The sequence below is a fragment of the Pseudomonas sp. GW823-FHT02E01 genome (assembly GCF_058797535.1).
Window position 1 is genome coordinate 1 of the sequence record NZ_JBXAJS010000017.1, and the last position, 56,015, is coordinate 56,015.

56 protein-coding genes (1 of these 56 running past the window's edge) are annotated in these 56,015 nt (G+C 60.6%); 21 read left to right on the forward strand and 35 right to left on the reverse strand.

The annotated features are described in order from the left end of the window. Window positions 1–91: 91 nt before the first annotated feature. From AC1RDQ_RS27440 to AC1RDQ_RS27450, 3 genes are all read right to left on the reverse strand, one after another. Window positions 92–1,195, reverse strand: coding sequence for an NADH:flavin oxidoreductase (locus AC1RDQ_RS27440; protein WP_492588651.1), 1,104 nt, complete (start codon window positions 1,193–1,195; stop codon window positions 92–94). A gap of 190 nt (window positions 1,196–1,385) precedes the next feature. Then, entirely contained in the window at window positions 1,386–1,868 is a 483-nt protein-coding gene (locus AC1RDQ_RS27445; protein ID WP_150812800.1) for a glutathione peroxidase, read from the reverse strand. Between the two features lie 122 nt (window positions 1,869–1,990). Next, a complete protein-coding gene (locus tag AC1RDQ_RS27450; RefSeq protein WP_007942189.1) occupies window positions 1,991–2,476 on the reverse strand; it encodes an FKBP-type peptidyl-prolyl cis-trans isomerase in 486 nt (161 codons plus the stop codon). Here AC1RDQ_RS27450 and AC1RDQ_RS27455 point away from each other — a divergent pair. From AC1RDQ_RS27455 to yihG, 3 genes are read left to right on the forward strand one after another with little or no spacing between them, the layout of a single operon-like run. Next, complete coding sequence (locus tag AC1RDQ_RS27455; RefSeq protein WP_057716672.1) at window positions 2,445–2,771, forward strand: DUF3565 domain-containing protein; 327 nt, start codon at window positions 2,445–2,447, stop codon at window positions 2,769–2,771. The genes AC1RDQ_RS27450 and AC1RDQ_RS27455 overlap by 32 nt on opposite strands. Window positions 2,772–2,831: 60 nt before the next feature. Next, window positions 2,832–4,931, forward strand: coding sequence for a phosphate acetyltransferase (pta, locus tag AC1RDQ_RS27460; protein WP_429520772.1), 2,100 nt, complete (start codon window positions 2,832–2,834; stop codon window positions 4,929–4,931). Further along, entirely contained in the window at window positions 4,932–5,837 is a 906-nt protein-coding gene (gene yihG, locus AC1RDQ_RS27465) for a 1-acylglycerol-3-phosphate O-acyltransferase, YihG family (protein WP_492588653.1), read from the forward strand. Window positions 5,838–6,020: 183 nt separating this feature from the next. On the opposite strand, the gene cysN is transcribed toward yihG, so the two are convergent. The 3 genes from cysN to AC1RDQ_RS27480 form a co-directional block, all read right to left on the reverse strand. Beyond that, entirely contained in the window at window positions 6,021–7,919 is a 1,899-nt protein-coding gene (gene cysN, locus AC1RDQ_RS27470) for a sulfate adenylyltransferase subunit CysN (protein WP_090453099.1), read from the reverse strand. 9 nt (window positions 7,920–7,928) lie between these two features. Further along, on the reverse strand, window positions 7,929–8,846 hold the full coding sequence (cysD, locus tag AC1RDQ_RS27475; RefSeq protein ID WP_008046199.1) for a sulfate adenylyltransferase subunit CysD: 918 nt from the start codon (window positions 8,844–8,846) through the stop codon (window positions 7,929–7,931). Window positions 8,847–9,094: 248 nt separating this feature from the next. Continuing rightward, complete coding sequence (locus tag AC1RDQ_RS27480; RefSeq protein ID WP_102669093.1) at window positions 9,095–9,853, reverse strand: Nif3-like dinuclear metal center hexameric protein; 759 nt, start codon at window positions 9,851–9,853, stop codon at window positions 9,095–9,097. Window positions 9,854–9,956: 103 nt separating this feature from the next. Between AC1RDQ_RS27480 and algW the strand changes: the two genes are divergently transcribed. Beyond that, window positions 9,957–11,117 carry a Do family serine endopeptidase AlgW gene (gene algW / locus AC1RDQ_RS27485; RefSeq protein ID WP_057716410.1) on the forward strand — a complete coding sequence of 387 codons (1,161 nt, stop codon included), beginning with the start codon at window positions 9,957–9,959 and terminating at the stop codon, window positions 11,115–11,117. A gap of 137 nt (window positions 11,118–11,254) precedes the next feature. Here algW and hisC read toward each other — a convergent pair whose 3' ends face one another. From hisC to AC1RDQ_RS27535, 10 genes are all read right to left on the reverse strand, one after another. Next, window positions 11,255–12,307, reverse strand: coding sequence for a histidinol-phosphate transaminase (hisC, locus tag AC1RDQ_RS27490; protein WP_492588655.1), 1,053 nt, complete (start codon window positions 12,305–12,307; stop codon window positions 11,255–11,257). Window positions 12,308–12,309: 2 nt separating this feature from the next. After that, window positions 12,310–13,647, reverse strand: coding sequence for a histidinol dehydrogenase (hisD, locus tag AC1RDQ_RS27495; RefSeq protein WP_057716412.1), 1,338 nt, complete (start codon window positions 13,645–13,647; stop codon window positions 12,310–12,312). 126 nt (window positions 13,648–13,773) lie between these two features. Beyond that, window positions 13,774–14,409: an ATP phosphoribosyltransferase gene (gene hisG / locus AC1RDQ_RS27500; RefSeq protein WP_008018703.1), complete on the reverse strand. Its 636-nt coding sequence runs from the start codon at window positions 14,407–14,409 to the stop codon at window positions 13,774–13,776. A gap of 125 nt (window positions 14,410–14,534) precedes the next feature. Further along, complete coding sequence (gene murA, locus AC1RDQ_RS27505; protein ID WP_056728381.1) at window positions 14,535–15,800, reverse strand: UDP-N-acetylglucosamine 1-carboxyvinyltransferase; 1,266 nt, start codon at window positions 15,798–15,800, stop codon at window positions 14,535–14,537. Window positions 15,801–15,822: 22 nt separating this feature from the next. Further along, a complete protein-coding gene (locus AC1RDQ_RS27510; protein WP_020796650.1) occupies window positions 15,823–16,062 on the reverse strand; it encodes a BolA family protein in 240 nt (79 codons plus the stop codon). 114 nt (window positions 16,063–16,176) lie between these two features. Further along, on the reverse strand, window positions 16,177–16,482 hold the full coding sequence (locus tag AC1RDQ_RS27515) for an STAS domain-containing protein (RefSeq protein ID WP_492588657.1): 306 nt from the start codon (window positions 16,480–16,482) through the stop codon (window positions 16,177–16,179). After that, window positions 16,479–17,132: an MlaC/ttg2D family ABC transporter substrate-binding protein gene (locus tag AC1RDQ_RS27520; RefSeq protein WP_057716414.1), complete on the reverse strand. Its 654-nt coding sequence runs from the start codon at window positions 17,130–17,132 to the stop codon at window positions 16,479–16,481. Before AC1RDQ_RS27520 ends, AC1RDQ_RS27515 begins: the two co-directional genes overlap by 4 nt. Window positions 17,133–17,143: 11 nt before the next feature. Next, complete coding sequence (mlaD, locus tag AC1RDQ_RS27525; protein WP_007970271.1) at window positions 17,144–17,611, reverse strand: outer membrane lipid asymmetry maintenance protein MlaD; 468 nt, start codon at window positions 17,609–17,611, stop codon at window positions 17,144–17,146. Beyond that, window positions 17,611–18,408, reverse strand: coding sequence for a lipid asymmetry maintenance ABC transporter permease subunit MlaE (gene mlaE / locus AC1RDQ_RS27530; RefSeq protein WP_057716415.1), 798 nt, complete (start codon window positions 18,406–18,408; stop codon window positions 17,611–17,613). The genes mlaD and mlaE overlap by 1 nt, the downstream gene beginning before the upstream one ends. After that, entirely contained in the window at window positions 18,408–19,217 is an 810-nt protein-coding gene (locus AC1RDQ_RS27535) for an ATP-binding cassette domain-containing protein (RefSeq protein WP_007986707.1), read from the reverse strand. The genes mlaE and AC1RDQ_RS27535 overlap by 1 nt, the downstream gene beginning before the upstream one ends. A gap of 275 nt (window positions 19,218–19,492) precedes the next feature. Between AC1RDQ_RS27535 and AC1RDQ_RS27540 the strand changes: the two genes are divergently transcribed. The 10 genes from AC1RDQ_RS27540 (at window position 19,493) to AC1RDQ_RS27585 (ending at window position 26,579) form a co-directional block, all read left to right on the forward strand. Beyond that, the gene (locus tag AC1RDQ_RS27540; protein WP_057716416.1) at window positions 19,493–20,467 is read left to right on the forward strand and encodes a KpsF/GutQ family sugar-phosphate isomerase; all 975 of its coding nucleotides are present in this window, start codon (window positions 19,493–19,495) and stop codon (window positions 20,465–20,467) included. After that, on the forward strand, window positions 20,467–20,991 hold the full coding sequence (locus tag AC1RDQ_RS27545) for a KdsC family phosphatase (RefSeq protein WP_008018712.1): 525 nt from the start codon (window positions 20,467–20,469) through the stop codon (window positions 20,989–20,991). Before AC1RDQ_RS27540 ends, AC1RDQ_RS27545 begins: the two co-directional genes overlap by 1 nt. A 7-nt stretch (window positions 20,992–20,998) precedes the next feature. Beyond that, window positions 20,999–21,571: an LPS export ABC transporter periplasmic protein LptC gene (gene lptC / locus AC1RDQ_RS27550; protein WP_057716417.1), complete on the forward strand. Its 573-nt coding sequence runs from the start codon at window positions 20,999–21,001 to the stop codon at window positions 21,569–21,571. After that, window positions 21,558–22,106 carry a lipopolysaccharide transport periplasmic protein LptA gene (gene lptA / locus AC1RDQ_RS27555; RefSeq protein ID WP_492588659.1) on the forward strand — a complete coding sequence of 183 codons (549 nt, stop codon included), beginning with the start codon at window positions 21,558–21,560 and terminating at the stop codon, window positions 22,104–22,106. The genes lptC and lptA overlap by 14 nt, the downstream gene beginning before the upstream one ends. Continuing rightward, complete coding sequence (lptB, locus tag AC1RDQ_RS27560; protein WP_008054366.1) at window positions 22,106–22,831, forward strand: LPS export ABC transporter ATP-binding protein; 726 nt, start codon at window positions 22,106–22,108, stop codon at window positions 22,829–22,831. Before lptA ends, lptB begins: the two co-directional genes overlap by 1 nt. 246 nt (window positions 22,832–23,077) lie before the next feature. Continuing rightward, window positions 23,078–24,571: an RNA polymerase factor sigma-54 gene (locus AC1RDQ_RS27565; protein WP_015093497.1), complete on the forward strand. Its 1,494-nt coding sequence runs from the start codon at window positions 23,078–23,080 to the stop codon at window positions 24,569–24,571. A 74-nt stretch (window positions 24,572–24,645) separates the two neighbouring features. Further along, complete coding sequence (gene hpf / locus AC1RDQ_RS27570; protein ID WP_007941242.1) at window positions 24,646–24,954, forward strand: ribosome hibernation-promoting factor, HPF/YfiA family; 309 nt, start codon at window positions 24,646–24,648, stop codon at window positions 24,952–24,954. A gap of 12 nt (window positions 24,955–24,966) precedes the next feature. Next, window positions 24,967–25,431: a PTS IIA-like nitrogen regulatory protein PtsN gene (ptsN, locus tag AC1RDQ_RS27575; RefSeq protein ID WP_008046148.1), complete on the forward strand. Its 465-nt coding sequence runs from the start codon at window positions 24,967–24,969 to the stop codon at window positions 25,429–25,431. Between the two features lie 2 nt (window positions 25,432–25,433). After that, the gene (gene rapZ / locus AC1RDQ_RS27580; RefSeq protein WP_057716419.1) at window positions 25,434–26,291 is read left to right on the forward strand and encodes an RNase adapter RapZ; all 858 of its coding nucleotides are present in this window, start codon (window positions 25,434–25,436) and stop codon (window positions 26,289–26,291) included. 15 nt (window positions 26,292–26,306) lie between these two features. After that, window positions 26,307–26,579 carry an HPr family phosphocarrier protein gene (locus AC1RDQ_RS27585; RefSeq protein WP_057716420.1) on the forward strand — a complete coding sequence of 91 codons (273 nt, stop codon included), beginning with the start codon at window positions 26,307–26,309 and terminating at the stop codon, window positions 26,577–26,579. Window positions 26,580–26,607: 28 nt separating this feature from the next. On the opposite strand, the gene AC1RDQ_RS27590 is transcribed toward AC1RDQ_RS27585, so the two are convergent. From AC1RDQ_RS27590 to pmbA, 6 genes are all read right to left on the reverse strand, one after another. Next, the gene (locus tag AC1RDQ_RS27590; protein WP_492588661.1) at window positions 26,608–27,501 is read right to left on the reverse strand and encodes a ZIP family metal transporter; all 894 of its coding nucleotides are present in this window, start codon (window positions 27,499–27,501) and stop codon (window positions 26,608–26,610) included. A 31-nt stretch (window positions 27,502–27,532) separates the two neighbouring features. Further along, window positions 27,533–28,144, reverse strand: a complete 612-nt coding sequence (locus AC1RDQ_RS27595; protein WP_090453090.1) for a superoxide dismutase — start codon at window positions 28,142–28,144, stop codon at window positions 27,533–27,535. A gap of 2 nt (window positions 28,145–28,146) precedes the next feature. Beyond that, window positions 28,147–28,575, reverse strand: coding sequence for a DUF2753 family protein (locus AC1RDQ_RS27600; RefSeq protein WP_492588662.1), 429 nt, complete (start codon window positions 28,573–28,575; stop codon window positions 28,147–28,149). Window positions 28,576–28,602: 27 nt separating this feature from the next. Continuing rightward, window positions 28,603–29,979, reverse strand: a complete 1,377-nt coding sequence (locus AC1RDQ_RS27605; RefSeq protein WP_492588664.1) for a class II fumarate hydratase — start codon at window positions 29,977–29,979, stop codon at window positions 28,603–28,605. After that, on the reverse strand, window positions 29,972–30,367 hold the full coding sequence (locus AC1RDQ_RS27610; protein ID WP_090453084.1) for a FagA protein: 396 nt from the start codon (window positions 30,365–30,367) through the stop codon (window positions 29,972–29,974). Before AC1RDQ_RS27610 ends, AC1RDQ_RS27605 begins: the two co-directional genes overlap by 8 nt. A gap of 250 nt (window positions 30,368–30,617) precedes the next feature. Further along, entirely contained in the window at window positions 30,618–31,964 is a 1,347-nt protein-coding gene (pmbA, locus tag AC1RDQ_RS27615) for a metalloprotease PmbA (protein WP_057716426.1), read from the reverse strand. 108 nt (window positions 31,965–32,072) lie between these two features. Here pmbA and yjgA point away from each other — a divergent pair, with 108 nt between their 5' ends. Next, on the forward strand, window positions 32,073–32,597 hold the full coding sequence (gene yjgA / locus AC1RDQ_RS27620; RefSeq protein WP_056728351.1) for a ribosome biogenesis factor YjgA: 525 nt from the start codon (window positions 32,073–32,075) through the stop codon (window positions 32,595–32,597). Between the two features lie 48 nt (window positions 32,598–32,645). Here yjgA and tldD read toward each other — a convergent pair whose 3' ends face one another. From tldD to mreB, 8 genes are all read right to left on the reverse strand, one after another. Then, the gene (tldD, locus tag AC1RDQ_RS27625; RefSeq protein WP_057716428.1) at window positions 32,646–34,088 is read right to left on the reverse strand and encodes a metalloprotease TldD; all 1,443 of its coding nucleotides are present in this window, start codon (window positions 34,086–34,088) and stop codon (window positions 32,646–32,648) included. 12 nt (window positions 34,089–34,100) lie between these two features. Further along, window positions 34,101–34,955 (reverse strand): carbon-nitrogen hydrolase family protein, encoded by an 855-nt coding sequence (locus tag AC1RDQ_RS27630; protein WP_218494920.1) that lies wholly within the window; start codon window positions 34,953–34,955, stop codon window positions 34,101–34,103. A 184-nt stretch (window positions 34,956–35,139) separates the two neighbouring features. Further along, window positions 35,140–38,943 (reverse strand): YhdP family protein, encoded by a 3,804-nt coding sequence (locus AC1RDQ_RS27635; RefSeq protein WP_492588666.1) that lies wholly within the window; start codon window positions 38,941–38,943, stop codon window positions 35,140–35,142. 75 nt (window positions 38,944–39,018) lie between these two features. Further along, on the reverse strand, window positions 39,019–40,476 hold the full coding sequence (gene rng / locus AC1RDQ_RS27640; protein ID WP_090453080.1) for a ribonuclease G: 1,458 nt from the start codon (window positions 40,474–40,476) through the stop codon (window positions 39,019–39,021). Between the two features lie 45 nt (window positions 40,477–40,521). Further along, window positions 40,522–41,130 carry a Maf family protein gene (locus tag AC1RDQ_RS27645; RefSeq protein ID WP_057716431.1) on the reverse strand — a complete coding sequence of 203 codons (609 nt, stop codon included), beginning with the start codon at window positions 41,128–41,130 and terminating at the stop codon, window positions 40,522–40,524. Window positions 41,131–41,162: 32 nt separating this feature from the next. Next, window positions 41,163–41,654, reverse strand: coding sequence for a rod shape-determining protein MreD (mreD, locus tag AC1RDQ_RS27650; protein ID WP_007970244.1), 492 nt, complete (start codon window positions 41,652–41,654; stop codon window positions 41,163–41,165). Beyond that, a complete protein-coding gene (gene mreC / locus AC1RDQ_RS27655) occupies window positions 41,654–42,739 on the reverse strand; it encodes a rod shape-determining protein MreC (protein WP_492588682.1) in 1,086 nt (361 codons plus the stop codon). Before mreC ends, mreD begins: the two co-directional genes overlap by 1 nt. 191 nt (window positions 42,740–42,930) lie before the next feature. Then, window positions 42,931–43,968, reverse strand: coding sequence for a rod shape-determining protein MreB (mreB, locus tag AC1RDQ_RS27660; protein WP_002555108.1), 1,038 nt, complete (start codon window positions 43,966–43,968; stop codon window positions 42,931–42,933). A 211-nt stretch (window positions 43,969–44,179) separates the two neighbouring features. Here mreB and gatC point away from each other — a divergent pair, with 211 nt between their 5' ends. The 6 genes from gatC to AC1RDQ_RS27690 all read left to right on the forward strand — a co-directional run bounded on the left by gatC (window position 44,180) and on the right by AC1RDQ_RS27690 (window position 49,420). Continuing rightward, window positions 44,180–44,467 (forward strand): Asp-tRNA(Asn)/Glu-tRNA(Gln) amidotransferase subunit GatC, encoded by a 288-nt coding sequence (gene gatC, locus AC1RDQ_RS27665; RefSeq protein ID WP_003221657.1) that lies wholly within the window; start codon window positions 44,180–44,182, stop codon window positions 44,465–44,467. A gap of 17 nt (window positions 44,468–44,484) precedes the next feature. Further along, the gene (gene gatA, locus AC1RDQ_RS27670) at window positions 44,485–45,936 is read left to right on the forward strand and encodes an Asp-tRNA(Asn)/Glu-tRNA(Gln) amidotransferase subunit GatA (RefSeq protein ID WP_057398872.1); all 1,452 of its coding nucleotides are present in this window, start codon (window positions 44,485–44,487) and stop codon (window positions 45,934–45,936) included. Between the two features lie 10 nt (window positions 45,937–45,946). After that, a complete protein-coding gene (gatB, locus tag AC1RDQ_RS27675) occupies window positions 45,947–47,392 on the forward strand; it encodes an Asp-tRNA(Asn)/Glu-tRNA(Gln) amidotransferase subunit GatB (RefSeq protein WP_090453075.1) in 1,446 nt (481 codons plus the stop codon). 164 nt (window positions 47,393–47,556) lie between these two features. After that, complete coding sequence (locus AC1RDQ_RS27680; RefSeq protein ID WP_008051680.1) at window positions 47,557–47,931, forward strand: septal ring lytic transglycosylase RlpA family protein; 375 nt, start codon at window positions 47,557–47,559, stop codon at window positions 47,929–47,931. A 50-nt stretch (window positions 47,932–47,981) separates the two neighbouring features. Next, window positions 47,982–49,043, forward strand: a complete 1,062-nt coding sequence (locus tag AC1RDQ_RS27685) for a calcium/sodium antiporter (protein WP_492588668.1) — start codon at window positions 47,982–47,984, stop codon at window positions 49,041–49,043. Beyond that, window positions 49,040–49,420, forward strand: coding sequence for a carboxymuconolactone decarboxylase family protein (locus AC1RDQ_RS27690; RefSeq protein WP_492588670.1), 381 nt, complete (start codon window positions 49,040–49,042; stop codon window positions 49,418–49,420). Before AC1RDQ_RS27685 ends, AC1RDQ_RS27690 begins: the two co-directional genes overlap by 4 nt. Before the next feature lie 156 nt (window positions 49,421–49,576). Here AC1RDQ_RS27690 and AC1RDQ_RS27695 read toward each other — a convergent pair whose 3' ends face one another. The 5 genes from AC1RDQ_RS27695 to kdgD all read right to left on the reverse strand — a co-directional run. After that, window positions 49,577–50,518, reverse strand: coding sequence for an AEC family transporter (locus AC1RDQ_RS27695; RefSeq protein WP_150812817.1), 942 nt, complete (start codon window positions 50,516–50,518; stop codon window positions 49,577–49,579). 187 nt (window positions 50,519–50,705) lie between these two features. Beyond that, on the reverse strand, window positions 50,706–52,259 hold the full coding sequence (gene garD, locus AC1RDQ_RS27700) for a galactarate dehydratase (RefSeq protein WP_057716438.1): 1,554 nt from the start codon (window positions 52,257–52,259) through the stop codon (window positions 50,706–50,708). Between the two features lie 11 nt (window positions 52,260–52,270). Further along, the gene (locus AC1RDQ_RS27705; RefSeq protein ID WP_057716439.1) at window positions 52,271–53,632 is read right to left on the reverse strand and encodes an MFS transporter; all 1,362 of its coding nucleotides are present in this window, start codon (window positions 53,630–53,632) and stop codon (window positions 52,271–52,273) included. Window positions 53,633–53,820: 188 nt separating this feature from the next. Next, on the reverse strand, window positions 53,821–55,266 hold the full coding sequence (locus AC1RDQ_RS27710) for an aldehyde dehydrogenase family protein (protein ID WP_489847680.1): 1,446 nt from the start codon (window positions 55,264–55,266) through the stop codon (window positions 53,821–53,823). Window positions 55,267–55,327: 61 nt separating this feature from the next. Further along, window positions 55,328–56,015, reverse strand: the 3' portion of a protein-coding gene (gene kdgD, locus AC1RDQ_RS27715) for a 5-dehydro-4-deoxyglucarate dehydratase (protein WP_057716441.1). The gene runs 224 nt beyond the window's last position; the window shows 688 of its 912 coding nt (coding positions 225–912); its start codon lies beyond the right edge, outside the window — the gene reads right to left on this strand; its stop codon occupies window positions 55,328–55,330.

The following is a 56,015-nucleotide window of genomic DNA, read 5'->3' on the forward strand; positions in this document are numbered from 1 at the left end:
TGGAGCAAAAAGCGGCATAAACACCGTAACCGGTGTCCGGGATTACTTGACCAGTTCAGCTTGCTCGCGATGAGGCCTTCCCGGTCGCCGCTTAAACCAGCGTCATCAACGCCTCACGACTGAACGGCAGAATGTCCTCTTCACGGCCGTCGCGCACTTTCTGCGCCCAGTCCGGGTCCACCAGCAAGGCACGACCGACCGCCACCAGGTCGAACTCATCGTTGTTCAGGCGCTCCAGCAGTTTTTCCAGGCTGGCAGGCTGCGCGACCTTGTCGGTGCTAACCATGAACTGCAGGAACTCGCCGTCCAGGCCGACACTGCCCACGGTGATGGTCGGCTTGCCGGTGAGTTGGCGGGTCCAGCCAGCCAGGTTCAGCTCGGAACCGTCGAACTCCGGCTCCCAGAAGCGGCGGGTCGAACAGTGGAAAATGTCCACGCCCGCGTCGGCCAACGGCTTGAGGAACTCGCCCAAGGCTTCAGGGGTTTGCACCAGACGTGCGGTGTAGTCCTGCTGCTTCCACTGGGAGAAACGGAAGATGATCGGGAAACCTTCACCGACCGCGGCACGCACGGCCTGAATCAATTCAATGGCGAAGCGCGAACGGTTGGCCAGGCTGCCGCCGTATTCGTCGGTACGCTGGTTGCTGCCTTCCCAGAAGAACTGGTCCACCAGATAACCGTGGGCACCGTGGATTTCCACGCCGTCCATGCCGATGCTCTGGGCATCCCTGGCGGCCTGGGCGAACGCGGCGATCACGTCCTGGATATCCTGTTTGGTCATGCCGTGAACCACGACCTGACCTTCCTTCAGTTTTTCCGACGGGCCATAACCCGGCACGCTGGCGTCCGGCTCGGTGCCGATACGGCGCACGCTGCCCACGTGCCACAACTGCGGAACAATCTTGCCGCCTTCGGCGTGAACGGCGTCGACGACTTTCTTCCAACCGGCCAGGGCTGCTTCGCCATAGAAATGCGGAACGTTCGGGTAGCCGTTGGAAGCCTTGTGACCGACGGTGGTGCCTTCGGTGATGATCAGGCCGACGCCAGCTGCGGCGCGGCGACGGTAGTACTCGATCACTTTGGAATTAGGCACGCCGCCTGGGGAAAAGGAGCGGGTCATCGGCGCCATGACGACGCGGGTCGGCAGTTCGAGGGTGCCGAGGTGGAACGGTTTGAACAGGGCTTTGACGGGCATGGGACGCTCCACAGGAATGACTTTATGACGGCGATAATATGGAGGTTCGCACGTACTGAACAGCACTATTGATTTGGGTGATGTAGGAGCGAGCTTGCTCGCGATGGTGGTCAACGATAACGCTGGCGGTCTGATGCCCCGCGGTGTTCCTACAACCATCGCGAGCGAGCTCGCTCCTATAGGGGGGATATCAGCTCAGCGCTTTTTCAATCGCGTGAACGATGGTCGGATCATCCGGCGCCGTGCGTGGCGAGAACCGTGCCAGCACACGCCCGTCCTTGCCCAGCAGGAACTTCTCGAAGTTCCAGGTGATGTCGCCGGGAAATTCCGCGCCCTCTCCCGCCAGCAGGCGATACAACTGATGACGTTCATGCCCGTTGACTTCCAGCTTGCTGGACAACGGAAAGGTCACGCCATAGTTGAGGCTGCAGAAATCCTTGATTTCCTGCTCGGTCCCCGGTTCCTGCCCGGCAAACTGGTTGCACGGCAAGCCCAGGACGCTGAAGCCCTTGGCCTTGAATTGCTGATGGAGGTTTTCCAGCGCCGCGTACTGCGGGGTCAGGCCGCATTTGGAGGCGACGTTGACCACCAGTACGACTTGGCCTTTGAAAGGCGCCAGAGGTAGCTCCTGTCCATCCAGGGCTGTCAATTTAAGGTCGTGAAAAGCACTCATGGCGTACTCCAGATTCCCGTGTTCTTCTCGAAACAGCCACTTGGCGGTGTCATCAGGGACGGCCGCAGACTAAAAAGGCGCCCACAAGGCGCCTCTCCAGTTATCTGAGCTTAGCGCAGAAATCAGTGGTGATGGCCACCTTCGCCATGGACGTGACCATGAGCGATTTCTTCCTGGCTGGCGTCACGGATGGCAACGATCTTGACCTGGAAATTCAGGCGCTGACCGGCCAACGGGTGGTTGCCGTCAACGGTGACGTCGTCGCCGTCCAGATCACGGATGGTCACGATCTGCATCTGGCCGTCCGGAGCGGAAGCGTGGAACTGCATGCCCACTTCCAGCTCGTCGACGCCTTCGAACATGCTGCGGCTCAGGGTGCTGACCAGTTCGGCGGCGTATTCGCCGTAAGCGTCTTCCGGTTCAACGGCTACGGTCAGCTCGTCGCCGACAGCCTTGCCTTCCAGAGCCTTTTCCAGGCCCGGGATGATGTTGCCTGCACCTTGCAGGTAGACCAGCGGCGCGCCGCCGGCGGAGCTGTCGATGACCTCACCAGCGTCGTTGGTCAGGGTATAGTCGATGGAGACAGCCTTATTGGCGGCGATCAGCATGGGGCGAGACCTTTTGCATAGGAAAATTGAAAGGCCAAGTTTAGCGAAGCAATCGTCCGAAAGCGAACACAACCCGGACAGACGGGATTCGACGATCACAGGCTTCCATCAGGACGAGGACGGACACTGGGTGGCCGAGCTTTCCTGCGGCCACACCCAGCACCTGCGGCACCAGCCACCCTGGCAATCCCGCGCCTGGGTCATGGACCCTGTGCAACGCCTTGAAAAAATAGGCCAGCCCTTTGCTTGCGGTTGGTGCGCACAGGGCTCGGTTAGCGATAACCTTGGCGACTGAATTTCGGTAGATCGTCAGATATAGATGATCACCTTTGCCATGCTCCTTCAGAGAATCCGCATGCAAACTTTTTTTATCGCGCCCACCGATTTTGGTGTGGGTCTGACCTCCATCAGCCTCGGGCTGGTGCGCACCCTTGAGCGGGCCGGGCTCAAGGTCGGTTTTTTCAAACCGATTGCCCAGCCGCATCCGGGCGACACAGGCCCGGAACGTTCCACCGAACTGGTGGCGCGTACCCACGGTTTGAAACCGCCCCAGCCCCTGGGCCTGGCCCATGTCGAGCGCATGCTCGGCGACGGCCAGCTCGATGAGTTGCTCGAAGAAATCATCACCCTTTATCAGCAGGCTGCCATCGGCAAGGACGTGCTGATCGTCGAAGGCATGGTGCCGACCCGCAGCGCCAGTTATGCCGCGCGGGTCAACCTGCACCTGGCCAAGAGCCTCGACGCCGAGGTGATCCTGGTCTCGGCACCGGAAAACGAAGTGCTGACCGAGCTCTCCGGTCGCGTCGAGTTGCAGGCGCAGTTGTTCGGCGGCCCGAAAGACCCGAAAGTCCTCGGTGTGATCCTCAACAAGGTCAAGACCGAAGAAAGCATGGAGGCCTTCGCCACGCGCCTGAAAGAGCATTCGCCGTTGCTGCGCAGTGGTGATTTCCGCTTGCTCGGCTGCATTCCGTTCCAGCCGGAACTGAACGCCCCGCGCACCCGCGACGTCGCCGACCTGATGGGCGCGCAAGTGCTCAACGCCGGTGATTACGAAACCCGGCGCATGACCAAGATCATCATTTGCGCCCGCACCATGCGTAACACCGTGGAGTTGCTCAAGCCCGGCGTGCTGGTGGTGACCCCTGGCGACCGCGACGACATCATCCTCGCCGTCAGTCTTGCGGCCTTGAACGGCGTGCCTCTGGCCGGCCTGCTGCTGACCAGCGACACCCTGCCCGACCCACGCATCATGGACCTGTGTCGCGGTGCCCTGCAGGCCGGATTGCCGGTGCTGTCGGTGAGTACCGGCTCCTACGACACCGCCAACCTGCTCAATGGCCTGAACAAGGAAATCCCCATCGATGACCGCGAGCGCGCCGAAATCATCACCGATTTCATCGCCAGCCACCTCGATGCCAACTGGCTGCATCAGCGCTGCGGCACACCACGGGAGATGCGCCTGTCGCCAGCGGTGTTCCGCTATCAACTGATCCAGCGCGCCCAGGCGGCCAACAAGCGCATCGTACTGCCCGAAGGCAGCGAGCCGCTGACCGTGCAGGCCGCCGCGATCTGCCAGGCCCGTGGCATCGCTCGCTGTGTGTTGCTGGCCAAGCCCGAGGACGTGCAGGCCGTCGCCCGTGCCCAGGGCATCGAGTTGCCACCGGGCCTGGAAATCATCGATCCGGACTCGATCCGCGAACGCTATGTCGAGCCGATGGTCGCGCTGCGCAAAAGCAAAAGCCTCAATGCGCCAATGGCCGAGCAACAACTGGAAGACACCGTGGTGATCGGCACCATGATGCTGGCCCTGGATGAAGTCGACGGCCTCGTATCGGGCGTGATCAACACCACCGCCAACACCATCCGCCCGGCCCTGCAGCTGATTAAAACCGCGCCAGGCTGCACCCTGGTGTCGTCGGTGTTCTTCATGCTGTTTCCGGAAGAGGTGCTGGTCTACGGCGACTGCGTGATGAACCCGCACCCGAGCGCCAGTGAACTGGCCGAGATCGCCCTGCAAAGCGCTGATTCGGCCGCTGCGTTCGGCATCACGCCACGGGTGGCGATGATCAGCTACTCCAGCGGCGAGTCGGCCAGCGGCGAAGAAGTCGAGAAGGTCCGCGAGGCAACCCTGCTCGCCCACGAACAACAGCACTCGCTGCTGATCGACGGCCCCTTGCAGTACGACGCCGCCGCCAACGAAAGCGTGGCCCGGCAACTGGCGCCGAACAGTCAGGTGGCCGGTCGTGCCACGGTGTACGTATTCCCCGACCTCAACACCGGCAATACCACGCACAAGGCCGTACAGCGCAGCGCCGACTGCGTCAGCCTCGGGCCGATGCTGCAAGGCCTGCGCAAACCGGTGAACGATTTGCCGCGCGGCGCGCAGGTCGATGACATCGTCTACACCATCGCCCTGACCGCGATTCAAGCCGCCAACCGACCTATGGATGTGTAAATGCTGGACTTCTTACCTGCTGCGCTGCGGGGCGTGATCGCCTCGATGCTGTTGGCATTGAACACGATTCTGCTCTGCTCGTTCCTGTTCTGCGTGGCACTCGTCAAGGTATTGCCGTTCGCCCTCACCCAGCGCCTCGCGGGCTGGCTGATGAGCCATACCCACGAAGCCTGGATCAGCATCAACAAAGGCTGGATGAACCTGGTGCGCCGCACACGCTGGCACATCAGCGGCCTGCAAGGCCTCGACTATCAGCATTCGTACCTGATCACCAGCAACCACCAGAGCTGGGTCGACATCCTGGTGCTGCAATACGTGCTAAACCGGCGCATTCAGCCGCTGAAGTTCTTTCTCAAGCAGGAGCTGATCTGGGTTCCGGTGATCGGTCTGGCCTGGTGGGCGCTGGGCTTTCCGTTCATGAAGCGTTACTCCAAGGCCTATCTGGAAAAGCACCCGGAGAAGAAAGGCAAGGACCTGGAAACCACCCGCAAGACCTGTGCGAAATTCCGCGACAACCCGGTGGGCATTTTCAACTTCGTCGAAGGCACGCGCTTCACCGAGGGCAAGCACAAGCAACAGCAGTCACCCTTCAAGTACCTGCTCAAGGCCAAGGCCGGCGGCATTGCCTTTGTGCTGGATGCGATGGGTGAGCAGCTTGAATCCCTGGTCAACGTGACCATCCACTACCCCGCCGGGCGCCCGGGTTTCTGGGATTTGCTGTGCGGGAACGTTGCGGACGTGGTGGTGCACTTTGAAGAACTGAAGATCCCGCCGCAGTTCATCGGCAAGAACTATGACCAGGACGGTGAATACCGCCTGCAGTTTCAGGGCTGGATCAATCAGTTGTGGCTGGACAAGGATGCATTACTGGAACAGCTGCACCACGAATTCCCAGGCAAACACTAATCCCTTGTGGGAGCGAGCTTGCTCGCGATTGCGGACTGACATTCAACATTGATGTCGACTGATCCGCCGCTATCGCGAGCAAGCTCGCTCCCACAGGTTTAGTGTTTGTTTTGACTGATTACCAGACACAAAAAAACCCGCCGATGATCACTCATCGACGGGTTTCTTTTTACCGGTCAGCGCTTAGATCGCGCCACGCTCACGCAGCAGACCCAGCACTTGCTTGACGCCTTCCTCCAGCGACACGGACTGGGTGTCGATCACCAGGTCGGCATCCAGCGGCACATCGTACGGGAAGGACTCGCCCGGGATGTTATCCCCGGCCGCCGCGTACAAACCTTGCGGATCACGCTCGGCGCAGACCGTCGGCGAAGCCTGGACGTAGACCGTCAGCAGACGCTCCTTGCCGATCAGTTCCCGGGCCTGTTCACGCCCTTCGGCACTCGGGGCAACGAACGCAGCGAGGGTCAGCAGGCCAGCCTCGTTGAACTGACGCGCCACGTGCGCGGCACGACGCCAGTTCTCGGTACGCCCGGCGCGATCCTGTGGCAGACCTTTGTTGAGGTCGTGACGCAGGTTCTGGCCATCGAGCACGAACACCGCACGGCCCAGGTCGAACAGCTTGCGTTCAACCGCATACGCCAGGGTGCTTTTGCCCGCGCCCGACAAGCCGCTGAACAACACGGTGGCCGGTTGCTGGCCGAAGCGCTGTGCACGCTCTTCGGTGGCGACGTGAGCTAGTTTGCCGTGGTGCGTGGAGCTGCCGTGAGCTACAGGCTGGGCGACGATCATGCCCGCGCCAACGGTGCCGTTGGTCAAGCGGTCGATGATGATGAAGGCGCCGGTGGTGCGGTTGCTGTCGTAACCGTCGAGGGCAATCGGCGCATCGAGCGCGATCTTGACCTTGCCGATTTCGTTCAGCTGCAACGCACTGGCCGGACCTTCTTCCAGGGTGTTCACGTCGACCTTGTTGACGATGCTGGCGATGGAGCCAGGCACGTAACTGGTGGCGCGTTTGATGTCGTACTTCTTGCCCGGCAGCATCGGTTCCTCAGCCATCCACACCAGCATCGCTTCGAAGCTGTCGGTGACTGGCGGCACGTTGTCGGCATGTACCAACAGGTCGCCACGGGAAATATCGATTTCGTCTTCCATGGTCAGCGTTACAGCCTGACCAGGACCTGCGTGCTCCAGTTCACCTTCGAAGGTGACGATGGATTTCACGCGGCTGCTCTTGCCCGACGGCAGGACCACGACTTCGTCGCCTTTCTTGACGATGCCGCTGGCCAGGGTGCCGGCGAAGCCACGGAAGTTCAGGTTCGGACGGTTGACGTACTGAACCGGGAAACGCAAGTCGGTGAAGTTGCGATCGCCCGCCACTTCCACGGTCTCGAGGATCTCCATCAGCGATTGGCCGGTGTACCACGGCGAGCGCTCGGACTTGTTCACCACGTTGTCGCCTTTCAGCGCAGACATCGGCACGAAGTGCATGCTGGTGGGCTTGAGCTTCAAGCCTTCGGCGAACTGCAGGTAGTCGGCCTTGATCGACTCGAACACACCCTGGTCGAAGTCCTTGAGGTCCATCTTGTTGATGGCCACGACTATGTGCTTGATGCCCAGCAACGAGGCGATGAAGCTGTGGCGACGGGTCTGGGTCTGCACGCCGTAACGGGCGTCGACCAGGATGATCGCCAGGTCACAGGTGGAGGCACCGGTGGCCATGTTGCGGGTGTACTGCTCGTGGCCTGGGGTGTCGGCGATGATGAATTTGCGCTTGGCGGTGGAGAAGTAGCGGTACGCGACATCGATGGTGATGCCTTGTTCACGCTCGGCCTGCAGGCCGTCGACCAGCAGCGCCAGGTCGATGTCTTCGCCGGTGGTGCCGACTTTTTTCGAATCGCGGGTAATGGCTTCCAGGTGATCTTCGTAGATCATCTTGGAGTCGTGCAGCAGGCGCCCGATCAGGGTGCTCTTGCCGTCGTCGACGTTACCGCAGGTCAGAAAGCGCAGCAGCTCTTTACGTTCGTGCTGGCCCAGGTAGGCGAGGATGTCCTCGCTGATCAAATCAGATGCGTGCGACATGACAACCCCTTAGAAATAACCCTGACGTTTTTTGTCTTCCATCGAGCCTGCGCCATCGTGGTCGATGACACGGCCCTGGCGCTCGGAAGTTCGCGTCAGGAGCATTTCCTGAATGATGTCCGTGAGGCTTTCGGCCTCGGACTCCACCGCGCCCGTCAACGGGTAGCAACCAAGGGTACGGAAACGCACTTTCTTTTTGACGATGCGCGCTTTGTCTTCGTCGCTCAGGTGCTCGAGGATGCGCTCGTCGTCGATCATGATCAGCGTGCCGTTCTTCTCGATGACTTCACGCTCGGCGGCGAAATACAGCGGAACGATCGGGATGCCTTCAAGGTAGATGTACTGCCAGATGTCCAGCTCGGTCCAGTTCGACAGCGGGAAGACGCGGATCGACTCGCCCTTGTTGACCTTGCCGTTGTAGACGTTCCACAGCTCGGGGCGCTGGTTTTTCGGATCCCAGCGGTGCTTGCTGTCGCGGAACGAGTACACGCGCTCTTTGGCGCGGGATTTCTCTTCATCGCGACGGGCGCCGCCGAATGCTGCGTCGAAACCATACTTGTCGAGTGCCTGCTTGAGGCCCTCGGTCTTCATGATGTCGGTGTGCTTGGCGCTGCCGTGGGTGAACGGGTTGATGTCCTGCGCCACGCCGTCCGGGTTGACGTGGGTGATCAGGTCGAGGCCCAGCTCGGCGACCATCTTGTCGCGGAAGCTGTACATCTCCTTGAATTTCCAGCGAGTGTCGACGTGCATCACCGGAAACGGCAGCTTGCCCGGGAAGAACGCCTTGCGTGCCAGATGCAGCATCACGGCGGAGTCTTTACCGATGGAGTACAGCATCACCGGGTTATCGAACTCGGCGGCCACCTCGCGGATGATGTGGATGCTTTCCGCCTCCAGCTGTTTCAGATGCGTCAGTTTGTCGACCATGGCTACTCACGAAAACTTTCTTATGAACGGCCACCGGGCCGTGTTCGAGCGGGGATCCTAGCACAGCGCCCCCTTCTAATCAGGACGCCAACTAGATCGAAAGAGCATATGAATATGCCTGCCTGTTTGGCCTGTAGGAGCGAGCCTGCTCGCGATGGTCGTCAACGATGACGCTGTGAGTCTGACACCCCGTGGTGTCTTCAGGTTCATCGCGAGCAAGCTCGCTCCTACAGGAAGAGGGTGCGCTTTCAGATCGGATTCGGGCAATCGATGAAGATGTGCTCGAGCGCAAACCGACGGGCCAGATAATCCCCCAGCGCCTGAACGCCGTAGCGCTCGGTCGCATGGTGACCGGCGGCGATGAAGCTGATGTCGTTTTCCCTGGCGCTGTGGAAGGTTTGCTCGGAAGCCTCGCCGCTGAGGTACAGATCGACACCCGCCAGAATGGCTTGATCGATGTAACCCTGGCCACCACCGGTGCACCAGCCGACGCGGCGGATCATGGCGCTGCCTTCGATCAACAGTGGCTCACGCCCCATCACTTCCTGGACGCGGCGGGCGAAATCCCGGGGCATCATTGGCTCGTTCAACGAGCCGACCAGGCCGACAATCTTCAGGTTGTCCGGATCCAGCGGTCCTTCGACGGTGATGTCGAGTTGCCGTGCGAGCTGCGCGTTATTGCCGACATCCGGGTGCAGGTCCAGCGGCAGGTGATAGGACAACAGGCTGATATCGTGCTTGAGCAGGGTCTTCAAGCGGCGCTGCTTCATGCCGGTGATGCACGGATTTTCACCTTTCCAGAAGTAGCCATGATGCACCAGCACCAGGTCTGCGTTGGCCTCCACGGCCGCATCGAGCAAGGCCTGGCTGGCGGTGACCCCACTGACAATGCGCATCACTTGTGGCCGCCCCTCGACCTGCAGGCCGTTGGGGCAATAATCGGCGATTTTGGCGCTGTTGAGGTAGCGGTCGGCTTCTTCGACCAGGGTGCTCAGGGCGACGGCCATAAAAGACTCCTAAATATCCCGTTCAGAGGCGCGTGCGGCCTCGTATAATGCGCGTCATTATGAGCGGTCTCAGACCGCCTGCAACTCTCTCAGGAACTGCTTAATGCTCAAGGCGCTGCGTTTTTCCGGCTGGCCGCTGTTGGCCGGCGTGCTTGTCGCTCTTTTGATAATCCAGCGTTACCCGCAGTGGGTCGGGCTCCCGAGCCTCGACGTCAATCTGCAACAAGCGCCGCAAACCACCAGCATGCAGCAGGGTCCGGTGTCTTATGCCGAAGCGGTATCCACCGCGGCGCCATCGGTTGTGAACCTGTACACCACCAAAGTCATCAACAAACCCAACCATCCGCTGTTCGAAGATCCGCAGTTTCGTCGCTTCTTCGGCGATAACTCGCCCAAGCAGAAACGCATGGAGTCGAGCCTCGGTTCCGGCGTGATCATGAGCCCGGAAGGCTACATCCTGACCAACAACCACGTGACCAGCGGTGCCGACCAGATCGTGGTGGCGCTCAAGGACGGCCGGGAAACCCTGGCGCGAGTGATCGGCAGCGACCCGGAGACCGACCTCGCGGTTCTGAAAATCGACTTGAAAAACCTGCCGGCGATCACCGTGGGGCGTTCCGACAACATCCGCATCGGCGATGTCGCGCTGGCCATCGGCAACCCCTTCGGCGTCGGCCAGACCGTAACCATGGGCATCATCAGCGCCACCGGGCGCAATCAATTGGGCCTGAACAACTACGAAGACTTCATCCAGACCGATGCGGCGATCAACCCGGGCAACTCAGGCGGTGCGCTGGTGGATGCCATCGGCAACCTGACCGGCATCAACACGGCGATCTTTTCCAAGTCCGGGGGCTCCCAGGGCATTGGGTTCGCAATCCCCGTGAAGCTGGCGATGGAAGTGATGAAGTCGATCATCGAGCACGGCCAGGTGATTCGTGGCTGGCTGGGTATCGAGGTGCAGCCGCTGACCCAGGAACTGGCCGAGTCGTTCGGCTTGTCCGGTCGTCCAGGCATTGTCGTGGCGGGAATTTTCCGCGATGGCCCGGCACAGAAGGCCGGTCTGCAACTGGGTGATGTGATTCTTGCCATCGATGGCGAACCGGCCGGTGATGGCCGTCGCTCGATGAATCAGGTAGCGCGGATCAAGCCGACCGACAAGGTCGCGATCGAGGTGATGCGCAACGGCAAGGAGCTCAAGCTGATGGCTGAAGTCGGCCTGCGTCCGCCGCCGGCTCCGATCAAGGAAAAAGAAGAAGAGTAAGCGGACAACCCAAAAACCTGTGGGAGCGAGCTTGCTCCGGGCGGCGCTCCGACGATGAGGCAATAACATTCAACATACTCGTTGACTGTAAATCCGCTATCGCGAGCAAGCTCGCTCCCACAGGGTCGTGCCTGGTTTTACAAGTCGCCCAGGCCGTCGATCAGCGCCTGATTCTGCTCTGGCGTGCCGATGGAGATCCGCAGGAACTGGGCAATCCGCTCCTGCTTGAAGTGCCGGACGATCACGCCTTGCTCGCGCAGCTTCGCCGCAAGCCCCGCCGCATCGTGCCGGGGGTGACGGGCAAAAATGAAGTTCGCCGCCGATGGCAGCACTTCAAAGCCCTTCTCCTCCAGCTGTGCAACGACCTTCTCGCGATTCTCGATCACCAACCGGCAGGTCTTGTCGAAATACTCGCGATCCTCGAACGCGGCGGCAGCGCCGACATTCGCCATGCGATCCAGCGGATAGGAGTTGAAGCTGTTCTTGATCCGCTCCAGCGCCTCGATCAGGTCCGGATGGCCGACCGCCAATCCAACCCGCAGGCCCGCCAGGGAACGGGACTTGGACAGGGTCTGGGTCACCAGCAGGTTCGGATAACGGTCCACCAGGGTGATTGCCGTCTCGCCACCGAAGTCGATGTAGGCCTCGTCGACCACCACCACCGAATCCCGGCTTGCCTTGAGAATCTGCTCCACCGCTTCCAGCGCCAACAGGCAGCCGGTCGGTGCGTTCGGGTTGGGGAAGATGATCCCGCCGTTCGGCCTGGCATAGTCCGCCGGGTTGATCTGGAACTGCTCGTCCAGCGGCACCGCGTCGAACTTGATGCCATACAAACCGCAGTAGACCGGGTAGAAGCTGTAGCTGATGTCCGGGAACAACAGCGGCTGATCGTGCTGCAGCAAACCGTGGAAGATGTGCGCCAGCACTTCATCGGAACCGTTGCCGAGGAACACTTGATTGCTTTGCACACCGTAGTACCTGGCGACCGCGTTCTTCAGCAGATCGCTGTTCGGGTCCGGGTACAGACGCAGGTTGTCGTTCAGTTCGGTTTGCATCGCGGCCAAGGCTTTGGGCGATGGACCGTACGGATTTTCATTGGTGTTGAGCTTCACCAGTTTTGCCAGCTTCGGCTGCTCGCCCGGGACGTAAGGCACCAGATTCTTGACGAACGGGCTCCAGAATTTACTCATGTTCAGTTCCCCTGCCCTTGTGGAAAGTCTTCGTCGACGATGCGGTACTCGGCGCTACGCGCGTGGGCGGTCAGCGATTCGCCACGGGCCAGCACGGAAGCGGTTTTGCCCAACTCGGAAGCGCCCTGCTCGGAACAGAAGATGATCGACGAGCGTTTCTGGAAGTCGTACACACCCAGCGGCGAGGAGAAACGCGCGGTGCCGGAGGTCGGCAACACGTGGTTGGGACCTGCGCAGTAGTCGCCCAAGGCTTCAGAGGTGTGGCGCCCCATGAAGATCGCACCGGCGTGGCGGATCTGCGGCAGCCAGGCTTGTGGATCGGCAACGGACAATTCGAGGTGCTCCGGCGCGATGCGGTTGGCCACTTCGATGGCTTGCTCCATGTCGCGCACCTTGATCAGTGCACCACGGCCATTGATCGAGGTTTCGATGATCGCGGCGCGCTCCATGGTCGGCATCAGCTTGGCGATGCTGGCGGCGACCTTGTCGAGGAATTCGGCGTCGGGACTGACCAGAATCGCCTGGGCGTCTTCGTCGTGTTCGGCCTGGGAGAACAGGTCCATGGCGATCCAGTCCGGATCGGTCTGGCCGTCGCACACCACCAGGATCTCGGAGGGACCGGCGATCATGTCGATTCCGACCTGGCCGAACACGTGGCGCTTGGCGGTGGCGACATAGATGTTGCCCGGGCCGACCACTTTATCGACCTTCGGCACGCTTTCGGTGCCGTAAGCCAATGCGGCAACGGCTTGAGCGCCACCGATGGTGAACACACGGTCGACGCCGGCGATGCAGGCAGCGGCCAGCACCAGTTCATTGATTTCACCGCGCGGGGTCGGCACGACCATGACCACTTCGGTGACGCCGGCGACCTTGGCCGGAATCGCGTTCATCAACACCGACGACGGGTACGACGCCTTGCCACCGGGTACGTACAGGCCGGCACGGTCCAGCGGCGTGACTTTCTGGCCCAGCACGGTGCCGTCGGCCTCGGTGTAGCTCCAGGAGTCCTGCTTCTGTTTTTCGTGGTAGCTGCGCACACGGGCGGCGGCGACTTCCAGCGCTTCGCGTTGAGCCACGGTAATGCGCGTCAGTGCCAATTCCAGACGCTCACGCGGCAGGATCAGGTCGGCCATGGACTTCACGTCCAGGCCGTCGAACTGGCGGGTAAAGTCCACCAGTGCCGCGTCGCCACGCTCACGCACAGCCTTGATGATGTCCAGCACCCGCTGATTGACCGAGTCGTCAGACACACTTTCCCAGCTCAGCAGATGATCCAGATGATGCGCGAAATCCGGGTCAGCAGCGTTGAGTCGGCGAATTGCAGTCGGTGCGGTCATAGCGAGAGCCTCATAGGAATGGCAAAAACTCAGGCGCCCTAACTTAGCAGTCGTTTCCGCTTGGGCACCTGAGAATTCTGGCTATGAGGCGGATAGACGGGCGCGACTTAACGTCGCGCAGGTGAATCAGCCGCGGTGTCGAGACTCCACTGCCTTGCGCAGGGTGTCGATCAACGCCTGGATACGGGCGTGCTGCATCTTCATCGAAGCTTTGTTGACGATCAGCCGGGAGCTGATGGCAGCAATGAAATCCTGTGGCTCCAGACCGTTGGCCCGTAGCGTGTTACCAGTGTCGACCACGTCGATGATCTTGTCCGCCAGGCCGATCAACGGCGCCAGCTCCATCGAACCGTAGAGCTTGATGATGTCGACCTGACGACCCTGTTCGGCGTAGTAGCGCTTGGCAACGTTGACGAACTTGGTGGCGATACGCAGGCGGCCCTTGGGCTCGACCGCGCCGACCTTGCCGGCGGTCATCAGCTTGCACTGGGCAATTTGCAGGTCCAGCGGCTCATACAGGCCCTGGCCGCCGTATTCCATCAGCACATCTTTACCGGCGACACCGAGGTCGGCGGCACCATGCTCGACGTAAGTCGGCACATCGGTGGCACGCACGATCAGCAGGCGTACATCTTCCTGGGTCGTGGGAATGATCAGCTTGCGGCTCTTGTCCGGATTCTCGGTCGGCACGATGCCCGCTTCAGCCAGAAGCGGCAGGGTGTCGTCAAGGATGCGGCCCTTGGACAGTGCGATGGTCAACATGGGAAACGTCAGTCCTTATCAAGGTACTCATGCCCGGTCGCAAATGGCGCCGGACACACATCGAGCCGAAAACGGCTCGACTTCAACAAATCAACGGGCATGTCCTTATGCCCATACAGCAGGGACTAGCCCGGAACGCGACGGATCTTGGCGCCCAGCATCTGCAGTTTTTCTTCGATGCACTCGTAGCCACGGTCTATGTGGTAGATGCGGTCGATCAGCGTGTCGCCTTCGGCGATCAGGGCCGAGATCACCAGGCTGGCCGAAGCACGCAGGTCGGTCGCCATCACTGGCGCGCCCTTGAGCTTTTCGGTACCGGTGACGATGGCGGTGTTGCCTTCGACCTGGATCTTGGCGCCCATGCGGTGCAGTTCGTAGACGTGCATGAAGCGGTTTTCGAAGATCGTCTCGATCACAGCGCCGGTGCCTTCGGCAATGGCGTTGAGGGAGATGAACTGCGCCTGCATGTCGGTCGGGAACGCCGGGTACGGAGCGGTCCGCACGTTGACGGCTTTCGGACGCTTACCGTGCATGTTCAGCTCGATCCAGTCTTCGCCACAGGTGATTTCGGCACCGGACTCACGGAGTTTTTCCAGAACGGCTTCGAGGATGGTCGGATCCGTATCCTTGACCTTCACACGACCACCGGTCACCGCCGCCGCCACCAGATAGGTGCCGGTTTCGATGCGGTCAGGCATTACTTTATAAGTGGTGGTGTGCAGACGCTCGACGCCATCGATGGTGATGGTATCGGTACCGGCGCCGGAAACCTTGGCGCCCATGGCGTTCAGGAAGTTCGCCAGGTCGACCACTTCAGGCTCGCGAGCGGCGTTTTGCAGGACGCTACGGCCCTTGGCCAAGGCCGCGGCCATCATGATGTTTTCGGTACCGGTCACGCTGACGGTATCGAAGAAGAAGTGCGCACCGCGCAGGCCACCTTCAGGCGCCTTGGCCTTGATGTAGCCGCCTTCGACGTCGATGACGGCGCCCATGGCTTCCAGGCCACGGATGTGCAGGTCAACCGGACGCGAACCGATGGCGCAACCGCCAGGCAAGGCGACTTCGGCTTCACCGAAACGAGCAACCATCGGACCGAGCACCAGAATCGACGCACGCATGGTTTTAACCAGTTCGTAAGGTGCGACCAGGGTCTTGATGGTGCGCGGGTCGATTTCGACGGCCAGCTTCTCGTCGATCACAGGTTCGATACCCATGCGCCCGAACAGCTCGATCATGGTGGTGATGTCGTGCAGGTGCGGCAGGTTGGCCACAGTCACCGGGCCATCGCACAGCAGGGTAGCCGCCAGGATCGGCAGGGCAGAGTTCTTTGCCCCGGAGATGCGGATCTCGCCGTCAAGACGAGCACCGCCAGTAATAATCAATTTATCCATAAGAATCTCGACGCCCTTGGGCTCAGGTGCGCTCGGCCCAGGCCGCGCTGCTGAAAAATTTCATAGTGACCGCATGGATGCTGCCATCGGTGATCCATGGGTTCAAATGGGCATAGACCTGCTGCTGACGCTTGACCGGGCTCAACGCCGCCAGTTCATCGCTAATCACGTTCAGCTGGAAATTGCAGCCTTCGCCCTCGACTTCTACTTTCGTTCCGGGCAGCTTTCCTTCAAGAAAGCTCTTAACTTCGTTGGCCTGCATGCTCAACCTCAATCGGCGCCCTGTGCGCGCGGGTCGGACATCATACAAAAAAGCCCCGCGCCTGCGAACCCCGCCAAGCAGGACTCAGACGGGGGGCTTATTCATAGATGCGGGTTAGGGATGCGCCAACAGCTCGGTCAGCTCGCTGACCTGAGCGATTTCACGCATGTCTTCCGGCATCCCACGGATGCTCAGGGCCTTGCCGGCCTCCTGCGCATCACGGATAAAGCACAGCAGCAACGACAAACCGACACTGCTGGACTTGGTTACCGCCGAGCAATCGACCACCAGCGCTGCAGCGTTGCTGGTCTTGATCAGCGCCTTGCCCTGCTCGCGCAGGCCAGGGCCGGTGCGGTAATCCAGCACGCCACTGAGTCGCAGCTCGCCCGCTTCGTCCATCTGGACTGCCGACTCACTCATTGGGCTGACTGCTCTGGTTTCTTGTCGGTGGCTTCCTTGGCCTTGGCGACTTCCCCGGCCCAACCATTGATGGTCTTGTCCAGGTCGTTGCCATTGCGCTGCATCGCGTCGGCGAACTGATCGCGGAACAGCTTGCCGATATTGATGCCATTGATGATGACGTTACGCAGTTTCCACTCGCCGTTGATCTTTTCCAGCGTGTAGGACACTGGATAGATCGCGCCGCTGCTGCCTTTGACAGTCATGCCTACACTGGTACGGTCGCCCGACTCGTCTTTGGCCGGTTCAACGGTGATGCCCTGGTTGTTGTACTCCAGCAAGGCATTGCCATAGAACTGGAACAGACCCTTCTTGAAGTTTTCTTCGAAGGTCTTCATCTGTGCAGGCGTAGCTTTGCGCGAGTACTTGACCGTCATGATGCTCTTGGAAATACCCTCGGCATCCACGACCGGCCCGACGATGGTGTTCAGTGCCGCATAAAAGTCTTGCGGATCCTGCTTGTACTTCTCTTTGTTTGCCGCCAGGTCCGCGAGCATACGGTTGGTTGTGTCCTGCACCAGATCGTGCGCCGAAGTCGCCGCTACGGCGTGGGACACTAACGGAAACACCGCGAGCATTACCAACAGGCCACGTCGCAAGATAGAGATCATTTAACAGTTCCTCATTTAGCTTCTTTGCTAACGGTATTGAGCAGGAATTTACCGATCAGGTCTTCGAGCACCAGCGATGACTGCGTGTCATGGATGGTTCCACCATCCTTGAGCAGGGTGTCTTCCCCGCCCACGCTGATACCGATGTACTTCTCGCCCAACAGGCCAGCAGTCAGGATAGATGCAGTGGAGTCCGCCGGCAGATTATCGATGCGTTTTTCCAGCTGCATGGTCACCCGACCGGTGAAACTGTCGCGATCCAGATCGATGGCCGTGACCTTGCCGATGGTCACACCGGCCATGGTCACCTTTGCTCTGACCGTCAAACCGGCGATATTGTCGAAGTAGGCGTAAAGTTTATACGTGTCGGTGCTCGGAGTCGGGGACAGGCCACTGACCCGCAACGCCAACAAGAGCAAAGCCAGGATGCCAGCCAGCAAGAAAAGGCCGACACCGATTTCCAGGGTGCGGTTTTGCATCAGAAATCTCCAAACATCAAGGCGGTCAGAATAAAGTCCAGGCCGAGTACTGCCAACGAGGCATATACAACGGTCTTGGTAGTGGCACGACTGATCCCCTCGGAAGTGGGTTCGCAGTCATAGCCTTGGAATACGGCGATCCAGGTCACGACAAAGGCAAAGACGATACTTTTGATGATCCCGTTGAGCACATCGTCGGCGAACGTCACGCTGTTCTGCATGTTCGACCAGTAGGAGCCCTCATAGACCCCCAGCCAGTCGACCGCTACCCACGAGCCGCCCCAGATACCCACCACGCTGAAAATCATCGCCAGCACCGGCAGGGAAATGAAACCGGCCCACAGGCGTGGCGCGATGATGTACTTGAGCGGGTCGACCCCGATCATTTCCAGGCTGGACAACTGTTCGGTGGACTTCATGTTGCCGATTTCGGCGGTCAACGCCGAACCTGCGCGCCCGGCGAACAGCAAGGCGGTCACCACCGGCCCCAGTTCACGCAGCAGCGTCAGCGCCACCATCTGCCCGACAGCCTGCTCCGAACCATAGCTGGAAAGAATGTTGAAGCCCTGCAGCGCCAGCACCATGCCGATGAACACCCCGGAGACCACGATGATCACCAGGGACATCACGCCCACCGAATGCAACTGCTTGACCAGCAGCCCGAAGCCGCCACCGATACCGCCCCGGCCGAGCAAGGCATGGAACAGGAACAGGCTCGAACGCCCGAACACCGCCAGCACATCGATGCCGGCCTGGCCGAAGCGGCGAACGCGCTCCATCAATGAAATTCTGCGCATCAGCGCTTCCCCAGAAGATCTGCGCGGTAATCCGTCGCTGGAAAGTGGTACGGAACCGGGCCATCGGGTTCGCCGGTCATGAACTGACGAATGCGCGGTTCATCCGAATTCATCAACTCGTCAGGCGTCCCCTGCCCCAACACCTGACCATCGCCCACCACATAAATGTAGTCGGCAATGCTCGCGGTCTCGGCCAGGTCGTGGGATACCACGATGCTGGTGATGCCCAGCGCATCGTTGAGCAACCGGATGAGGCGCACCAGAACGCCCATTGCGATGGGGTCCTGGCCGACAAAGGGCTCGTCGTACATGAGGATCTGCGGGTCGAGCGCAATCGCCCGGGCCAGCGCAACACGGCGTTTCATGCCGCCGGAAAGCTCGTCGGGCATCAGTTCGATAGCACCGCGCAAGCCCACGGCCTGCAATTTGAGCAGGACAATGTCGCGGATCATTTCATCCGGCAGTTGTGTATGAACACGCAACGGAAAAGCGACGTTCTCGAAGACATCGAGGTCGGTAAACAGTGCGCCGCTCTGAAACAGCACGCCCATGTGCTTGCGCGCGTCGAACAGGTCGCTGCGCGACAGTTTTGGCAGGTTCTGACCGTTGACCCAGACTTCGCCCTTGGTGGGCCGCAACTGGGCGCCCATCAGACGCAAGAGCGTGGTCTTGCCACACCCGGAAGGCCCCATGATGCCGGTGACCTTGCCGCGCGGGATACGGATATCGACATTATTGAAAATGCTGCGCGCACCGCGCTTGAAGGACAGTCCCTTCAGCTCGACCGCGTAGGCGTTATCGGCACTCATCTAAACTCCTTGCGATGCAGCCTCTCACTCGGACGCCTGGCTTTCTGACAAAAGCACATACCTCCCGGGCAGGCCGAACTGGCGGCGAACTATATCACTGCAACGGCTGCGCGCCCAAGGCCAAAGCCAGGTCATGTTCAACTGCACGACAGGTTGAAGGCCCCGTTTAGAGGGTTTCCGGCAACAAGGATGGCAATGCGCGACGAACTAGCGTGAGGGATTCGATCATAACCGTTATAATCGCCGCCTTTTCATCAGGCTATACGATTTCTGACATGAGCCAATCCAGCGACCTGATTCAATCTGCACAACGCACCATCCGCCTCGAGGTAGAAGCCGTGCAAGGCCTGCTACCCCATATCGACGCAGATTTCGTACGCGCTTGCGAGATGATTCTGGCCAGCAAAGGCCGCGTAGTCGTGGTCGGCATGGGCAAGTCGGGACACATCGGCAACAAGATTGCCGCGACCTTGGCCAGCACCGGCACCACGGCGTTTTTTGTGCACCCGGCTGAAGCCAGCCACGGTGACATGGGCATGATTACCCGCGACGACATCATTCTGGCGCTCTCGAATTCCGGCTCCACCAATGAAATCGTGACCCTGCTGCCACTGATCAAGCGCCTGGGCATTCAGTTGATCAGCGTGACCGGCAAGCCTGACTCGCCGCTAGCCAAGGCCGCCGAGGTCAACCTGAATGTTCACGTCGAGCACGAAGCCTGTCCGTTGAACCTGGCCCCCACCTCGTCGACCACCGCCGCCCTGGTCATGGGCGATGCCTTGGCAGTCGCGCTGCTGGAAGCCCGTGGCTTTACCGCGGAAGACTTCGCCTTTTCCCATCCCGGCGGCGCCCTGGGCCGACGCCTGCTGCTGAAAGTGGAAAATGTCATGCACGCCGGGCAAGAGTTACCGCAAGTACAGCGCGGCACCCTGCTGAAGGACGCGCTAATGGAAATGACCCGCAAAGGCCTGGGCATGACCGTGATCCTGGAAGCCGACGGAAAGCTGGCCGGGATTTTTACTGACGGTGACTTGCGTCGCACGCTGGACCGTAGCATCGACATCCATAGCGCTACCATCGACCAGGTCATGACAGCACACGGCAAGACTGCCCGCGCCGAGATGCTCGCCGCCGAAGCGCTGAAAATCATGGAAGACCATAAAATCAACGCGCTGGTCGTAGTCGACAGTGAAGACCGCCCGGTCGGCGCCTTGAACATGCACGACTTGCTGCGTGCAGGAGTAATGTAATGAGTGCGGACCTGCTGCAACGCGGCAAACAGATCAAGCTGGCGGTGTTCGATGTCGATGGCGTGCTGACCGATGGGCGCCTGTACTTCCTCGAAGACGGCAGCGAGTTCAAGACGTTCAACACCCTCGACGGCCAGGGCATCAAGATGCTGATGGCCGCCGGCGTACAGACCGCCATCATCAGTGGCCGCAAGACCCCGGTGGTCGAGCGGCGGGCCAAAAACCTCGGTATCCCGCACCTCTATCAGGGTCGCGAGGATAAACTGGTGGTACTCGACGAACTGCTGGCCCAACTCAACTTGAGCTATGAACAGGTGGCCTACCTCGGCGATGACCTGCCGGACCTGCCGGTGATTCGCCGCGTCGGCCTGGGCATGGCGGTGGCCAATGCCGCCAGCTTCGTGCGTGAACACGCCCACGGCATCACCCTCGCCCGTGGCGGCGAAGGTGCCGCTCGCGAATTCTGCGAATTGATCCTGCGCGCCCAGGACCGCCTCGACGCGGCCAATGCGGCGTACCTGTGAGCCCACTATGCTGAGCAAAAAATTTCGCAACACCCTGATGTTCAGTTGCATCGCGGCGATATTCGCTGCGGTTGGCTACTGGAACATCAGCCCGGAACGCTTCCTCGACAAGCCGGTAACGCCGGTCGATGAAAGCGCGATCGACTATTACGCCATCAACGCCCACAGCGTGCAGTACCTGCCCGACGGCAAGCTGCAATATGATCTGGTGTCCGACAAGGTCGAGCACGTGAAAGCGACCGAGGTGACATTGCTGACCAACCCCGACCTGAACGTGTTCCGCGGCACTGAATTCCCGTGGCACGTCCAGAGCCTGCGCGGCGAGGTCAACCCTGATGGCACACAGGTCGAACTGATCGATGACGTGCGCATCACGCGCTTCGACGAGAAAAACCGTAGAACCCTGATCACCAGCACCCGCATGACCGTGTTCCCGCAGCAGCAATATGCGCAGACCGAGCAAGACGTTAGAATCGACGGCGCTGGCGGTGTATCGACTGGCAAGGGAATGAAAGCGTATTTGAAAGAAAGCAGGATACACCTGCTATCGAACGTAAGAGGACAGTATGAGGCTCGTTAAAACCCTCCCGATTTTGCTCAGTCTGGGCGCAGCACTGGGAAGCGTGAGCGCCTGGGCTCTGCCGGAAGACCAACAGCAGCCTATCCGTATTCAGGCCGACGATGCCCAACTGGACGACAAGCAAGGTATTGCCACCTATAAGGGTGACGTGATCATCACCCAAGGCTCGATGAAGGTGACAGGCAACACCGTTACCATCACCCGCACCCAGGCTGGCGACATTGACGTAGTGACCTCGGTGGGCAACCTGGCGTACTTCGAGCAATTGCAAACGGCTGGCGACACCAAGCCTGTCCAGGGTTGGGGCGTGACGATCCAGTATCACGCTTCGCAAAATCGCGTCGTACTGATCGACAAGGCCAAAGTTGTCGACAAGGACAACAACGTCACCCAAGGCGAGAAAATTGTCTACGACACGGACAAGAAACTCGCCAGCGCCGGTCGCGCCACAGGCAGCAAAGTCACCGAGGCGCGTCCGCGTATCGACATGGTGATCCAGCCGAAGAAGAAAACCGACGAGAAAAAGGCCCAGTAATGGCAACTCTGAAAGCTCAGCATCTGGCCAAGAGCTACAAGAGCCGCCAGGTCGTGCGTGACGTCAGCCTGTCCATCGACAGCGGCCAGATCGTCGGCCTGCTTGGCCCGAACGGCGCCGGCAAGACCACCTGCTTCTACATGATCGTCGGCCTGGTGCAAGCCGATCAGGGCCGTGTCCTGATCGATGACCTGGACGTCAGCCACCAACCGATGCACGGCCGCGCAAAGGCCGGTATCGGCTACTTGCCGCAGGAAGCATCGATCTTCCGCAAACTGTCGGTGGCCGACAACATCATGGCCATCCTCGAGACCCGCAAGGAACTCGACAAGGCCGGTCGTCGCAAGGAGCTGGAAAGCCTGCTGCAGGAATTCCACATCAGCCACATCCGCGACAACCTGGGCATGAGCCTGTCCGGTGGTGAGCGCCGTCGCGTGGAAATCGCCCGCGCCCTGGCCACCAACCCGAAATTCATCCTCCTCGACGAGCCCTTCGCCGGCGTGGACCCGATTTCGGTCGGCGACATCAAGCAGATCATTCACCACCTCAAGGCCAAGGGCATTGGCGTGCTGATCACGGACCACAACGTTCGTGAAACCCTGGATATCTGTGAAACCGCCTATATCGTCAATGACGGCCAACTGATTGCCGAAGGCGACGCAGAGACCATCCTGGCCAACGACCTGGTCAAGGAAGTGTATCTGGGCCATGAGTTCCGCCTGTAAGCGCTGAGCCGTGCCCAGGCAGTTGCCCGGGCACCTGAGCAGCCACTCACCAGCGCCTCCGTGCCGACAAGCGTGGTCAGCCCTCGACAAGGGCAGCGCAGCAACACCGCTTTATAGTTTTTTATTGTTACAGCGCTCTAGGCAAACCCTTTAGTTTCAGGCATATAATTTGCTTAAGTTTGGCGCCCCGGCGCCCTGTAGTGGATGGCGCATGTGCGCCGGCGAATAAGGTGTTAAGCCCCTGCCATGAAACCATCGCTAGTCTTGAGAATGGGCCAGCAGCTGACGATGACACCGCAGCTGCAACAGGCCATCCGCCTGCTCCAATTGTCGACCCTGGACCTGCAACAGGAAATCCAGGAGGCCCTGGAGTCCAATCCGATGCTCGAACGCCAGGAAGAAGGCGACGACTTCGACAATTCCGACCCCCTGGCCGATAACGCCGAACAAAAGCCCAACACCGACATCCAGGAGCCCTCCTACCAGGAAAGCGCCCCGACGGTTGATAACCTCGATGAGGGTGACTGGAACGAGCGTATCCCCAACGAACTCCCCGTCGACACCGCGTGGGAAGACGTTTACCAGACCAGCGCCAGCAGCCTGCCCAGCAATGATGATGACGAGTGGGACTTCACCACCCGCACCTCGGCCGGCGAAAGCCTGCAGAGCCACTTGCTGTGGCAACTGAACCTGGCCCCGATGTCCGACACCGATCGCCTGATCGCCGTGACCCTGATCGACTGCATCAACAATCAGGGCTACCTGGACGAAACCCTCGAGGAAATCCTCGAAGCGTTCGACCCGGAACTGGACATCGAACTGGACGAAATCGAAGCCGTCCTGCACCGCATCCAGCAATTCGAGCCCGCCGGCATCGGCGCCCGCAACCTGGGCGAATGCCTGCTGCTGCAATTGCGCCAGCTGCCTGCCAAGACCCCTTGGCTGGCCGAGGCCAAGCGCCTGGTCACCGATTACATCGACCTGCTTGGCAGCCGCGACTACAGCCAGTTGATGCGTCGCATGAAGCTCAAGGAAGATGAGCTGCGCCAGGTCATCGAGCTGGTCCAGAGCCTCAACCCGCGCCCGGGCTCGCAGATCGAGTCCACCGAAGCCGAGTACGTCGTTCCTGACGTCATCGTGCGCAAGGACAACGAGCGCTGGCTGGTGGAGCTCAATCAGGAGTCGGTGCCACGGCTGCGGGTCAATGCCCAGTACGCCGGTTTCGTGCGCCGCGCCGACACCAGCGCCGACAATACCTTCATGCGCAATCAGTTGCAGGAGGCCCGCTGGTTCATCAAGAGCCTGCAAAGCCGCAATGAAACCCTGATGAAGGTTGCCACCCAGATCGTCGAGCATCAGCGCGGCTTTCTGGAGTACGGCGACGAAGCCATGAAGCCGCTGGTCCTGCATGACATCGCCGAAGCGGTCGGCATGCATGAATCGACGATTTCACGGGTGACCACCCAGAAGTTCATGCACACCCCCCGGGGCATTTATGAACTGAAGTACTTTTTTTCCAGTCACGTAAGCACCTCCGAAGGCGGCGAATGCTCGTCCACGGCGATCCGGGCGATCATCAAAAAACTGGTTGCAGCGGAAAATCAGAAAAAGCCGTTGAGTGACAGCAAGATCGCTGGTTTACTGGAGGCACAAGGCATTCAGGTGGCTCGCCGCACCGTCGCCAAGTACCGCGAATCCCTCGGGATCGCGCCTTCGAGCGAACGCAAGCGGTTGATGTAGGGCCACGCCACAGCGTTCCAGTGGTAGATCATCTGATCTACCGCTTTATGCACTGGCAACGAAGGAGAAGCTGTATGCAAGTCAACATCAGTGGACACCAACTGGAAGTGACCGAACCTCTTCGCACCTACATCGGCGAAAAACTCGAACGATTGGAGCGACATTTCGACAAGATCACTAATGTGCAGGTCACGATGACCGTCGAAAAACTGAAGCAGAAAATCGAAGCCACGCTGCATATTCCCGGGAATGAAGTGGTCGCCAACGCGGAACATACCGATATGTATGCCGCGATCGACGCACTCACCGACAAGCTGGATAAACAACTCAAAAAGCATAAGGAAAAGACCCAGAGCCTCCTCCAGGGCGCAACCGGTCGTTAACACTCCCAACCCATGATCCGACTTGAAAGTATCCTGACCCCCGGCCGTTCCCTGGTGAACGTGCCGGGAGGCAGTAAAAAGAAAGCCCTCGAACAAATTGCCAATCTTATCGCCCGCGAAGTGCCGGCCCTGGAGATGCAAGATGTCTTCGAGGCGCTGATCGCCCGTGAAAAACTCGGCTCCACCGGGTTTGGCAATGGCATCGCTATTCCACATTGCCGTCTCAAGGGCTGTGTTTCGCCCATCAGTGCATTGATGCACCTGGACGCCCCTATCGATTTCGACGCCATCGACGGCGCGCCGGTTGACCTGCTGTTCGTGCTGTTGGTCCCGGAAGCCGCCACCGATGCGCACCTTGAGTTGCTGCGACAGATCGCCAGCATGCTCGACCGCAAGGAAGTTCGCGAAAAGCTGCGTAGTGCTGCAAGCAACGAAGCCCTGTATCAGGTTGTCCTTGACGAGCAAAACGGTCAGTAATCATGCGCTTGATCATCGTCAGTGGCCGTTCCGGCTCAGGTAAAAGTACCGCCCTCGACGTTCTTGAGGACAGCGGCTACTACTGCATCGACAACCTGCCGGCCGGCCTGCTGCCGGAGCTGGCCGAACGCGCCCTGGTTCATACCGAGATGTTGCAGCCGCTGGTCGCCGTTTCCATTGACGCGCGCAACCTGCCCAGCCACCTGTCACGCTTCCCCGACCTGCTCGAGGAAGTCCGTGCCCGCCACATCCAGTGCGATGTGCTGTACCTGGACGCCGACGAAGAAACACTGCTCAAGCGCTTCTCGGAAACCCGACGGCGTCACCCCCTGACCAACGCCAACCGCTCGCTGGCCGAAGCCATCAGCGTCGAGAGCGTCCTGCTCGGGCCGATTGCCGACCTCGCCGATCTCAAGATCAACACTACCAGCCTGAACCTGTATCAACTGCGCGATGCCATCAAACTGCGCCTGTTGAATCAGCCGGAGCCGGGGACTGCGTTCCTGGTGGAATCCTTCGGCTTCAAGCGCGGCATGCCGGTGGACGCCGACCTGGTGTTCGATGTGCGCTGCCTGCCCAACCCTTACTGGAAACCGGAGTTGCGCGAACAGTCCGGGCTCGATCAACCGGTTGCCGAATACCTGGCGGCTCAGCCGGATGTCGAAGAGATGTTCCAGGACATTTCCACATACCTGCTAAAGTGGCTGCCTCGCTTTGCCGCCAGCAACCGCGCCTACGTCACCATTGCCATTGGCTGTACTGGCGGACATCACCGTTCCGTCTACCTGACCGAGCGCCTGGGGCAAACGCTGCAACAATCCCTGAAGAACGTCCAGGTCCGCCACCGCGACCTCAGCTAAAGGATTCACATCGCGATGCCTGCTCTGGAAATCGAAATCATCAATAAACTGGGTCTGCACGCTCGCGCTTCTGCAAAATTCGTTGGGGTAGCAGGTCAGTTCCCGTGCCAGATCAGGGCCGGACGTACACCACAGTCCATGGTCGATGGCAAAAGTATCATGGCGATGATGATGCTGGCCGCCGGCAAAGGCACCACGATCCACTTGAGCACAGAAGGCGAGCAGGAACAGGAAGCGCTGGATGCGCTGGTGGCGTTGATCAACAACTTCTTCGACGAAGGCGAGTAATACAACCACAAAAGCCCCCCACCACAAATCAAGCGAGGGCCGTATCCATCACCATCATCAAACAAAACCCCATCAGCAGCCCGAGACTGGCAAGCTTGTCATGACCATTGCGGCGCGACTCGGGAATGACTTCGTGGGTCACCACCAGCAGCATCGCCCCCGCCGCCAGCGCCAATCCCAAAGGCAGCAGCAGTTCGGCCAGGCTTACCAGCCACGCGCATAGCAGTGCGAACACCGGTTCTACCAAACCTGACGCCGCACCGATCAGGAACGCCTTGCCCCGGGACATCCCTGCCCCGGCCAGCACCAAAGCGATGACCAACCCTTCCGGTACATCCTGCAAGGCAATGCCCATGGCCAGGCTGTCGGCGTCAGGCATTGCGCCACCGGCCGAAACACCTACCGCCATGCCTTCCGGGATGTTGTGGGCGATGATGGCAAATACGAACAGCCAGATCCGCGGAGCAATGACCGGTCGTTCCAGCGTGCCGACCAGCATGTCCGGGCTGGCGCCAGAGACCTTCCGATCCACCAGGAACAACAGGAAGGCGCCGAGCATAATGCCGAAGCTGATCAATCCACTGGACGCCCAAGGTGACAGTCCAAGCCCTTCGGCGGCAGAGATGCCCGGAACGATCAGCGAAAATGCCGTCGCAGCCAGCATCACGCCAGCGCCAAAGCCAAGCAAAGTGTCGCTGAGCCTCTGCGGCATCCGCCGAATCACCAACACCGGCACCGCGCCCAGCGCGGTACCCAAGGCGCAGATCGCACCGCCCTGCAGTGCGCGCAGCAACTTCGGCTCAAGGTCGAGCCATGCCAGCCCATGGGCAACCAAAAGGCTCATTCCCGTCAGCAGTAACAGCGATCCGAACGCGTAACGAAACATCCGTCCATTTCCGATCGCCAGTGTTTCAGTGCCCATAGTCCAGCCTTGGATTGTTTTTATGGAAGACTTAAACCAGTGCGGCCTGATAGCGCGCAGCGACTTGCGGCCAATTGATCACGCGGTAGAACGCGCTGATGTATTCCGGACGACGGTTCTGATAACGCAGGTAATAGGCGTGCTCCCAGACGTCGAGGCCCAGAATCGGGGTATTGCCGTTCATCAACGGGCTGTCCTGGTTACCGCTGCTTTCCACTACCAAGGTCTTTTGCGGGGTCACGCTCAGCCAGGCCCAGCCGCTGCCGAAGCGGGTCAACGCGGCCTTGGTAAAGGCTTCCTTGAAGCTGTCGAGACCGCCCAGTTGTTCATCGATGGCCTTGGCCAGCACGCCTTCGGGCTCGCCACCACCGTCGGGCGCCATGACTTCCCAGAACAACGAATGATTGGCGTGGCCGCCACCTTGGTTGATCACCGCCGTCCGTAGTTTTTCCGGCAGTTGCTGAACGGCGGACACCAGCTTCTCCACGGGCCACTCGGCATACTCGGTGCCTTCAACAGCCGTGTTCAGGTTATTGATGTAGGTCTGGTGATGCTTGGTGTAGTGGATCTCCATGGTCTGCGCATCGATGTGCGGCTCCAGGGCGTCGTAGGCGTACGGCAAGGCAGGCAAGGTAAAAGCCATGTTCAATGGACTCCTTGATGATGAGGCGCAGGTGAAGCGACATCGATGTGCAGCAGCCGATGGGTACGCGGATACTCGCCGTGCTCACTGATGAAATTCAGCAGCTCGACGTAGGTCTTGCTGCTCTGGCGCAACGCGGCTTCTCGCAATGTTTGAGGTAGCCGCGGGTCCTGCATGGTCTGCAGCAGCCGTTGGTGGATGGCACACAAGTATTCGGCGCTCTCCTCCGGCTGATTCAGACGCAAGTGCAGGTCCGCCAGGTTGTGATGGGAAATCACGCAGGCCGCTACCGCTTCGTCGGCATCCGCCCAGCGCTCGAACAGCACCTGGGCCAGAGCCAATGCCTGCAGGTACGCCTCGCGGGCATCGACCAGTTCACCCAGCATGAAAAAGCGATTGGCTCTTTCGATCGTGCGTTTCCAGTGCTCCATGGTGCGCCTCCAAAGCGGTAACGGGGCTTAGACGCCGCCCGCAGTGAGTTTTTCCGGGTTGAGCAATTCTTCCAGCTGGCTGCGCGTCAGGTCGGTATGTTCCAGTGCGACGTCAATCACCGGCCGACCTTGCTGATAGGCCTTCTTGGCAATCTCGGCAGCCTTCTGGTAACCGATGATCGGGTTGAGCGCGGTAACCAGAATCGGGTTGCGTGACAGTGCTTCCTTGATCCGGCCTTCGTTGACCTTGAAGCTGGCGATGGCCTTGTCTGCCAGCAGACGACTGGAATTGGCCAGCAACTCGATACTGCTCAGCAGGTTCTGGGCGATGATCGGCAGCATCACGTTCAGTTCGAAATTGCCCGACTGACCGGCGATGGTGATAACACTGTCGTTGCCGATGACCTGAGCCGCGACCATCGCGGTGGCCTCTGGAATGACCGGGTTGACCTTGCCCGGCATGATCGAAGAACCCGGCTGCAAGGCTTGCAGTTCGATCTCGCCAAGGCCGGCCAGCGGGCCGGAGTTCATCCAGCGCAGATCGTTGGCGATTTTCATCAGCGATACGGCGGTGGCCTTTAGCTGTCCGGAGACGGCAACGGCAGTGTCCTGGGAGCCGATCAGCGCGAACAGGTCCTTGCCTGGCTGGAACTCAACCCGGGTCAATTTGCTTAGCTGCTGGCTGAACCGCGCCGCGAACTCGGGGTGGGCGTTGACACCGGTGCCCACCGCCGTGCCGCCTTGAGCCAGGGATTGCAGGCTTGGCTGCAAGCCCTGCAGATGGCCGATGTTGGCCTTGAGCTGCTGCGCCCAACCATTGAGCACCTGGCTCATGCGCACCGGCATGGCGTCCATCAGGTGTGTACGCCCGGTTTTGACGTGGTGATGAACCTGCTCGGCCTTGCGCTCGATGACCCGCACCAGATGCATCAGCGCCGGCAGCAGTTGTTCATGGAGCGCCAGTGCTGCGCTGACGTGAATGGTGGTCGGGATGATGTCGTTGCTGCTCTGCCCGCAGTTGACGTGATCGTTGGGGTTCACCGCCTCGCCCAGCAAGCGGCTGGCCAGCGTGGCGATCACTTCGTTGGCGTTCATGTTCGAGCTGGTACCGGAACCGGTCTGGAACACATCCACCGGGAAGTGCTGCATGAAATCGCCTTCGAGCAAGCCTTGGGCCGCGTCGACGATGGCTTTGCCCTGGGCTTCGCCGATCTGCTTGAGCTCGACGTTGGCGCGGGCGGCCGCTGCCTTGGCCAGGATCAACGCGCGGATGAATTGAACCGGCATCGGTTTGCCGCTGATCGGGAAGTTATCCACCGCACGCTGGGTCTGTGCGCCGTAGAGGGCGTCTTCCGGGACCTGAAGCTCGCCCATACTGTCGCGTTCGATACGGGTATTACTCATCGGGAGATCCTTGCATCAGTTCTATGAGAGGAATCGAGGGCTGCAACTCACAGGTAGCGAGTTGCCAGGTGTAGCTCTGCCAGCGCTTGAGGCGGCATTTGCACAACGAGAGGCGTTCCAGTTCGCGCAGCGGGCGCCAGGCCTGGTCGAGACAGTAAGTGCGCCAGTGCCACGGCAGCGCGACATCGGCGGCAGTATCGAGCAACAATCGGAAGGAAGTTTCGGCGACGGTCCACGGCGAGGTGGCCGTGCAACACGCCAGGTACCGGCCTTCGGCCAGGTAGTGGTCGATCAGGCGAGGCTCGTCGGGGTTCATCGCGCAACGGATCTGGCGACTCATCCAGCGCCAGCTTTCGAGATAAGGCTGCTCGTGCAAGGCAGAACTCATGATCCGGGGCTCATTCGGTAATGAGATTTATTATTATATGATAATGAGAACCAAAACAAGACCGTGCCGACACAGCAGATCCATTGTGGGAGCGAGCCTGCTCGCGAAGGCGTCATCACTTTCAACATTGATTTCGTCTGACACGCTGCTATCGCGAGCAAGCTCGCTCCCACAGGGGATCTGAGTTGTAGCCAACAAAAAAGGCGCGCCACCCAATGGGTGGCGCGCCTTTTGGTGAAGCGGCCGTGGCTTAGCTGCCTGCTACCGTCATCCGCTCGATCAGCACCGAGCCGGTGCGAATGTTACTGCGCAGTTCCAGATCATTACCCACGGCAACGATCTGCTTGAACATGTCGCGCATGTTGCCGGCGATGGTCACTTCCTGCACCGCGAACTGGATTTCACCGTTCTCGACCCAATAACCCGCTGCACCACGGGAGTAATCGCCGGTGACCATGTTGAGGCCCTGCCCCATCAATTCAGTCACCAGCAAGCCACGCCCCATGCGCCGCAGCAACGCCGCCTGGTCTTCGTCGCCATGGGTGACGAACAGGTTGTGCACGCCACCGGCGTTGGCCGTGCTCGGCATACCGAGCTTGCGGCCGGAATAGGTGCCGAGGATGTAAGACACCAACTCGCCCTTTTCGACGAACGGTTTGGCGTAGGTTGCCAAACCATCACCGTCGAACGCTGCACTGCCCATGGCACGCATCAGATGCGGACGTTCGTCGATGGTCAGCCACTCCGGAAACAGCTTCTGCCCGAGAGTGCCCTCAAGGAAGGACGACTTGCGATACAGGCTGCCGCCGGAAATCGCCGACAGGAAACTGCCGAACAGCCCCCCAGCCAACTCTGCGGAAAACAGCACCGGCACCTCGCAAGTCGGTACCGGACGTGCGCCCAGACGACTTGCCGCCCGTTGCGCAGCGCGTTGACCGATGCTCACCGGGTCGGCGAGCAGATTGCCCTGGCGGTTCACGTCGTACCAGTAATCGCGCTGCATCTGGCCATCGGCCTCGGCGATCATCACGCAGCTCAGACTGTGCCGAGTCGATGCGTAACCGCCGATAAAGCCGTGGCTATTGCCATAAACGCGGCAGCCCTGATGGGTACTGAGGGTGGTGCCGTCGGCGTTCTTGATCCGGCTGTCGGCGGCAAACGCCGCGGCTTCACAGGCCAGGGCCTGTTCGATGGCTTGTTCCGGAGTGATGTCCCATTGGTGGAACAGGTCGAAATCCGGAATATCGCGCGCCATCAGCGCGGCATCCGCAAGGCCCGAGGCTTCGTCTTCCGAAGTGTGTTTGGCAATGGCCAGTGCAGCGGCGACGGTTTCGCGAATCGCATCAGGACCGCTGGCCGAAGTGCTGGCCGAGCCTTTGCGTTGCCCCACGTACAAGGTGATGCCAAACCCCTGGTCGCGGTTGAACTCAACGGTTTCGACTTCACGCTGGCGCACCGAAGTCGACAACCCCTGCTCCAGCGACACCGCCACTTCACAGGCGCTGGCCCCCTGGCGCTTGGCTTCAGCGATGATCTGCTCGACTTGTTCCTGCAGTGCCGGCAACGCTTGTGGGCCGACGCTTTCAACTGCACTCATGCTGTTCTCCACTCAAATTCTGCTTTCGGTAACGGTCATCGAGCGACCGGGCCGGACAAGCGGCCCCCGACTGGTTATCATGGCGGCGTTTCTTTGCGGACGGCCACCATGGTTGATTCTTACGACGACTCCCTCGATACGGGAGAAAAAAGCAAATCCCAGGTCAAACGCGAGCTGCATGCTCTGGTTGACCTTGGCGAGCGCCTTACAACACTCAAGCCTGACTTGCTGGCAAAACTGCCCTTGACCGACGGAATGCGTCGGGCTCTGGCCGATGCGCCCAAGCACACCGCGAACATCGCGCGAAAACGGCACCTTCAGTTCATCGGCAAACTGATGCGCGATCAGGACACTGCCGCCATTCTGGTTCTGCTCGATCAACTCGATGCCTCCACCCGTCAATACAACGAACGCTTCCATAACCTGGAACGCTGGCGCGATCGTCTGATTGCCGGCGACGATGCCGTACTGGAAAAATTCGTCGTCGACTACCCGGACGCGGACCGCCAGCAATTGCGCTCCCTGATCCGTCAGGCCCAGCATGAGGTTGCGCAAAACAAACCTCCTGCTTCCAGCCGTAAAATCTTCAAGTACATCCGTGAGCTGGACGAGACTCAACGCGGTCTGCGTTAATTCTCGAAGCGGGTGAGCTGCCTCGCAGCTCACCCGCAGCCTCACTTCTTACGACCCCGTGCCACCCACGGTGATCGCATCAATCTTCAGCGTTGGCTGGCCGACACCCACCGGCACCGACTGCCCATCCTTGCCACACGTACCCACGCCGCTGTCCAGCGACAGATCATTACCGACCATCGACACCTTGCTCATGGCTTCCGGCCCGTTGCCGATCAGGGTTGCGCCCTTGACCGGAGCGGTAATCTTGCCGTCCTCGATCAGGTACGCCTCGCTGGTGGAGAACACGAACTTGCCGCTGGTGATGTCCACCTGACCGCCACCCAGGTTGGCGCAGTAAATGCCGCGCTTCACCGAAGCGATGATTTCCGCCGGGTCGCTTTCGCCGGCGAGCATGTAGGTGTTGGTCATGCGCGGCATCGGCAGGTGCGCGTAGGATTCGCGACGGCCGTTACCGGTGCGTGCCACGCCCATCAGGCGGGCGTTGAGCTTGTCCTGCATGTAGCCTTTGAGTACGCCGTTTTCGATCAGCGTGGTGCACTCGGTCGGCGTGCCTTCGTCGTCGACACTCAACGAGCCACGGCGACCGGCCAGGGTGCCGTCATCGACAATGGTGCACAGCTTCGACGCAACCATCTCGCCCATGCGACCGCTGTAGGCCGAACTGCCCTTGCGGTTGAAGTCGCCTTCCAGACCATGACCGACCGCTTCGTGCAGCAACACGCCCGACCAGCCGGAACCGAGCACCACCGGCAAGGTACCGGCCGGTGCCGGAATGGCTTCGAGGTTGACCAGCGCCTGGCGCAACGCTTCACGGGCATAGCCCATGGCGCGGTCTTCGCCGAGGAAATAACGGTAATCGGTCCGACCGCCACCGCCATGCCCCCCGCGCTCGCGGCGACCGTTCTGCTCGACGATCACACTGACGTTGAAGCGCACCAGCGGCCGTACATCCGCGGCCAGACCGCCGTCGGTGGAAGCCACCAGAATCCGTTCCCAGACACCGGCCATGCTCACGGTGACTTGCTGGATGCGTGGGTCGAGGGCGCGGGTCGCGGCATCGATTCGCTTGAGCAAATCGACTTTCTCGGCACGGGTCAGCACTTCCAGGGGATTGTCCGGCGCATACAACTGCGCGACATCCTGGCTGGTGAATGCCTGCACGGTGCCATTCTGGCCAGCGCGGGAAATCGAACGGGCGGCCCGCGCCGCCGCGCCAAGGGCTTCCAGGGTGATGGCATTGCTGTAGGCAAAACCGGTTTTTTCACCCGATTGCGCGCGCACGCCCACACCTTGGTCAAGGTTGAAGCTGCCTTCCTTGACGATGCCGTCTTCCAGCGCCCAGGACTCGGAGATCTGCCCCTGGAAATACAGGTCGGCCGCATCGATGCCCGGCCCGGCCAGGTCGCCGAGCACGCCTTGCAGGCTCTCGATCGTGACGCCACCGGGCGCCAGCAGGTGTTCACTGACTGAGGACAACAACTCGCTCATATGCTTTACGCCTTAAATTCGTCGTTCTGATGCAGGTCGCTGGGCGCCCTGCGAGAAAAAGCGCCGGTGACTGGACACCGGCATCCGCGCCCGGATGGACGCCTGTTCGCTGCTGTCGCGTTCGGCCAGCAGCACGGCCTCGCCTTGATCCTGTTGTGCCAGCACACGCCCCCACGGGTCGATGATGGCAGCATGACCGAAAGTTTCCCGCGGCCCCGGATGCGTCCCACCCTGGGCAGCCGCGAGCACATAACATTGTGTCTCGATGGCCCGTGCGCGAATCAGTACATCCCAATGCGCCGCGCCGGTCACTGCCGTGAAGGCCGAAGGGGCGGTAATCAGTTCCGCGCCGGCCGCGCGCAATTCGCTGTACAGCTCCGGGAAGCGCAAGTCGTAACAGACCGTCAGGCCAACCCGCCCAACCGGTGTGTCCGCCACCACGACCCCACTGCCATAAGCATAGTCATCGGATTCACGATAACGGCCGCGATTGTCGGCCACGTCGACGTCGAACAGGTGCAGCTTGTCGTAGCGCGCCACCGTTTCACCCTGGTCATCGACCAGCAACGAACAGGCATGCACCTTGGCCGCCGGTTGATCCACCGGCGGCAACGGCAACGTGCCGGCCACAATCCATAACTTGAGGTCGCGTGCGGTCTGTTTCAACCAGGGCAGGATCGGGCCTTCGCCCAGTGCTTCGGCGCGCCCGATGTCGGCAATGTCGCGCCGGCCCATGGCGGCGAAGTTCTCCGGCAATACCGCGAGCTTCGCGCCACCGGCGGCCGCTTGCTCGAGCAGCCGACGGGCCTGGGCCAGATTGGCCAGCACATCGCTCTGGCTGACCATTTGAATCACCGCTAGAGACATGGCCTTTTCCTTATTGAAACCAACACAGACCTTGTAGGAGCGAGCTTGCTCGCGATGAGTTTGAATGCGACGCGTTTTTTTCAGACAGCCTGCGTCATCGTTCACGTCCATCGCGAGCGGGCTCGCTCCTACAGGGGGCGAGCCGCAATGGCCATGCTACTCCATAGGCCCGAAGGATGGCGTTTCAAAAAGCCTTGTCGAAGGCAATCTTCGGTTCTTTCCAAGGCCCTTTGACGGTGTACTTCACACTGGCGAAACGGGCGACCCGGTCTCCGATCAGCTTGTCGATCAGGAACAGCGCCCCGCCGACCGCGGGTGCACCGACGATCAATGCGGCAATCGGCAGGTTATTGGTCACCGGCAAGGTCACCATCAGTTTCGCATCGATCTGATCGGCCACCATGTTCAGGGTGCCGTCGAGTTCAATGGTGCTCGACGGGCCCGTCAGCTGGATCGGCTTACGGGTGACATACACACCATTGGTCCCGACCAGCAGCCCCTTGACCCGGTCATAACTCAGGCCTTTGCCGAACAGGTCGGAGAAGTCCAGGCGCAGGCGCCGGCCGATGGAGTTGAAGTTGAGCAAGCCAAATACCCGCAGCGCCTGGGCACTGCCCTCAACCTCGACGAACTGACCCTGATTGAGGGTCGCATCAAGCGTGCCGGAGAAACGCTTGGTCGCCACCCAGGCCGGTGAGCCGGGCCAGCGGCCATCGACATCCATATAGAAGTCCTGGCTGGTGACGCTCGGCGCAAACCCCCAGCCCTTGAGCACATCGGCGAGGTTCTTGCCGCTGATACGACCCTTGTACCAGCTGTTGCTGGCGCCAGGCACGCCTTCCCAACCACCGCTGCCCACCAACAGCATGCCCTTGAGGCCCAGGTCCAGGGAGTTGAACTCTATGCCCTTGGGCGTCGGACGAATTTTCAGCGACCAGCCCCCCACCAGATCCTGCCCCTGGAATAGCTGATTGATGGTGATGTCCATCGCAGGGATTTTTGTCGGGTCCACCGACGCCAGCGGATCCGGCGAATTTTCATCGGCCAGCACGGTCGGGTCCGGTGCGGGCAGGCGCACAGTTTGCAGATTGATCGTGATCGGCGTGGCTTTCGCATCGGGAAGGCTGGCGCTGCCATTGATCTGCTGGCTGTCCAGTTGTAGCGCCCAGGCGGAAGGCTTGCGCGCCAGCTGGATCGAGGCCTGATCGAGGGTGGTGCCGATACCGCTGAGCTTGCCCACCTTGAAATCCGCGCCGCTGAGCAGTTGCCTGGCGCTGCCGCCGGGGTCTTGTCCGGCGTATCTGTCCACCAGATCCTTCCACGGGCCAACGTCCAGCTCCGACAGCACGCCCCGTATCCGCAAGCCTTTGGTGCCAGGCAAGACGGACTCGCCGCCACCGAGGAACAACTCCCCGCGACCGTCGGCGAAACTACTGGCCGGGGCCGCGAACGTGAAACTCGCCAAGTCCCCGTAATTGACCCAATAACGCCGCTCGTCGCCCTGCAAGGTCATGCGGAACGTGGTGTCGCGCCCGGCCCCGGAGGTTATGCCGAACGGTGCAGGCAAATCGACGGCCACGCCCTTGAGGCTGGAATTGACCATCAACTGGCTGTCGGCGCCGTCCAGGGTCAGTTGCAGTTGATACGGGATCACACCGCTCACTGGCAGAGGCTGGGTGACCTTCAGCCAGTCAGTCAGTTTCTTGACCTCGACCTGCCCTGACGCAGCCACCCGGGTACTGTGCTTGCTTGGGCTGCCATCGGCAAATATCTGTGCGGTGACCGGTTTGTCGAACGCCCGGGCGCTGATGTTCTGCCCGGTCAGGCCTTTGCCGCTGTCAAAACGGAAATCACCTTTGAGTTGGGTCAGTTCCAGCGCAGGTTCGGCCAGTTTCAAGCGCGCCTTGGCGGTCTTGAAATCGACGAGGATCTTCGGCTCCTCGCCTTTTGCCAGGGGAATATCGAGCTTCAACTTGCCTTGCAGGTCGCCCTCGCCTTCCCAGCCGGCAAAGGTTGCTCCGGTGCCGATCGGTGCTTCCTGGAGGATTTTCAGGCCATCGCCCAAACCGCCGGCAAATCCGCCATCGAGGAACAAATGAACGTTCTGCCCGGCCGGCACATGGGGAATGTCGACGTAGATATCGTTGACCTGGGTGTCGAGCAACTGGCCCGTGCTGGCCAGAATCCGCACGCCGCTGTCTTCGACAAACACATCGCCGCTGACCTTGCTGACATGGGGCCAGCCCGGCTGGAAGGCCAGTTCGGCATCGTGAACCTTGAAGTACAGGCTGATGCTGCGATCGACATCCGCGGCACCGGGGCTGAGCGACCCTTGATACTGGAAGAAGCCTTGATCCACCGCGCCCTTGAGAATCGCCGTGCGCAACCATTCGTCCAGCGCCGGACTGAGGACCGTCGGCAAGTACTTGGCGGTGTAGCGACCGTCACCGTCCACCAGGCCGACCCGCAGGTCCATGTAGTCTTCCCGGGTGTGATCGAAATACAGGCGAATCAGGAAGTCGCCGGCGATCTTGCCTTCCTCGCCCAGCACTTTCAGATACGGCGCGATCAGGGTGAAACCTTCTTTATCGAGTTTCCAGGTCAGCCGCGCATTGGCCTGAATGTACTGCCATGGCTTGGCGAAAATCGGGTCCAGGTGCAGCATGAAATCCTTGCTGTCCATGCGCAGTTCGCCGTGCCCCAGGTCACCGCTGATGCTGCCGCTGACATTTCGCGCCGCCGGCGCACCGTGATAGGCGTCGAAGCCCACCTGGTCGAGGTTGGCGGCAAACCCGAACTTGCTGTCGTCGGTGGCATTGGGGCGGAAGTCGATCAGCACGTTACGCAGGCCACCCGTGACCTTGAGCCGCTCGACGACCGTGGCAAAACCCTCTGGTAACGGCGCCAGGGCGTTGAGCAGCGGGGTCAGCGGCGTGAGATCAACCCGGTCGGCTTGCAGGTGCCAGAGTTCTTCGGTTTTATCGGTGGCGGCGTTTTGCGTGAGCTGCAGATGCGTTTCCCAGCGAGTCTCGCCGAAGTTCATCGCCAGGGAGTCCAGAGTCACTGACGCACCTTTGGCACTGCGCTGGAAGTAACCATTGAGCGCCAGGTTATTGATCTGGATCGGCTTGCGCTCGGCGTAGGCGCCCTTGAGTTGTGGCGCGTTCACGCGCACCGCAGCGCTTTGCAAGGCGCCTTTGCCCCAAGTCACCCACAGCTCGCCGCCGGCCTTGATCTCGGAAAAATTCCACTGTTGGGTCAGACGTTCAGGCAACCACTTCGACCAGTCGCTTTGCGGCAGGCTCAGGTAGACCTCGGCTTCACCGTCCTTCCATTGGCTGGCTCGAATACGGGTACGCAGACTCATGGCCACCGGTTGCCCGTCCGGCAGGGTCAGCCGTGCGTCGAGCCGCTGCCGCGACGTCCCGGTTTTCAGATTCAGGCCGACATAAGTCAAGGTCAGCGGCGATTCGCCAAACGGCTGCAAGGTCACCTGGCTGTCGAGCACCGACAGTTGCTGGATCATCTGCATCTGATTGAGCAGTTGCTCCGGATCGGTGGGCTGGTCCTGGCGCATCGGCAAACCTTCCAGAGCCCACTGACCGCCCTCACCTTGCCTGAGGTTGATCTTGAGGCCGCTGAACTCCAGATGAGCGATGCGTACCTGGCGGGCCAACAAGCTGGCCCAAAGGTCCGGCACCGCGCGCACCTGATCCAGGTGCAAGGCATTGGCGCCGTCGCCGACCGTCACGTCGCGGGCCATCAATATAGGGGCGAATCCACTCCAGTTGCCTTCGAGCTCGCCGATCTGCAACGGCATGCCCAAGGCATCGCTGGCTTTGGTTTCGATGTCGGCGCGGTACTCGGCGACTAGCGGCGTCAGCTCCCGGCCAAGGCTGACGTAGAGCGCCATCAACACCAAAACCAACGCGCACAGGCCCAGACCCCAGCGGGTCAGTGCGGCCAATATGCGTGTCAGACGGTCCATGTCAGGTGGCTCCCATGGCAAAAGTTTTGCAAAAAGCTGAGGCCAGCCATTCTCGAACAATCAAAACAAAACGCTTCAGAGCAGCACCACGTCGTATTGTTCCTGGGAATACATGGTTTCGACCTGGAAGCGGATGGTGCGCCCGATAAACCCTTCCAGTTCGGCAACGTTGCCCGACTCTTCGTCGAGCAGGCGGTCCACCACTTTCTGGTTTGCCAATACACGATAGCCTTCCGCCTGATAGGCGCGAGCCTCGCGTAGGATTTCACGGAAGATTTCGTAGCAAACGGTTTCCGGGGTCTTGAGCTTGCCCCGTCCCTGACAGGCATTGCACGGCTCGCACAACACCTGTTCAAGGCTTTCGCGAGTGCGCTTTCGGGTCATCTGCACCAGGCCCAGCTCGGTGATACCGATGATGTTGGTCTTGGCGTGATCGCGCTCCAGTTGCTTTTCGAGCGTGCGCAACACCTGGCGCTGGTGCTCTTCATCTTCCATGTCGATGAAGTCGATGATGATGATTCCGCCCAGGTTACGCAGGCGCAATTGACGGGCGATGGCCGTCGCGGCTTCGAGGTTGGTCTTGAAGATGGTCTCTTCGAGATTGCGATGGCCGACGAACGCCCCGGTATTGACGTCGATGGTGCTCATGGCTTCCGCCGGATCGACCACCAGATAACCGCCGGACTTGAGCGGGACCTTGCGTTCGAGTGCCTTCTGGATTTCGTCTTCGACGCCATACAGGTCGAAAATCGGCCGCTCGCCCGGGTAATGCTCCAGGCGGTCAGCGATCTCGGGCATCAGTTCGGCGACGAATTGCGTGGTTTTCTGAAAGGTTTCCCGGGAGTCGATGCGGATCTTCTCGATTTTCGGGCTCACCAGGTCACGCAGGGTGCGCAGCGCCAGACCGAGGTCTTCGTAGATTACGCTAGGCGCACTGATGGTTTTGATCTGGGCGTTGATCTGATCCCAGAGACGGCGCAGATAACGGATGTCCATGAGGATTTCATCCGCGCCGGCACCTTCGGCTGCCGTGCGCAGGATGAAACCGCCAGCTTCCTTGATACCTTCCTTGGCCACGCAATCAGTGACCACCTGTTTGAGGCGTTCGCGCTCGGCTTCGTCTTCGATCTTCAGAGAAATACCGACATGGGCCGTGCGCGGCATGTACACCAGATAACGTGAAGGAATCGAAAGCTGGGTAGTCAGGCGTGCGCCTTTGGAACCGATCGGATCCTTGGTCACCTGCACCACCAGGCTCTGGCCCTCGTGCACCAGTGCACTGATGCTCTCGACCGCCGGGCCTTCTCGCACGGAAATTTCCGACGCATGAATGAACGCGGCACGGTCCAGGCCGATATCGACGAATGCCGCCTGCATTCCAGGCAATACCCGCACGACTTTGCCTTTATAGATGTTGCCGACGATCCCGCGCTTTTGCGTACGCTCGACGTGGACCTCTTGCAGGACACCGTTTTCGACCACCGCCACGCGCGACTCCATCGGCGTGATGTTGATCAGAATCTCTTCACTCATGGCAGGGTCTCGTTCAGGCATGTTCACGATAATGGCCGCATCTGTTCAGAACGTTGCTTGGTGTGCGTTCCGGGGTTGCCAACAGGGTATGCCGAAATGGCCGAGCAGTTCCGCGGTTTCGCAAAGCGGTAGTCCGACCACCGCTGAATAACTTCCATCGAGCCCGGCGACAAACACCGCACCCAGTCCTTGAATGCCATAACCGCCCGCCTTGTCCCGTGGTTCGCCGCTGGCCCAGTAGGCTGCGGCTTCCTCACGACTGATATCTCGAAAACGTACCCGGCTGGTGACAACCCGGGACTCGCAACGTCCGCCATCGAGCACGGCAATCGCGGTCAGGACTTCATGTTCACACCCTGACAGCATCGTCAGCATGGCGCACGCATCCGCTTGATCAACCGGTTTGCCGAGAATTTTTCCATCGAGCACCACGGCGGTATCGGCACCGAGCACGCAGAATGGTTCGTCAGACACGACGCCGCCGCGCCCGGCCTCGGCCTTGCCGCGCGCCAGACGCTCGACGTAGGCCGATGGGGATTCTTGAGCTAAAGGAGTTTCATCGATGTCCGCACTGACGGCGCAGAACGCAACGCCGATCTGCGTGAGCAATTCACGTCGACGCGGCGAACCAGAGGCGAGGTACAACCGTTTCATCAAGACCTCTCCCTGTCCAATGCCTGAGCGAATTAATTGATTTTGTAGCGTCGACGCAGTCCGCGCAAACCGAAACTGATCCAAGGCCAAAGCAGCGCACTGACCAGTGCCGGCAGCACCAGCGCCAACGTCGGCTGACGATTGCCGGTCAAGGCACTGAGCCACAGTTGTACAAGCTGGGCGAGGCCGAAGATCACCAGGATCACCAGGCTCTGTTGCCACATCGGGAACATCCGCAGGCGCTGCTGCAGCGCCAGCACCAGATAGGTGATGAGCGTCAGGATCAAGGCATTCTGACCCAGCAAGGTACCGTAGAGCACGTCTTCAGCCAGCCCCAGGCAAAACGCCGTCACCATCCCGACGGTCTGCGGCAGGTTCAACGCCCAGAATGCCAGCAACAACGCCAGCCACAGCGGGCGCAGGATTTCCATGAATTGCGGCAGAGGCGAAACGCTCAACAGCAGACCGACGGCGAACGTCAGCCAGACTATCCAGCCGTTTCGGGATGCTTTCACACCGCCCATTATTCTCTCCCCACTGGAGTGGCCGGCGCGGACACTGGCGGTTTGGCGGCAGGCTTCGCGGCAGCGGGTTGCGCCGCCGGCGGTTTAGTCGCGGCCGCAGGCTTGGCTGGCGTGGTGGTTGGCTTGGCTGGCGCGGTGGCCGCAGGTGCCGCCGTCGCAGGAATCGCCGGTGCGGCGGCCGGTGCAGCGGGGATCGCGGGGATCGCGGGGCTGACCGGTTTCGGAACCGTCGATGGAATGATCGGCCCACCGCCCTGCGCATCCAGGCTTTCCTGGGCCTGGGCGGCAGCGTTGACGCGCTCTTCGGCAGTCCGGTTGTCGCTGAACACCAGCAACAGGTAACGGCTACGGTTCAAGGCGGCGGTCGGAACGGCGCGGACAATGGCAAACGGCTGGCCGGAATCGTGAATCACTTCCTTGACCGTCGCCACCGGATAACCCGCCGGGAAACGCTGACCGAGGCCGGAGCTGACCAGCAGGTCGCCCTCCTTGATGTCGGCGGTATCGGCCACATGCCGCAACTCGAGACGTTCCGGGTTACCGGTGCCGCTGGCAATCGCCCGCAAACCGTTACGGTTCACCTGCACCGGAATGCTGTGGGTGGTATCGGTCAGCAGCAAGACGCGGGAGGTGTAGGGCATCAACTCGACCACCTGCCCCATCAGGCCACGGGCATCGAGTACCGGCTGACCGAGGACTACGCCATCGCGCTCACCTTTATTGATGATGATGCGATGGGTGAAGGGGTTGGGGTCCATGCCGATCAACTCGGCCACTTCGACCTTCTCGTTGACCAGGGCCGAAGAGTTGAGCAACTCGCGCAGCCGAACGTTCTGCTCGGTCAGGGCGGCAAGCTTCTGCATGCGCCCCTGCAACAGCAGGTTCTCGGTCTTGAGTTTTTCGTTTTCGGCGACGAGTTCGGTCCGGCTGCCAAACTGACTGGCAACGCCTTCCCACAGTCGTCCGGGCAGGTCGGTGATCCAGTAGGCGTCCATCAGCACCAGCGACATCTGGCTGCGTGCAGGCTTGAGCAGACTGAAACGGGCATCGACCACCATCAGCGCGACCGATAGCACGACCAGCACCAACAGGCGCACGCCAAGTGAAGGGCCCTTGGTGAAAAGCGGTTTAATAAGCCGCTCCTCCCAGGCAAATGTTCTGTTTATTCATACGGCAGCAATCCGGCCTGGATGCAGACTGACAGAAGATAAACGCGAACAGGCAGCACTGCAAAGTGCCGCCTGCGCGCTCAACAGCATAGAGGCAATCCGGCGACTTATTCGCTGGAAAGCAGGTCCATGGTGTGTTTATCCATCATTTCCAATGCACGGCCACCGCCGCGAGCAACGCAGGTCAGCGGGTCTTCGGCAACGATCACCGGCAGACCGGTTTCCTGGGCCAGCAATTTGTCCAGGTCACGCAGCAAGGCGCCACCACCGGTCAGTACCAGGCCACGTTCGGCGATATCGGAAGCCAGCTCCGGAGGCGATTGCTCCAGGGCGCTTTTCACGGCCTGAACGATGGTTGCCAGGGACTCTTGCAGAGCTTCCAGCACTTCGTTGGAGTTCAGGGTGAATGCGCGTGGAACGCCTTCGGCCAGGTTACGGCCGCGAACGTCGACTTCGCGAACTTCGCCGCCCGGATACGCGGTACCGATTTCCTGCTTGATGCGCTCGGCGGTGGATTCACCGATCAGGCTGCCGTAGTTGCGACGTACGTAGGTGATGATCGCTTCGTCGAAGCGGTCGCCGCCCACACGTACGGATTCGGCGTAAACCACACCGTTCAGGGAGATCAGCGCGATTTCAGTGGTACCGCCACCGATATCCACGACCATCGAACCGCGAGCTTCTTCAACCGGCAGGCCGGCACCGATCGCAGCGGCCATTGGCTCTTCGATCAGGAACACTTCACGGGCACCGGCGCCAAGGGCCGATTCACGGATGGCACGACGCTCAACCTGGGTGGATTTGCATGGAACGCAGATCAACACGCGTGGGCTAGGCTGCAGGAAGCTGTTTTCGTGAACCTTGTTGATGAAGTACTGCAGCATTTTTTCGCACACGCTGAAGTCGGCGATCACGCCGTCTTTCATCGGACGAATGGCAGCAATGTTGCCCGGCGTACGACCCAGCATGCGCTTGGCTTCGGTGCCGACAGCAACGACACTTTTCTGGTTACCGTGTGTCCGAATGGCCACAACGGAGGGCTCATTCAGGACGATACCGCGCTCGCGCACGTAAATAAGGGTGTTGGCAGTGCCCAGGTCAATGGAAAGATCGCTGGAAAACATGCCACGCAGTTTCTTGAACATGGGAAAGGGACCCTAGGCAACGCGTGGGTAAAAAAGTGCGGCAAACTCTAACAACGACAGGGATTTTGGGCAAGGCGCCAATATGTTAAATTGGCCGCTTTTCTGTGCACCAAGCCCCACAATCGCGGCCTTATGACCGTAGAAGTGCGGTAGTGTTCCGACAATCTAACACACGGACGCCGTCCGTTTTGTTTTCCACTGGAGAATCCCAATGGCGCTTGAACGCTCCGACGTGGAAAAAATCGCTCATCTGGCCTGCCTTGGCCTTAATGATGCCGATCTTCCACACATCACTTCGGCCCTTAACAGCATTCTCGGGCTGGTCGACGAAATGCAGGCGGTCGATACCGATGGTATCGAACCGCTGGCCCACCCACTGGAAGCCAGCCAGCGCCTGCGCGCAGACGTCGTGACCGAGACCAATCACCGCGAGGCCTACCAGTCCATCGCACCAGCGGTCGAAAACGGCCTGTACCTGGTTCCGAAAGTCATCGACTAATAGGGAAAGAGCCTGCAATGCATCAATTGACTCTGGCCGAGATCGCCCGCGGACTCGCCGATAAAAAGTTTTCCTCCGAAGAGCTGACCAAGGTCCTGCTGGCGCGCATCGCCCAGCTCGACCCGCAGCTCAACAGTTTCATCAGCCTCACCGAAGACCTGGCGCTGACGCAGGCGAAAGCCGCTGACGCCCGCCGGGCCAATGGTGAGAGCGGTGCCCTGCTCGGCGCGCCGATCGCCCACAAGGACCTGTTCTGCACCCAGGGCATTCGCACCAGCTGCGGCTCGAAGATGCTCGACAACTTCAAGGCCCCGTACGACGCCACCGTCGTCGCCAAGCTGGCCGCTGCCGGCGCCGTGACCCTGGGCAAGACCAACATGGACGAATTCGCCATGGGTTCGGCCAACGAGTCGAGCTACTACGGCGCGGTGAAAAACCCGTGGAACCTGGAACACGTTCCGGGTGGTTCGTCCGGTGGTTCGGCCGCCGCGGTGGCCGCTCGTCTGTTGCCTGCGGCTACCGGCACCGACACCGGCGGCTCGATCCGCCAGCCAGCAGCATTGACCAACCTCACCGGCCTGAAACCGACGTACGGTCGCGTATCGCGCTGGGGCATGATCGCTTACGCCTCCAGCCTCGATCAGGGCGGCCCGTTGGCGCGCACTGCCGAAGACTGCGCGATTTTGTTGCAAGGTATGGCCGGCTTCGATCCGAACGACTCCACCAGCATCGATGAGCCCGTGCCGGACTACAGCGCCAGCCTCAACGGTTCGCTGCAAGGCCTGCGTATCGGTGTGCCGAAAGAGTACTTCAGCGCCGGTCTCGACCCGCGCATTGCCGACCTGGTCATGGCCAGCGTCGAAGAGCTGAAAAAACTCGGCGCCGTGGTCAAGGAAATCAGCCTGCCGAACATGCAGCACGCGATTCCTGCGTACTACGTGATCGCCCCGGCGGAAGCGTCCTCCAACCTGTCGCGTTTCGACGGCGTACGTTTCGGCTACCGTTGCGCAGACCCGAAAAACCTGGAAGACCTGTACAAGCGCTCCCGTGGCGAAGGTTTCGGGACAGAAGTGCAGCGCCGGATCATGGTCGGTGCCTACGCCCTGTCCGCCGGTTACTACGACGCCTACTACCTGAAGGCGCAGAAGATTCGTCGCTTGATCAAGAACGACTTCATGGCCGCCTTCAATGAGGTCGACATCATCCTCGGCCCAACCACGCCGAACCCGGCCTGGAAGCTTGGCGCCAAGAACAGCGACCCGGTCGCTGCGTACCTGGAAGACGTCTACACCATCACCGCCAACCTCGCAGGCCTGCCCGGCCTGTCGATGCCAGCCGGTTTTGTCGACGGCCTGCCGGTCGGCGTGCAATTGCTCGCTCCGTATTTCCAGGAAGGTCGCCTGTTGAACGTTGCCCACCAGTATCAGTTGAACACTGACTGGCACACCCGCACCCCAACCGGCTTCTGAGGAGACACACATGCAATGGGAAGTCGTGATCGGGCTGGAGATTCATACCCAGCTCACCACCCGGTCGAAAATCTTTTCCGGTAGTTCCACCACCTTCGGTTCCGAGCCGAACACCCAGGCCAGCCTGGTAGACCTGGGCATGCCGGGCGTATTGCCGGTGCTGAACCAGGAAGCGGTGCGCATGGCGGTGATGTTCGGTCTGGCGATTGACGCCGAGATCGGCCAGCACAACGTGTTCGCCCGTAAAAACTACTTCTACCCGGATTTGCCCAAGGGCTACCAGATCAGCCAGATGGAGCTGCCGATCGTCGGCAAGGGCCACCTGGACATCGCCCTCGAGGACGGCACGGTCAAACGTGTCGGCATCACCCGCGCGCACCTGGAAGAAGACGCCGGCAAGAGCCTGCACGAAGAATTCAGCGGCGCCACCGGCATCGACCTGAACCGTGCCGGCACGCCGCTGCTGGAAATCGTCTCCGAGCCGGACATGCGCAGCGCCAAGGAAGCCGTGGCCTACGTCAAGGCGATCCACGCCCTGGTGCGTTACTTAGGGATTTGCGACGGCAACATGGCCGAAGGTTCGCTGCGTTGCGACTGCAACGTGTCGATCCGTCCGAAAGGCCAGGCCGAGTTCGGCACCCGCTGCGAGATCAAGAACGTCAACTCGTTCCGCTTCATCGAGAAGGCGATCAACAGCGAAATCCAGCGTCAGATCGAATTGATCGAAGACGGCGGCAAGGTGATCCAGCAGACCCGCCTGTACGACCCGAACAAGGACGAGACCCGTCCAATGCGCAGCAAAGAGGAAGCCAACGACTACCGTTACTTCCCCGATCCGGACCTGCTGCCGGTGGTCATCGAGAACTCCTTCCTCGACGACGTGCGCGCCACCCTGCCGGAATTGCCACCGCAAAAGCGCGAGCGCTTCCAGGAGCAGTTCGGTCTGTCGGTCTACGACGCCAGTGTGCTGGCCACCAGCCGCGAGCAAGCCGATTACTTCGAGAAAGTCGCGAGCATCGGCGGCGACGCCAAACTGGCGGCGAACTGGGTGATGGTCGAGTTGGGCAGCCTGCTCAACAAGCAAGGTCTGGACATCGAAGAGTCGCCGGTTTCCGCCGAGCTTCTGGGCGGCATGCTGCTGCGCATCAAGGACAACACTATCTCCGGCAAGATCGCCAAGGTGGTGTTTGAAGCGATGGCCAACGGCGAAGGCAGCGCAGACGAGATCATCGACAAGCGCGGCCTCAAGCAAGTGACCGACACCGGCGCCATCTCGGCGGTGCTGGACGAAATGCTCGCGGCCAACGCCGAGCAGGTCGAACAATACCGCGCGGCAGACGAAGCCAAGCGCGGCAAGATGTTCGGCTTCTTCGTCGGTCAGGCCATGAAAGCCTCCAAAGGCAAGGCCAACCCGCAACAGGTCAACGAACTGCTCAAAAGCAAGCTCGAAGGCTGATGAGAATGGAGCCAGCCCTAAAATCTGGCTCCATTCCCTGTGGGAGCGACGGTGCGACGATTCGACTTGCTCGCGATAGCGGTCCGGCACTCAACACAAAGTTGACTGTCAGAATGCCAATCGCGAGCAAGCTCGCTCCCACATTTGTTTTCGGAAGCTTTCAAATGAAGCGTCTACTTGGACTTTGCGCCCTCCTTTCGCTCCTGGCCGGTTGCGCCAGCACCGACACCGTCGATCCGCATGGCTACGACAAAACCGGCGTGGCTTCGTACTACGGCGCCAAACACCAAGGCAAACGCACCGCCAACGGCGAGCGTTTCAACATGAATTCCATGACCGCCGCCCATCGCCAGCTACCCTTCGGTACACGGGTGAAGGTCACCAATCTGAATAACGACAAATCCTGCGTGGTGCGCATCAATGATCGCGGGCCGCACACCCGGGGCCGCCTGATCGACCTGTCCAAGGAAGCCGCCGAGCGCCTGGGCATGCTGCGCAGCGGCACCGCGCGGGTTCGCGTGCAAGCCCTCGACGACTGACCGATGGAGCCCCGACCATTTTCGGATTAGCCGATTTACCCCTGATCAGCGTGATCGAATTGCTCAGCGGATTGCTCCTGCTGATTGTCGGCGCCGAATTGATGGTGCGCGCCGCCGTACGCATCGCCGCGCGATTGCACGTACGACCGCTGATCATCGGCCTGACCATCGTCGCCCTCGGCAGCAGCGCACCGCAGATGGCGGTCAGCCTGCAAGCGACCCTGGCGCACAATGCCGACATCGCCGTCGGCAGTGTGATCGGCAGCAGCATTTTCAACATCCTCGTCACCCTCGGGTTGTCTGCGCTGATCATTCCGCTGCGGGTTTCCCGACAATTGGTGCGCCTGGATATTCCGTTGATGATCGGCGCCAGCCTGTTGGTGTTCGTACTCGCCTGGAATGAAGAACTGACCCGGGCCGACGGCGTGATGTTGCTGACGGCGCTGGCGATTTACCTGGGCTTGTTACTGCGTCAGTCGCGACACTCGGCACGCCCGGTATCGAGCCATGATCACAACGGCCAGGCGTCATGGCTGAGCAGCCTGCTGATGATCGTCGCCGGACTGGCGATGCTGGTGTACGCCGGACACTTGCTGCTGGGGGCAGCCGTTGCGGTCGCTACCGACCTTGGGCTGTCGGAGCGGATCATCGGCCTGACCATCGTCGCCGTCAGCACCTCACTGCCTGAGCTCGCCACTTCGTTGATCGCGGCTATACGCGGCGAACGCGATATTGCCGTGGGCAACGTGATTGGCAGCAACCTGTTCAACCTCTTGGGCGTGCTCGGCTTTACGGCGCTCGTGGCACCGTCACCACTGTCGGTGTCGCCCAACGCCCTGGATTTCGACCTGCCGGTGATGCTCGGCATCGCGGCGCTGTGCCTGCCGGTGTTCTACTCCGGCTATCGGGTGACCCGCGCCGAAGGTCTGCTGTTTCTGGGTTTGTACCTGGCGTATGGGCTGCACGTGGTGTCGTTCACCACCGGCATGCCACTGGCCGGCAAGCTGGAACACTTGATGCTGTTATTCGTCCTGCCAGCGCTGGTAGCGTTTTTGCTGTTCACGTCACTACGCGCCTGGCGTCGCCAACACCATAAGAAGGAAGTCCCATGACCGAGAATACAAAACCCGGCGTTGAAGTCCGCCGCCAAGTGATGGGCGACGCCTTCGTCGACCGCGCACTGGGCAACGCCACCGAGTTCACCCAGCCGCTGCAGGACTTCGTCAATGAACACGCCTGGGGCGGCGTGTGGAATCGCGAAGGCCTGCCGCTGAAAACCCGCAGCCTGATCACCCTCGCAGCCCTGACCGCACTCAAGTGCCCGCAGGAGTTGAAAGGTCACGTACGCGGCGCACTGAACAACGGCTGCAGCGTGGAGGAGATTCGCGAAGCGCTGCTGCATTGCGCGGTGTATGCCGGTGTGCCGGCGGCGATTGATGCGTTTCGGGCGGCGCAGGAAGTGATCGACAGTTACCAGAAGCCAGAGTGAGTCATTGAAATTCAGGCTGCCTGATCTGGCGCCATCGCGAGCAAGCTCGCTCCCACAGGGGTCTTCGGTGTGAATAGAATTTGATCAACAACAAAGAAACCTGTGGGAGCGAGCTTGCTCGCGATGAGGCCCTAAAGCACAGCGACAATCCGGAAGCTAAATCCACCCACCCCACTGCAACAAAAAGATCCCGATATTGGTGGTCACCGCCGCCATCAACGTGGTGATCACGATAATCGCCGCCGCCAGTTCATGATTGCCATCCGCCGCCCGGGCCATGACGAAACTGGCCGCTGCCGTCGGGCTGCCGAAGTACAAAAACAGAATCCCCAGCTCCGCACCACGGAAGCCCCAGAGCCACGCACCGAGTGTCGCCAGGATCGGCAGACCGAGCATTTTCACCAGGCTCGAACTGAACGCCATCGAACCGCTTTTGCGCAGCGCCGCCAGCGACAGCGTGCCGCCGATGCAGATCAGCGCCAGCGGCAACGTGGTTTGCGCCAGGTACTGACCGGAGGTTTCCAGCCAGCCGGGCAAGCCGATCTTGAAATAGGCGAAGGGTGCAGCCGCAATCACGCTGATGATCAGCGGATTGCTGAACACGCTTTTGCAGATGCTCCACGGATCGGACTTGATCACCGGGCTGTACACCGCCAGCACGATGGTCGACAGCGTGTTGTAGAACAGGATCACCAGCGCCGCGAGGATCGCCCCGAGGGAAATCCCGTAGTCGCCATACATGCTTGCCGCCAGCGCGAGGCCAATGACCCCGTTGTTACCGCGAAAGGCACCTTGGGTGTAGATCCCCCGATCTTCCCGCGGGCACTTCCAGATCGCCCAAACCCAGGCGATGGCAAAACACACCAGGGTCGCAAGGGAAAAATAGATCAGCAGCGCTGGCTGTAACGCCGCGTGCAGGTCGGCATGCAGGATGCCCAGAAACAGCAGCGCCGGCATGGTGACGTTGAACACCAATGCCGACGCGGTGTGGATGAAATTGTCGTTGATCCAGTCGATGCGCTTGAGCAGCACCCCCAGAAACAGCATGACGAACACCGGCGCGGTGATGTTCAGGGTTTCGAGGAAAATTGCCAGCATGCCGGGATGACCTTGGGGGTGGGCGTCGTTAGGGGGCTAATGATAAGCCACCAAGTCCCCTGGCGTCTGTTAGACCGATATCGCGAGCAAGCTCGCTCCCACATTTTTCCAGTGCCGAACACAAAATTTATGCACGGCGAAAATCCACTGTGGGAGCGAGCTTGCTCGCAATGAAGGCGACTTGGTCTTAGGTGATCGGCGCCGGGTTAAACAAGGTGATGTCGTTATGCAGCTTGTGCTGCTCGGCCCATGTCTGCTTCTTGCCGCTCGCCACGTCCAGATAGTAGTGGAACAACTCCCAGCCAAGATCTTCGATGGATGCGCGCCCGGTGGCAATTCGCCCGGCGTCGATGTCGATCAGGTCCGGCCAGCGTTGCGCCAGTTCGGTCCGGGTCGATACCTTCACCACCGGCGCCATGGCCAGCCCGTAAGGCGTGCCGCGACCGGTAGTGAATACATGCAGGTTCATCCCCGCCGCCAACTGCAACGTCCCGCAGACAAAGTCGCTGGCCGGGGTCGCACAGAAAATCAGGCCTTTGCGCTTGAAACGCTCGCCAGGGCCAAGCACGCCATTGATCGCGCTGCTGCCGGACTTGACGATCGAGCCCAATGACTTCTCGACGATGTTCGACAACCCGCCCTTCTTGTTGCCCGGCGTGGTGTTGGCACTGCGATCCGCCTCGCCCTTGGCCAGGTAGCGGTCGTACCAGTCCATTTCCCGCACCAGTTCCTGGGCGACGTCCTGATTTTCCGCGCGGGAGGTCAGCAGATAAATCGCATCGCGCACTTCGGTGACTTCGGAGAACATCACCGTCGCACCGGCGCGCAGCAGCAGGTCCGAGGCATAGCCGAGCGCCGGGTTGGCGGTGATGCCGGAGAACGCATCACTGCCCCCGCATTGCATGCCCAGGATCAACTCGGATGCCGGCACGGTTTCCCGGCGACGTTGATCGAGCTTCTTCAAGCGCGTCTCGGCCAGTTCCATGATCTGCTCGATCATCTCGGTGAAGCCGTGACTGGAATCCTGCAAGCGGTACAGCCATGGCTCGCTCAAATCCACCGAGCTGTCGTTCTCGTGCATCACTTGCCCGGCCTGCAGTTTCTCGCAGCCCAGGCTGATCACCAAGGCTTCGCCACCCAGGTTCGGGTTGCGCGCCAGGTTGCGCACGGTGCGGATCGGGATGTACGCGTCGGTGGCGGTGATGGCCACGCCACAACCGTAGCTGTGGGTCAGCGCCACCACGTCATCGACGTGCGGGTACTTGGGCAGCAACTCGTCCTTGATGCGCTTGACCGCATGATCCAGTACTCCGGTCACGCACTGCACGGTGGTAGTGATGCCGAGAATGTTGCGCGTGCCGACGGTGCCGTCGGCGTTGCGATAACCCTCGAAAGTGAAGCCCTCCAGCGGTGCTTGCGCGGCCGGCACGTCGGTGGACAGCGGCAGGCTGTCCAGCGGTGGCGCGGTCGGCATGCGCAGTTGATCTTCCTTGACCCAACTGCCTCGGGGAATCGGCTGCAAGGCATAGCCAATGACCTGGCCATAACGAATCACCTGGCCACCTTCGGGAATGTCTTCCAGGGTGACCTTATGGCTCTGCGGCACGAAATCCACGGTAACCAGACCGTCCGCAAACTCGGTGCCGGCCGGTACACCCTGATCATTGACCACGATCACTACGTTGTCCCGCTCGTGCAGGCGGATGTAGCGCGGCGAGTCGGAATGTTCAATCAACTGCATGACACCGCTCCTCAGGAATGCGCTTGAGACAATTTGCCTGGGGCTTCAGTACCGTTCGCTGGTGGCTCTTTGAGCACCACGCGCTTGATCGGGCCCACGATCACCAGGTAGCTGAACACCGCAACCAGTGCGTTGCAACCGACGAACACCAACGCCCACTTGAATGAACCGGTGGAGCTGATGATGTAACCGATCACGATTGGAGTGGTGATCGAAGCAATGTTACCGAAGGTGTTGAACAGGCCACCGCTCAGACCGGCGATCTGCTTCGGCGAAGTGTCGGACACCACGGCCCAGCCCAGTGCGCCGACGCCTTTGCCGAAGAACGCCAGGGCCATGAAGCCGACGACCATCCATTCTACGTCCACGTAGTTGCACGCCACGATGCTGCTGGAAACCAGCAGGCCAGCAATGATCGGCGCCTTGCGGGCGAAGGTCAGGGAATGGCCCTTGCGCAACAGGTAATCGGAAATCACCCCGCCGAGCACACCACCGATGAAGCCGCAGATTGCCGGCAAGGACGCGATGAAACCGGCCTTGAGGATGGTCATGCCGCGCTCCTGCACCAGGTACACCGGGAACCAGGTCAGGAAGAAGTAAGTGATGCCGTTGATGCAGTACTGGCCCAGGTACACGCCGAGCATCATGCGGTTGGTCAGTAACTGGCGGATGTAATCCCACTTCGGACCGTCGGACTTCTTGCCCTTCTGGTCCATGTCGACCATGCCGCCGTTTTCGGAGATGTGCTTGAACTCAGCATCGTTGATCCGTGGGTGTTCGCGCGGGCTGTAGATCACTTTCAGCCAGACCAGCGAGAAGATGATGCCCAGGATACCCATGACGATGAACACGTGCTCCCAGCCGAAGGAGTAGACGATCCAGCCCATCAGCGGAGCGAACAGCACGGTGGCGAAGTATTGCGCCGAGTTGAAGATCGCCGAGGCCGTACCGCGTTCGGCAGTCGGGAACCACGCCGCAACGATTCGGGCGTTACCAGGGAAGGACGGCGCTTCAGCCAGGCCCACCAGGAAGCGCAGCATGAACAGCGCAACCACCGCCGTGGACATGCCGAATTCACCGACGAAGCCTTGCAGCACGGTGAACAGCGACCAGGTGAAGATGCTCAATGCGTAGATTTTTTTCGAGCCGAAACGGTCCAGTAGCCAGCCGCCGGGGATTTGCCCGGCCACATAGGCCCAACCGAATGCGGAGAAGATGTAGCCGAGGGTCACGGCGTCGATGCCGAGGTCTTTTTGCAGGCTGGAGCCAGCGATTGCGATGGTAGCCCGGTCGGCGTAGTTGATTGTGGTCACCAGAAACAGCATGAGCAGGATCAAATAGCGGACGTGAGTCGGCTTCTGGGTCGATTGCATGTAGATGTACTCCCACTGATTATTTTTATGCGGGTAATAACGGTGCTTTGCAGGAGCGAGCTTGCTCGCGATGGTCGTCAACGATGACGCTGGGCATCAGGCTGAACTTCGCGATCTCGAGACCATCGCGAGCAGAGCTCGCTCCTACAGGGGGCGCGGTATCGTTGCCAATACCGCGGTGTTTCTTGTTACGAACCGATGTAGCTGGTCTTCACGACCGTGTAGAACTCTTGCGCATAGCGACCTTGCTCACGTGATCCATAGGATGAACCTTTACGCCCACCGAACGGAACGTGGTAATCCACACCGGCGGTCGGCAGGTTGACCATCACCATCCCGGCCTGGGAGTGGCGTTTGAAGTGGTTGGCGTACTTCAGCGAGGTGGTGGCAATGCCCGCCGACAGCCCGAACTCGGTGTCGTTGGCCATGGCCAGCGCGGCTTCGTAATCGGCGACGCGGACGATGTTGGCCACCGGGCCGAAGATCTCTTCCTGGCTGATGCGCATCGAAGCTTCGCTGTCGGCAAACAGGGTTGGCGCGAGGAAGTAGCCCTCGGTGTCGCAAGTCACCAGACCACCGCCGCTGACCAGACGCGCACCTTCGGACTGGCCGATGTCGATGTACTTCATGTCCTGCTCGAGTTGCGCTTGCGAGACCACCGGACCGATATCGGTACCCGCCTTCAATGCATGGCCGACCTTGATCGACTTCATGCGCTCGGCCATGGCTTCGACGAACTGGTCGTGAATCCCGGCGGTGACGATAAAGCGGCTGGAAGCCGTGCAACGCTGGCCGGTGGAGTAGAACGCGCTCTGCACTGACAACTCGACCGCTTGCTTGAGGTCGGCGTCGTCGAGAATGATCTGCGGGTTCTTGCCGCCCATTTCCAACTGGACTTTGGCCTGGCGCGATACACAGCTGACAGCGATCTGACGACCCACGCCCACGGAACCTGTGAAGCTGATGCCGTCGACTTTTGGGCTGTGGACCAGTGCATCGCCCACCACGCGACCGCTGCCCATCACCAGGTTGAACACACCGGCCGGGAAGCCTGCGCGGGAGATGATTTCGGCCAGGGCCCAGGCGCAACCTGGAACCAGGTCTGCGGGTTTCAGCACGACGCAGTTGCCGTAGGCCAGGGCCGGGGCGATTTTCCATGCCGGGATGGCGATCGGGAAGTTCCACGGGGTGATCAGACCGACCACGCCCAAAGCTTCGCGAGTGACTTCAACGTTGACGCCCGGACGCACCGACGGCAGGTAGTCGCCGGACAGGCGCAGGCACTCGCCGGCGAAGAACTTGAAGATATTGCCGGCGCGGGTCACTTCGCCGATGGCTTCAGGCAGGGTCTTGCCCTCTTCCCGGGCCAGCAGGGTGCCGAGTTCTTCGCGACGGGCGAGGATCTCAGTACCGACTTTATCCAGGGAATCGTGACGCGCCTGAATGCCGGACGTGGACCAGGCCGGGAACGCGGCACGGGCGGCGTCGATGGCAGCGTGGACCTGAGCCAGATCAGCCTTGGCGTAGTCGCCGATGGCGTCGGTCAGTTCGGACGGGTTGATGTTGGTCGAATAGTCGCCACCGGCAACCCATTCGCCGTTGATGTAGTTATCGAAACGCTTTGCTTCTGCCACTTTGAGATCTCCTCACGCAAAAGGCCGCCGATTGCTCAGCGGCCTTACTTGAACGGATGTGTTACTGCGCACCCTGCTTGTCGATCAGCGCGGCGAGCATTTCGTACTCTTCGCCGGTCAGATCGGTCAGCGGTGCACGCACAGGACCTGCGTCGTAGCCGGCAATTTTTGCCCCGGCCTTGACGATGCTTACGGCATAACCGGCTTTGCGGTTACGGATGTCCAGGTACGGCAGGAAGAAGTCGTCGATGATCTTGCCGACGGTGGCGTGATCTTCGCGAGCGATCGCGTGGTAGAAGTCCATCGCGGTTTTCGGAATGAAGTTGAACACCGCCGAGGAGTAGACCGGCACGCCCAGTGCCTTGTAGGCCGCGGCGTAGACTTCGGCGGTCGGCAAGCCACCCAGGTAGCTGAAGCGATCACCGAGGCGGCGACGGATCGACACCATCAACTCGATATCACCCAGGCCATCCTTGTAGCCGATCAGGTTCGGGCAGCGCTCGGCCAGACGTTCCAGCAGCGGCGCGGTCAGGCGGCAGACGTTACGGTTGTAGACCACCACGCCGATGTTGACCGATTTGCACACGGCTTCAACGTGGGCGGCAACGCCGTCCTGGCTGGCTTCGGTCAGGTAGTGCGGCAGCAGCAGCAGACCTTTGGCGCCCAGACGCTCTGCTTCCTGTGCGTATTCGATAGCCTGGCGGGTCGAACCGCCGACACCGGCCAGGATTGGCACGCTGGTGGCGCAA

Excerpts from the sequence above, each read along its gene's own strand:
- AC1RDQ_RS27445 (WP_150812800.1), bottom strand. The coding sequence starts at position 1,868 with ATGAGTGCTTTTCACGACCTTAAATTGACAGCCCTGGATGGACAGGAG.
- AC1RDQ_RS27545 (WP_008018712.1), top strand. The coding sequence starts at position 20,467 with ATGAGTGCGGACCTGCTGCAACGCGGCAAACAGATCAAGCTGGCGGTG.
- AC1RDQ_RS27440 (WP_492588651.1), bottom strand. The coding sequence starts at position 1,195 with ATGCCCGTCAAAGCCCTGTTCAAACCGTTCCACCTCGGCACCCTCGAA.
- AC1RDQ_RS27695 (WP_150812817.1), bottom strand. The coding sequence starts at position 50,518 with ATGCTGGCAATTTTCCTCGAAACCCTGAACATCACCGCGCCGGTGTTC.
- AC1RDQ_RS27595 (WP_090453090.1), bottom strand. The coding sequence starts at position 28,144 with ATGGCTTTTACCTTGCCTGCCTTGCCGTACGCCTACGACGCCCTGGAG.
- gatB (WP_090453075.1), top strand. The coding sequence starts at position 45,947 with ATGCAATGGGAAGTCGTGATCGGGCTGGAGATTCATACCCAGCTCACC.
- AC1RDQ_RS27605 (WP_492588664.1), bottom strand. The coding sequence starts at position 29,979 with ATGAGTAATACCCGTATCGAACGCGACAGTATGGGCGAGCTTCAGGTC.
- AC1RDQ_RS27455 (WP_057716672.1), top strand. The coding sequence starts at position 2,445 with ATGGAGACAGCCTTATTGGCGGCGATCAGCATGGGGCGAGACCTTTTG.
- AC1RDQ_RS27590 (WP_492588661.1), bottom strand. The coding sequence starts at position 27,501 with ATGGGCACTGAAACACTGGCGATCGGAAATGGACGGATGTTTCGTTAC.
- garD (WP_057716438.1), bottom strand. The coding sequence starts at position 52,259 with ATGCAGTTGATTGAACATTCCGACTCGCCGCGCTACATCCGCCTGCAC.
- yihG (WP_492588653.1), top strand. The coding sequence starts at position 4,932 with ATGCTGGACTTCTTACCTGCTGCGCTGCGGGGCGTGATCGCCTCGATG.
- hisG (WP_008018703.1), bottom strand. The coding sequence starts at position 14,409 with ATGTTGACCATCGCACTGTCCAAGGGCCGCATCCTTGACGACACCCTG.
- AC1RDQ_RS27645 (WP_057716431.1), bottom strand. The coding sequence starts at position 41,130 with ATGAAACGGTTGTACCTCGCCTCTGGTTCGCCGCGTCGACGTGAATTG.
- AC1RDQ_RS27635 (WP_492588666.1), bottom strand. The coding sequence starts at position 38,943 with ATGGACCGTCTGACACGCATATTGGCCGCACTGACCCGCTGGGGTCTG.
- AC1RDQ_RS27480 (WP_102669093.1), bottom strand. The coding sequence starts at position 9,853 with ATGGCCGTCGCCCTGAGCACCCTGGTCGAAGAAGCCGACCGCTACCTC.
- yjgA (WP_056728351.1), top strand. The coding sequence starts at position 32,073 with ATGGTTGATTCTTACGACGACTCCCTCGATACGGGAGAAAAAAGCAAA.
- rapZ (WP_057716419.1), top strand. The coding sequence starts at position 25,434 with ATGCGCTTGATCATCGTCAGTGGCCGTTCCGGCTCAGGTAAAAGTACC.
- AC1RDQ_RS27510 (WP_020796650.1), bottom strand. The coding sequence starts at position 16,062 with ATGCAGGCCAACGAAGTTAAGAGCTTTCTTGAAGGAAAGCTGCCCGGA.
- AC1RDQ_RS27600 (WP_492588662.1), bottom strand. The coding sequence starts at position 28,575 with ATGGAGCACTGGAAACGCACGATCGAAAGAGCCAATCGCTTTTTCATG.
- mreB (WP_002555108.1), bottom strand. The coding sequence starts at position 43,968 with ATGTTCAAGAAACTGCGTGGCATGTTTTCCAGCGATCTTTCCATTGAC.
- mlaE (WP_057716415.1), bottom strand. The coding sequence starts at position 18,408 with ATGCGCAGAATTTCATTGATGGAGCGCGTTCGCCGCTTCGGCCAGGCC.
- AC1RDQ_RS27610 (WP_090453084.1), bottom strand. The coding sequence starts at position 30,367 with ATGAGTTCTGCCTTGCACGAGCAGCCTTATCTCGAAAGCTGGCGCTGG.
- AC1RDQ_RS27520 (WP_057716414.1), bottom strand. The coding sequence starts at position 17,132 with ATGATCTCTATCTTGCGACGTGGCCTGTTGGTAATGCTCGCGGTGTTT.
- hpf (WP_007941242.1), top strand. The coding sequence starts at position 24,646 with ATGCAAGTCAACATCAGTGGACACCAACTGGAAGTGACCGAACCTCTT.
- AC1RDQ_RS27690 (WP_492588670.1), top strand. The coding sequence starts at position 49,040 with ATGACCGAGAATACAAAACCCGGCGTTGAAGTCCGCCGCCAAGTGATG.
- AC1RDQ_RS27565 (WP_015093497.1), top strand. The coding sequence starts at position 23,078 with ATGAAACCATCGCTAGTCTTGAGAATGGGCCAGCAGCTGACGATGACA.
- AC1RDQ_RS27585 (WP_057716420.1), top strand. The coding sequence starts at position 26,307 with ATGCCTGCTCTGGAAATCGAAATCATCAATAAACTGGGTCTGCACGCT.
- hisD (WP_057716412.1), bottom strand. The coding sequence starts at position 13,647 with ATGACCGCACCGACTGCAATTCGCCGACTCAACGCTGCTGACCCGGAT.
- lptA (WP_492588659.1), top strand. The coding sequence starts at position 21,558 with ATGAGGCTCGTTAAAACCCTCCCGATTTTGCTCAGTCTGGGCGCAGCA.
- AC1RDQ_RS27515 (WP_492588657.1), bottom strand. The coding sequence starts at position 16,482 with ATGAGTGAGTCGGCAGTCCAGATGGACGAAGCGGGCGAGCTGCGACTC.
- tldD (WP_057716428.1), bottom strand. The coding sequence starts at position 34,088 with ATGAGCGAGTTGTTGTCCTCAGTCAGTGAACACCTGCTGGCGCCCGGT.
- pmbA (WP_057716426.1), bottom strand. The coding sequence starts at position 31,964 with ATGAGTGCAGTTGAAAGCGTCGGCCCACAAGCGTTGCCGGCACTGCAG.
- AC1RDQ_RS27705 (WP_057716439.1), bottom strand. The coding sequence starts at position 53,632 with ATGCAATCGACCCAGAAGCCGACTCACGTCCGCTATTTGATCCTGCTC.
- gatC (WP_003221657.1), top strand. The coding sequence starts at position 44,180 with ATGGCGCTTGAACGCTCCGACGTGGAAAAAATCGCTCATCTGGCCTGC.
- lptC (WP_057716417.1), top strand. The coding sequence starts at position 20,999 with ATGCTGAGCAAAAAATTTCGCAACACCCTGATGTTCAGTTGCATCGCG.
- mlaD (WP_007970271.1), bottom strand. The coding sequence starts at position 17,611 with ATGCAAAACCGCACCCTGGAAATCGGTGTCGGCCTTTTCTTGCTGGCT.
- gatA (WP_057398872.1), top strand. The coding sequence starts at position 44,485 with ATGCATCAATTGACTCTGGCCGAGATCGCCCGCGGACTCGCCGATAAA.
- AC1RDQ_RS27540 (WP_057716416.1), top strand. The coding sequence starts at position 19,493 with ATGAGCCAATCCAGCGACCTGATTCAATCTGCACAACGCACCATCCGC.
- pta (WP_429520772.1), top strand. The coding sequence starts at position 2,832 with ATGCAAACTTTTTTTATCGCGCCCACCGATTTTGGTGTGGGTCTGACC.
- rng (WP_090453080.1), bottom strand. The coding sequence starts at position 40,476 with ATGAGTGAAGAGATTCTGATCAACATCACGCCGATGGAGTCGCGCGTG.
- cysN (WP_090453099.1), bottom strand. The coding sequence starts at position 7,919 with ATGTCGCACGCATCTGATTTGATCAGCGAGGACATCCTCGCCTACCTG.
- mreD (WP_007970244.1), bottom strand. The coding sequence starts at position 41,654 with ATGGGCGGTGTGAAAGCATCCCGAAACGGCTGGATAGTCTGGCTGACG.
- algW (WP_057716410.1), top strand. The coding sequence starts at position 9,957 with ATGCTCAAGGCGCTGCGTTTTTCCGGCTGGCCGCTGTTGGCCGGCGTG.
- hisC (WP_492588655.1), bottom strand. The coding sequence starts at position 12,307 with ATGAGTAAATTCTGGAGCCCGTTCGTCAAGAATCTGGTGCCTTACGTC.
- murA (WP_056728381.1), bottom strand. The coding sequence starts at position 15,800 with ATGGATAAATTGATTATTACTGGCGGTGCTCGTCTTGACGGCGAGATC.
- AC1RDQ_RS27680 (WP_008051680.1), top strand. The coding sequence starts at position 47,557 with ATGAAGCGTCTACTTGGACTTTGCGCCCTCCTTTCGCTCCTGGCCGGT.
- AC1RDQ_RS27630 (WP_218494920.1), bottom strand. The coding sequence starts at position 34,955 with ATGTCTCTAGCGGTGATTCAAATGGTCAGCCAGAGCGATGTGCTGGCC.
- lptB (WP_008054366.1), top strand. The coding sequence starts at position 22,106 with ATGGCAACTCTGAAAGCTCAGCATCTGGCCAAGAGCTACAAGAGCCGC.
- AC1RDQ_RS27535 (WP_007986707.1), bottom strand. The coding sequence starts at position 19,217 with ATGAGTGCCGATAACGCCTACGCGGTCGAGCTGAAGGGACTGTCCTTC.
- ptsN (WP_008046148.1), top strand. The coding sequence starts at position 24,967 with ATGATCCGACTTGAAAGTATCCTGACCCCCGGCCGTTCCCTGGTGAAC.
- AC1RDQ_RS27450 (WP_007942189.1), bottom strand. The coding sequence starts at position 2,476 with ATGCTGATCGCCGCCAATAAGGCTGTCTCCATCGACTATACCCTGACC.
- cysD (WP_008046199.1), bottom strand. The coding sequence starts at position 8,846 with ATGGTCGACAAACTGACGCATCTGAAACAGCTGGAGGCGGAAAGCATC.